Annotated in this window: 51 protein-coding genes, 3 rRNA genes, 1 pseudogene and 1 riboswitch (1 of these 56 running past the window's edge); of the genes and pseudogenes, 44 read left to right on the plus strand and 11 right to left on the minus strand. The window is 48.6% G+C overall.

Annotated elements, in window-relative coordinates:
• The 4 genes from MHB82_RS02825 to rrf all read left to right on the plus strand — a co-directional run.
• Positions 1-907, plus strand: the 3' portion of a protein-coding gene (locus tag MHB82_RS02825; protein ID WP_095361445.1) for a TraB/GumN family protein. The gene continues 311 nt to the left of window position 1, outside the view; the window shows 907 of its 1218 coding nt (coding positions 312-1218); its start codon lies beyond the left edge, outside the window; the stop codon is at positions 905-907.
• A gap of 528 nt (positions 908-1435) precedes the next feature.
• Positions 1436-2987, plus strand: a 16S ribosomal RNA gene (locus MHB82_RS02830).
• A gap of 335 nt (positions 2988-3322) precedes the next feature.
• A 23S ribosomal RNA gene (locus MHB82_RS02835) occupies positions 3323-6249 on the plus strand.
• A 135-nt stretch (positions 6250-6384) separates the two neighbouring features.
• Positions 6385-6501, plus strand: a 5S ribosomal RNA gene (gene rrf / locus MHB82_RS02840).
• Together the 16S, 23S and 5S rRNA genes form the textbook arrangement of a ribosomal RNA operon.
• Before the next feature lie 262 nt (positions 6502-6763).
• Here rrf and MHB82_RS02845 read toward each other — a convergent pair.
• Both MHB82_RS02845 and MHB82_RS02850 read right to left on the minus strand, forming a co-directional pair.
• Positions 6764-6946 (minus strand): hypothetical protein, encoded by a 183-nt coding sequence (locus MHB82_RS02845; protein ID WP_095362073.1) that lies wholly within the window; start codon positions 6944-6946, stop codon positions 6764-6766.
• 253 nt (positions 6947-7199) lie between these two features.
• A pseudogene (locus MHB82_RS02850) lies at positions 7200-8554 on the minus strand (MATE family efflux transporter).
• Between the two features lie 166 nt (positions 8555-8720).
• Here MHB82_RS02850 and MHB82_RS02855 point away from each other — a divergent pair.
• From MHB82_RS02855 to MHB82_RS02900, 10 genes are all read left to right on the plus strand, one after another.
• Positions 8721-9452 carry a class I SAM-dependent methyltransferase gene (locus tag MHB82_RS02855; RefSeq protein ID WP_095362075.1) on the plus strand — a complete coding sequence of 244 codons (732 nt, stop codon included), beginning with the start codon at positions 8721-8723 and terminating at the stop codon, positions 9450-9452.
• 190 nt (positions 9453-9642) lie between these two features.
• Positions 9643-10221, plus strand: a complete 579-nt coding sequence (locus MHB82_RS02860; protein WP_110755362.1) for an RNA polymerase sigma factor — start codon at positions 9643-9645, stop codon at positions 10219-10221.
• The gene (locus tag MHB82_RS02865; protein WP_341173753.1) at positions 10218-11468 is read left to right on the plus strand and encodes a hypothetical protein; all 1251 of its coding nucleotides are present in this window, start codon (positions 10218-10220) and stop codon (positions 11466-11468) included. The genes MHB82_RS02860 and MHB82_RS02865 overlap by 4 nt, the downstream gene beginning before the upstream one ends.
• Before the next feature lie 57 nt (positions 11469-11525).
• On the plus strand, positions 11526-11984 hold the full coding sequence (locus MHB82_RS02870) for a DUF523 domain-containing protein (RefSeq protein WP_341173754.1): 459 nt from the start codon (positions 11526-11528) through the stop codon (positions 11982-11984).
• A 231-nt stretch (positions 11985-12215) separates the two neighbouring features.
• Positions 12216-12893 carry an NAD(P)H-dependent oxidoreductase gene (locus MHB82_RS02875; protein ID WP_341173755.1) on the plus strand — a complete coding sequence of 226 codons (678 nt, stop codon included), beginning with the start codon at positions 12216-12218 and terminating at the stop codon, positions 12891-12893.
• A gap of 194 nt (positions 12894-13087) precedes the next feature.
• Positions 13088-13462: a MarR family winged helix-turn-helix transcriptional regulator gene (locus MHB82_RS02880; RefSeq protein WP_341173756.1), complete on the plus strand. Its 375-nt coding sequence runs from the start codon at positions 13088-13090 to the stop codon at positions 13460-13462.
• Positions 13463-13578: 116 nt separating this feature from the next.
• Entirely contained in the window at positions 13579-14160 is a 582-nt protein-coding gene (locus MHB82_RS02885; protein WP_154896892.1) for an NAD(P)H-dependent oxidoreductase, read from the plus strand.
• A 92-nt stretch (positions 14161-14252) separates the two neighbouring features.
• Positions 14253-14564, plus strand: a complete 312-nt coding sequence (locus MHB82_RS02890; RefSeq protein WP_095362082.1) for an ArsR/SmtB family transcription factor — start codon at positions 14253-14255, stop codon at positions 14562-14564.
• Positions 14565-14724: 160 nt separating this feature from the next.
• Positions 14725-15759: an LLM class flavin-dependent oxidoreductase gene (locus tag MHB82_RS02895; protein ID WP_341173757.1), complete on the plus strand. Its 1035-nt coding sequence runs from the start codon at positions 14725-14727 to the stop codon at positions 15757-15759.
• A 301-nt stretch (positions 15760-16060) separates the two neighbouring features.
• On the plus strand, positions 16061-17221 hold the full coding sequence (locus tag MHB82_RS02900) for an AI-2E family transporter (RefSeq protein ID WP_095362084.1): 1161 nt from the start codon (positions 16061-16063) through the stop codon (positions 17219-17221).
• Positions 17222-17324: 103 nt separating this feature from the next.
• Here MHB82_RS02900 and MHB82_RS02905 read toward each other — a convergent pair whose 3' ends face one another.
• Entirely contained in the window at positions 17325-17696 is a 372-nt protein-coding gene (locus MHB82_RS02905) for an ArsR/SmtB family transcription factor (protein ID WP_095362085.1), read from the minus strand.
• Between the two features lie 227 nt (positions 17697-17923).
• Between MHB82_RS02905 and MHB82_RS02910 the strand changes: the two genes are divergently transcribed.
• From MHB82_RS02910 to MHB82_RS02940, 7 genes are all read left to right on the plus strand, one after another.
• Positions 17924-20242, plus strand: a complete 2319-nt coding sequence (locus MHB82_RS02910) for a heavy metal translocating P-type ATPase (protein WP_341173758.1) — start codon at positions 17924-17926, stop codon at positions 20240-20242.
• A 108-nt stretch (positions 20243-20350) separates the two neighbouring features.
• The gene (locus MHB82_RS02915) at positions 20351-20713 is read left to right on the plus strand and encodes an SdpI family protein (RefSeq protein ID WP_095362087.1); all 363 of its coding nucleotides are present in this window, start codon (positions 20351-20353) and stop codon (positions 20711-20713) included.
• A 176-nt stretch (positions 20714-20889) separates the two neighbouring features.
• Entirely contained in the window at positions 20890-21345 is a 456-nt protein-coding gene (locus MHB82_RS02920) for a MerR family transcriptional regulator (RefSeq protein WP_341173759.1), read from the plus strand.
• Between the two features lie 157 nt (positions 21346-21502).
• Positions 21503-22720 carry an MFS transporter gene (locus MHB82_RS02925; protein ID WP_341173760.1) on the plus strand — a complete coding sequence of 406 codons (1218 nt, stop codon included), beginning with the start codon at positions 21503-21505 and terminating at the stop codon, positions 22718-22720.
• Between the two features lie 17 nt (positions 22721-22737).
• On the plus strand, positions 22738-23160 hold the full coding sequence (locus tag MHB82_RS02930; protein WP_095362090.1) for a universal stress protein: 423 nt from the start codon (positions 22738-22740) through the stop codon (positions 23158-23160).
• Positions 23161-23315: 155 nt separating this feature from the next.
• Positions 23316-24740, plus strand: a complete 1425-nt coding sequence (locus MHB82_RS02935; RefSeq protein ID WP_341173761.1) for an aldehyde dehydrogenase family protein — start codon at positions 23316-23318, stop codon at positions 24738-24740.
• Between the two features lie 293 nt (positions 24741-25033).
• On the plus strand, positions 25034-25825 hold the full coding sequence (locus tag MHB82_RS02940) for a MerR family transcriptional regulator (RefSeq protein ID WP_341173762.1): 792 nt from the start codon (positions 25034-25036) through the stop codon (positions 25823-25825).
• 156 nt (positions 25826-25981) lie between these two features.
• Here the strand turns inward: MHB82_RS02940 and MHB82_RS02945 are convergent, their stop codons facing one another.
• Positions 25982-26461, minus strand: a complete 480-nt coding sequence (locus tag MHB82_RS02945) for a GAF domain-containing protein (RefSeq protein WP_095293228.1) — start codon at positions 26459-26461, stop codon at positions 25982-25984.
• A 198-nt stretch (positions 26462-26659) separates the two neighbouring features.
• Between MHB82_RS02945 and MHB82_RS02950 the strand changes: the two genes are divergently transcribed.
• The 4 genes from MHB82_RS02950 to MHB82_RS02965 all read left to right on the plus strand — a co-directional run bounded on the left by MHB82_RS02950 (position 26660) and on the right by MHB82_RS02965 (position 29965).
• Entirely contained in the window at positions 26660-26956 is a 297-nt protein-coding gene (locus MHB82_RS02950; RefSeq protein ID WP_095293227.1) for a hypothetical protein, read from the plus strand.
• Between the two features lie 197 nt (positions 26957-27153).
• Positions 27154-27726, plus strand: coding sequence for a GNAT family N-acetyltransferase (locus MHB82_RS02955; protein WP_110755376.1), 573 nt, complete (start codon positions 27154-27156; stop codon positions 27724-27726).
• Between the two features lie 46 nt (positions 27727-27772).
• Positions 27773-29293, plus strand: a complete 1521-nt coding sequence (locus MHB82_RS02960; RefSeq protein WP_249281264.1) for an MDR family MFS transporter — start codon at positions 27773-27775, stop codon at positions 29291-29293.
• 318 nt (positions 29294-29611) lie between these two features.
• The gene (locus tag MHB82_RS02965) at positions 29612-29965 is read left to right on the plus strand and encodes a hypothetical protein (protein ID WP_341173763.1); all 354 of its coding nucleotides are present in this window, start codon (positions 29612-29614) and stop codon (positions 29963-29965) included.
• A gap of 85 nt (positions 29966-30050) precedes the next feature.
• Here MHB82_RS02965 and MHB82_RS02970 read toward each other — a convergent pair whose 3' ends face one another.
• On the minus strand, positions 30051-30512 hold the full coding sequence (locus tag MHB82_RS02970) for a MarR family winged helix-turn-helix transcriptional regulator (RefSeq protein WP_095362097.1): 462 nt from the start codon (positions 30510-30512) through the stop codon (positions 30051-30053).
• A 490-nt stretch (positions 30513-31002) separates the two neighbouring features.
• On the opposite strand from MHB82_RS02970, the gene MHB82_RS02975 reads away from it, so the two are divergent.
• The 4 genes from MHB82_RS02975 (at position 31003) to MHB82_RS02990 (ending at position 34993) form a co-directional block, all read left to right on the plus strand.
• Positions 31003-32322, plus strand: coding sequence for an MFS transporter (locus MHB82_RS02975; RefSeq protein WP_095362098.1), 1320 nt, complete (start codon positions 31003-31005; stop codon positions 32320-32322).
• A gap of 202 nt (positions 32323-32524) precedes the next feature.
• Positions 32525-33256: an ABC transporter ATP-binding protein gene (locus MHB82_RS02980; protein WP_341173764.1), complete on the plus strand. Its 732-nt coding sequence runs from the start codon at positions 32525-32527 to the stop codon at positions 33254-33256.
• Between the two features lie 19 nt (positions 33257-33275).
• Positions 33276-34538, plus strand: coding sequence for an ABC transporter permease (locus MHB82_RS02985; protein WP_341173765.1), 1263 nt, complete (start codon positions 33276-33278; stop codon positions 34536-34538).
• A gap of 71 nt (positions 34539-34609) precedes the next feature.
• Positions 34610-34993, plus strand: a complete 384-nt coding sequence (locus MHB82_RS02990; RefSeq protein WP_341173766.1) for a hypothetical protein — start codon at positions 34610-34612, stop codon at positions 34991-34993.
• Positions 34994-35068: 75 nt separating this feature from the next.
• Here MHB82_RS02990 and MHB82_RS02995 read toward each other — a convergent pair whose 3' ends face one another.
• Positions 35069-36343 (minus strand): BaiN/RdsA family NAD(P)/FAD-dependent oxidoreductase, encoded by a 1275-nt coding sequence (locus tag MHB82_RS02995; RefSeq protein ID WP_341173767.1) that lies wholly within the window; start codon positions 36341-36343, stop codon positions 35069-35071.
• Between the two features lie 298 nt (positions 36344-36641).
• Between MHB82_RS02995 and MHB82_RS03000 the strand changes: the two genes are divergently transcribed.
• The 5 genes from MHB82_RS03000 (at position 36642) to mutY (ending at position 42033) form a co-directional block, all read left to right on the plus strand.
• Positions 36642-38339, plus strand: a complete 1698-nt coding sequence (locus MHB82_RS03000) for a two-component system sensor histidine kinase NtrB (RefSeq protein WP_341173768.1) — start codon at positions 36642-36644, stop codon at positions 38337-38339.
• Between the two features lie 221 nt (positions 38340-38560).
• Entirely contained in the window at positions 38561-38995 is a 435-nt protein-coding gene (locus MHB82_RS03005) for a BrxA/BrxB family bacilliredoxin (RefSeq protein ID WP_095362104.1), read from the plus strand.
• Between the two features lie 138 nt (positions 38996-39133).
• Positions 39134-39943, plus strand: a complete 810-nt coding sequence (gene nadE / locus MHB82_RS03010; RefSeq protein WP_095362105.1) for an ammonia-dependent NAD(+) synthetase — start codon at positions 39134-39136, stop codon at positions 39941-39943.
• Between the two features lie 322 nt (positions 39944-40265).
• Positions 40266-40664 carry a holo-ACP synthase gene (acpS, locus tag MHB82_RS03015; RefSeq protein WP_110755398.1) on the plus strand — a complete coding sequence of 133 codons (399 nt, stop codon included), beginning with the start codon at positions 40266-40268 and terminating at the stop codon, positions 40662-40664.
• A 52-nt stretch (positions 40665-40716) separates the two neighbouring features.
• Positions 40717-42033, plus strand: coding sequence for an A/G-specific adenine glycosylase (gene mutY, locus MHB82_RS03020; protein WP_095362107.1), 1317 nt, complete (start codon positions 40717-40719; stop codon positions 42031-42033).
• Positions 42034-42106: 73 nt separating this feature from the next.
• Here the strand turns inward: mutY and MHB82_RS03025 are convergent, their stop codons facing one another.
• Positions 42107-42718, minus strand: a complete 612-nt coding sequence (locus MHB82_RS03025; protein ID WP_056697187.1) for a superoxide dismutase — start codon at positions 42716-42718, stop codon at positions 42107-42109.
• A gap of 532 nt (positions 42719-43250) precedes the next feature.
• On the opposite strand from MHB82_RS03025, the gene MHB82_RS03030 reads away from it, so the two are divergent.
• From MHB82_RS03030 to MHB82_RS03065, 8 genes are all read left to right on the plus strand, one after another.
• The gene (locus tag MHB82_RS03030) at positions 43251-43676 is read left to right on the plus strand and encodes a GNAT family N-acetyltransferase (RefSeq protein ID WP_095293213.1); all 426 of its coding nucleotides are present in this window, start codon (positions 43251-43253) and stop codon (positions 43674-43676) included.
• Between the two features lie 229 nt (positions 43677-43905).
• On the plus strand, positions 43906-44511 hold the full coding sequence (lepB, locus tag MHB82_RS03035) for a signal peptidase I (RefSeq protein ID WP_445671213.1): 606 nt from the start codon (positions 43906-43908) through the stop codon (positions 44509-44511).
• A gap of 173 nt (positions 44512-44684) precedes the next feature.
• The gene (queG, locus tag MHB82_RS03040) at positions 44685-46520 is read left to right on the plus strand and encodes a tRNA epoxyqueuosine(34) reductase QueG (protein WP_095362108.1); all 1836 of its coding nucleotides are present in this window, start codon (positions 44685-44687) and stop codon (positions 46518-46520) included.
• 15 nt (positions 46521-46535) lie between these two features.
• Entirely contained in the window at positions 46536-47567 is a 1032-nt protein-coding gene (locus MHB82_RS03045; RefSeq protein ID WP_095362109.1) for an HD-GYP domain-containing protein, read from the plus strand.
• Positions 47568-47792: 225 nt separating this feature from the next.
• Entirely contained in the window at positions 47793-48056 is a 264-nt protein-coding gene (locus MHB82_RS03050; RefSeq protein ID WP_095362110.1) for a YneF family protein, read from the plus strand.
• Positions 48057-48149: 93 nt separating this feature from the next.
• Positions 48150-48743 (plus strand): GTP cyclohydrolase I FolE, encoded by a 594-nt coding sequence (gene folE, locus MHB82_RS03055; RefSeq protein WP_095293209.1) that lies wholly within the window; start codon positions 48150-48152, stop codon positions 48741-48743.
• A 179-nt stretch (positions 48744-48922) separates the two neighbouring features.
• Positions 48923-49786 carry a lipoate--protein ligase family protein gene (locus MHB82_RS03060; RefSeq protein ID WP_341173769.1) on the plus strand — a complete coding sequence of 288 codons (864 nt, stop codon included), beginning with the start codon at positions 48923-48925 and terminating at the stop codon, positions 49784-49786.
• A 70-nt stretch (positions 49787-49856) separates the two neighbouring features.
• Positions 49857-50081, plus strand: coding sequence for a hypothetical protein (locus MHB82_RS03065; protein WP_095293207.1), 225 nt, complete (start codon positions 49857-49859; stop codon positions 50079-50081).
• A gap of 146 nt (positions 50082-50227) precedes the next feature.
• Here the strand turns inward: MHB82_RS03065 and MHB82_RS03070 are convergent, their stop codons facing one another.
• Both MHB82_RS03070 and MHB82_RS03075 read right to left on the minus strand, forming a co-directional pair.
• Positions 50228-51535, minus strand: a complete 1308-nt coding sequence (locus MHB82_RS03070; RefSeq protein WP_341173770.1) for a Fe-Mn family superoxide dismutase — start codon at positions 51533-51535, stop codon at positions 50228-50230.
• A 150-nt stretch (positions 51536-51685) separates the two neighbouring features.
• Positions 51686-52711, minus strand: coding sequence for an alpha/beta hydrolase (locus MHB82_RS03075; protein WP_095362113.1), 1026 nt, complete (start codon positions 52709-52711; stop codon positions 51686-51688).
• A 361-nt stretch (positions 52712-53072) separates the two neighbouring features.
• On the opposite strand from MHB82_RS03075, the gene MHB82_RS03080 reads away from it, so the two are divergent.
• The gene (locus MHB82_RS03080; protein ID WP_341173771.1) at positions 53073-53816 is read left to right on the plus strand and encodes an IclR family transcriptional regulator; all 744 of its coding nucleotides are present in this window, start codon (positions 53073-53075) and stop codon (positions 53814-53816) included.
• A gap of 122 nt (positions 53817-53938) precedes the next feature.
• A riboswitch (TPP riboswitch) is annotated at positions 53939-54052 on the plus strand.
• A 353-nt stretch (positions 54053-54405) separates the two neighbouring features.
• Positions 54406-56211, plus strand: coding sequence for a phosphomethylpyrimidine synthase ThiC (gene thiC, locus MHB82_RS03085; RefSeq protein WP_341173772.1), 1806 nt, complete (start codon positions 54406-54408; stop codon positions 56209-56211).
• Positions 56212-56477: 266 nt separating this feature from the next.
• Here thiC and MHB82_RS03090 read toward each other — a convergent pair whose 3' ends face one another.
• A complete protein-coding gene (locus tag MHB82_RS03090) occupies positions 56478-57167 on the minus strand; it encodes a hypothetical protein (protein ID WP_341173773.1) in 690 nt (229 codons plus the stop codon).
• 182 nt (positions 57168-57349) lie between these two features.
• Complete coding sequence (locus tag MHB82_RS03095; protein WP_164764361.1) at positions 57350-57517, minus strand: hypothetical protein; 168 nt, start codon at positions 57515-57517, stop codon at positions 57350-57352.
• Positions 57518-57671: the final 154 nt, after the last annotated feature.

Raw genomic sequence — 57671 nt, forward strand, 5'->3', positions numbered from 1 at the left:
TATTGTTGGGGACGCTGCAGGTTATGAAGTAAACTGGGATGCGAAGACACGTACCGTTTTGCTTGTCTCCAAGGGAGCGGAAACAGCTGCACAAACGGGTGGCCGCGGCTTCATGTGGGAAGTGGAGAGCAACGGAAACACGGTATATCTGGTAGGCTCCATGCATATTGCTGATGATAGTTTCTACCCATTGCGCGAGGAATTTGAAGAAGCTTTTGCTGAAGCGGATTACCTGGGTGTTGAGATCGACATCAGTAAAGCGGCTGATGAGGCACAACAGAAGTTGATACTGGATCTGGGATCTTACCAGGATGGAAGTACGCTGAAGGATCATGTTTCAAGCGAGACTTATAGCAAGTTGGGGGATATCCTGAAGAAAAACGGACTGGAGCCTAATGCGCTGGACGCATTCAAGCCTTGGGTTGCAGAGAGTACGCTTGCTAGCCTGAAGTCTACGACGGCTGGATATGAAGCATCGGCGGGCGTGGATTTGTATTTCATTCAAAAGGCTATTGAAAGCAAACTGCCTATTATCGAGCTAGAATCGTACGAGTCCCAACTGGGCATGTTTAACGACTTCTCCAAAGAGCTGCAGGAGGAAACATTGAAAGCAACATTAGACAACTTCGATGTTCTTGATGATAGTGTGAACCAAATGGCTGAGATGTGGAAAACGGGTAATGATGAGCAGTTGCTTGATTTGACCAATAACTTCTCTGATAACGAGGAGTACAACAAAGCAATGCTGATCGACCGTAACATCGGCATGGCCGACAAAATTGATGGATACCTGAAGAGTGATAAGAAAGAGGAGTACTTTATCGTTGTAGGTGCTGCCCACTACCTAGGTGAGCACGGCATCGTCAAGCTGCTTGAAGACAAGGGTTATACTGTAGAACGTAAATAACATTATATCATTATAAGATACAACCCTCTCACTTCTGAGTAGAAGCGGAGGGTTGTTATCTTTATATAGAAGAAAGACAAGATATATGGAGGGCTGATACATGCTCGTGTCCCAAGTTATTAAAAAAATGTGGAACTTTGAATAACAACAGGATATCTAATATACAAATTATTTTTATAAAAAGACTTTACAAGATGTTTTGATATATGATATATTAATTTTCCGGCCAAGAAAACACGAGAAACACGGTGCGGTAAGCTAACTGAAAAGCTTCGAAAGAAACTTAAAAAAATGCTTGCTAAATTGGTTCGGACGTGATAATATATAAGAGTTGCTGAAGAGAACAACACTCGGATGCAAACAACGTTTGATCTTTGAAAACTGAACAACGAGTGAGTAATCATCCTGCTTGCAGGATGAACGTGAAGGTTTTTGGTACATGCCAATTGGCTGTATGAAAACTGGAACAACAAATGAGATTTTTAATCTCGTCAGATTCAAAATGAGCTAATCGCTCTTTTCAATACTTTATTGGAGAGTTTGATCCTGGCTCAGGACGAACGCTGGCGGCATGCCTAATACATGCAAGTCGAGCGGACTTGAAGAGAAGCTTGCTTCTCTGATGGTTAGCGGCGGACGGGTGAGTAACACGTAGGCAACCTGCCCTCAAGCTTGGGACAACTACCGGAAACGGTAGCTAATACCGAATACTTGCTTCCTTCGCCTGAAGGAAGCTGGAAAGACGGAGCAATCTGTCACTTGAGGATGGGCCTGCGGCGCATTAGCTAGTTGGTGAGGTAACGGCTCACCAAGGCGACGATGCGTAGCCGACCTGAGAGGGTGATCGGCCACACTGGGACTGAGACACGGCCCAGACTCCTACGGGAGGCAGCAGTAGGGAATCTTCCGCAATGGGCGAAAGCCTGACGGAGCAATGCCGCGTGAGTGATGAAGGTTTTCGGATCGTAAAGCTCTGTTGCCAGGGAAGAACGTCCTTGAGAGTAACTGCTCAAGGAGTGACGGTACCTGAGAAGAAAGCCCCGGCTAACTACGTGCCAGCAGCCGCGGTAATACGTAGGGGGCAAGCGTTGTCCGGAATTATTGGGCGTAAAGCGCGCGCAGGCGGTCATTTAAGTCTGGTGTTTAATCCCGGGGCTCAACCCCGGATCGCACTGGAAACTGGATGACTTGAGTGCAGAAGAGGAGAGTGGAATTCCACGTGTAGCGGTGAAATGCGTAGAGATGTGGAGGAACACCAGTGGCGAAGGCGACTCTCTGGGCTGTAACTGACGCTGAGGCGCGAAAGCGTGGGGAGCAAACAGGATTAGATACCCTGGTAGTCCACGCCGTAAACGATGAATGCTAGGTGTTAGGGGTTTCGATACCCTTGGTGCCGAAGTTAACACATTAAGCATTCCGCCTGGGGAGTACGGTCGCAAGACTGAAACTCAAAGGAATTGACGGGGACCCGCACAAGCAGTGGAGTATGTGGTTTAATTCGAAGCAACGCGAAGAACCTTACCAGGTCTTGACATCCCTCTGACCGTCCTAGAGATAGGGCTTTCCTTCGGGACAGAGGAGACAGGTGGTGCATGGTTGTCGTCAGCTCGTGTCGTGAGATGTTGGGTTAAGTCCCGCAACGAGCGCAACCCTTGATCTTAGTTGCCAGCACTTCGGGTGGGCACTCTAAGGTGACTGCCGGTGACAAACCGGAGGAAGGTGGGGATGACGTCAAATCATCATGCCCCTTATGACCTGGGCTACACACGTACTACAATGGCCGGTACAACGGGCTGTGAAGCCGCGAGGTGGAACGAATCCTAAAAAGCCGGTCTCAGTTCGGATTGCAGGCTGCAACTCGCCTGCATGAAGTCGGAATTGCTAGTAATCGCGGATCAGCATGCCGCGGTGAATACGTTCCCGGGTCTTGTACACACCGCCCGTCACACCACGAGAGTTTATAACACCCGAAGTCGGTGGGGTAACCGCAAGGAGCCAGCCGCCGAAGGTGGGATAGATGATTGGGGTGAAGTCGTAACAAGGTAGCCGTATCGGAAGGTGCGGCTGGATCACCTCCTTTCTATGGAGAATCGTTTCCCGCAGCGGAAACATTCAAAAAGTCTTCAGGAAGCATGCTTCCGAAGCGAGCTTTACTTCGTAAAGCTTTTAACTCACTCGTTGCTCAGTTTTGAGAGCTCAAACTCTCAAAACAGCTTGCTTTTGCATGGAGCTTGTTCTTTGAAAACTAGATATCGAAACGAAAATTGCGAATTAGAACATTCCTTTTAGCTGAACTTGTGTTAAAACAAGTTTCAAATATTAGCGAAAACTGCTTTGCGATGGTATCGAATGGGAACGACTTTTGGATTTGCGCAAGCAAACCAAGGGAAGTGAGAAGTCGAAACCGGAGCATATGGTTAAGCTACTAAGAGCACACGGAGGATGCCTAGGCGCTAGGAGCCGATGAAGGACGTGGCGAACAACGATACTGCCTCGGGGAGCTGTAAGCAAGCTTTGATCCGGGGATGTCCGAATGGGGAAACCCAGCTGGGGTAATATCCAGTTACTCATAACTGAATACATAGGTTATGTAGAGGCATACCAGGGGAACTGAAACATCTAAGTACCTTGAGGAAGAGAAAACAATAGTGATTCCGTCAGTAGCGGCGAGCGAACGCGGAACAGCCCAAACCAGAGAGCTTGCTCTCTGGGGTTGTGGGACGTCTCACATGGAGTTACAAAGGAGCCGGTTAAACGAAGAGGTCTGGAAAGGCCCGCCAAAGAAGGTAAAAGCCCTGTAATTGAAAGTCTGCTCTCTCCGAGACGGATCCCGAGTAGTGCGGGGCACGTGAAACCCCGTATGAATCCGGCAGGACCATCTGCCAAGGCTAAATACTTCCTAGCGACCGATAGTGAAGCAGTACCGTGAGGGAAAGGTGAAAAGCACCCCGGAAGGGGAGTGAAATAGAACCTGAAACCGTGTGCTTACAAGAAGTCAGAGCCCGTTTTAGGGGTGATGGCGTGCCTTTTGTAGAATGAACCGGCGAGTTACGTTCCCGTGCAAGGTTAAGGTGAAGAGCCGGAGCCGCAGCGAAAGCGAGTCTGAATAGGGCGAGTTAGTACGTGGACGTAGACCCGAAACCGGGTGATCTACCCCTGTCCAGGGTGAAGGTGCGGTAACACGCACTGGAGGCCCGAACCCACGCACGTTGAAAAGTGCGGGGATGAGGTGGGGGTAGCGGAGAAATTCCAATCGAACTCGGAGATAGCTGGTTCTCCCCGAAATAGCTTTAGGGCTAGCCTCGGAAAACAGAGTCGTGGAGGTAGAGCACTGATTGGGTGCGGGGCCCGCAAGGGTTACCAAGCTCAGTCAAACTCCGAATGCCATAGACTTACTTCCGGGAGTCAGACAGTGAGTGCTAAGATCCATTGTCAAAAGGGAAACAGCCCAGACCATCAGCTAAGGTCCCCAAGTGTGTGTTAAGTGGGAAAGGATGTGGAGTTGCACAGACAACCAGGATGTTGGCTTAGAAGCAGCCACCATTGAAAGAGTGCGTAATAGCTCACTGGTCGAGTGACTCTGCGCCGAAAATGTAACGGGGCTAAACACACCACCGAAGCTATGGCTTGATGCTTTGCATCAGGGGTAGGGGAGCGTTGTATAAGGGTTGAAGGTGTACCGTAAGGAGCGCTGGACATTATACAAGTGAGAATGCCGGTATGAGTAACGAAAAGATCAGTGAGAATCTGATCCGCCGAAAGCCTAAGGGTTCCTGAGGAAGGCTCGTCCGCTCAGGGTAAGTCGGGACCTAAGGCGAGGCCGAAAGGCGTAGTCGAAGGACAACAGGTCGAAATTCCTGTACCACCGTAAATCGTTACGAGCGATGGGGGGACGCAGTAGGGTAGTGACGCAGACGGATGGATGTCTGTCCAAGCAGTAAGGCTGATGTGTAGGCAAATCCGCACATCTAAGGCTGAGCTGTGATGGGGAGTGAAAATTACAGTAGCGAAGGTCATGATCTCACACTGCCAAGAAAAGCCTCTAGCCAGATGAAGGTGCCCGTACCGCAAACCGACACAGGTAGGCGAGAAGAGAATTCTAAGGCGCGCGGAAGAACTCTCGTTAAGGAACTCGGCAAAATGACCCCGTAACTTCGGGAGAAGGGGTGCCCCGGTAGTGTGAATAGCACGAGGGGGCCGCAGTGAAAAGGCCCAAGCGACTGTTTAGCAAAAACACAGGTCTGTGCGAAGCCGTAAGGCGAAGTATACGGGCTGACGCCTGCCCGGTGCTGGAAGGTTAAGGGGAGCGGTTAGGGAGTAATCCCGAAGCTGTGAACCGAAGCCCCAGTAAACGGCGGCCGTAACTATAACGGTCCTAAGGTAGCGAAATTCCTTGTCAGGTAAATTCTGACCCGCACGAATGGCGTAACGACTTGGGCGCTGTCTCAACGAGAGATCCGGTGAAATTTTAATACCTGTGAAGATGCAGGTTACCCGCGACAAGACGGAAAGACCCCATGGAGCTTTACTGCAGCTTGATATTGAATTTGGGTACGATCTGTACAGGATAGGTGGGAGCCTTTGAAGCATGAGCGCCAGCTTGTGTGGAGGCACCGTTGGGATACCACCCTGATCGTATCTAGGTTCTAACCTGGTGCCCTTAGCGGGTACGGGGACAGTGTCAGGTGGGCAGTTTGACTGGGGCGGTCGCCTCCTAAAGAGTAACGGAGGCGCCCAAAGGTTCCCTCAGAATGGTTGGAAATCATTCGAAGAGTGCAAAGGCATAAGGGAGCTTGACTGCGAGACCTACAAGTCGAGCAGGGACGAAAGTCGGGCTTAGTGATCCGGTGGTACCGCATGGAAGGGCCATCGCTCAACGGATAAAAGCTACCCTGGGGATAACAGGCTTATCTCCCCCAAGAGTCCACATCGACGGGGAGGTTTGGCACCTCGATGTCGGCTCATCGCATCCTGGGGCTGAAGTAGGTCCCAAGGGTTGGGCTGTTCGCCCATTAAAGCGGTACGCGAGCTGGGTTCAGAACGTCGTGAGACAGTTCGGTCCCTATCTGTCGTGGGCGTAGGAAATTTGAGAGGAGCTGTCCTTAGTACGAGAGGACCGGGATGGACGTACCGCTGGTGTACCAGTTGTTCCGCCAGGAGCACCGCTGGGTAGCTATGTACGGACGGGATAAGCGCTGAAAGCATCTAAGCGTGAAGCCCCCCTCAAGATGAGATTTCCCAGTATGTAAGACCCCTTGAAGACGACGAGGTAGATAGGCTGGGGGTGGAAGTGCAGTAATGCATGGAGCTGACCAGTACTAATCGGTCGAGGGCTTATCCAAATTGCAGGTTTTAGTCGCAAGTTTCGTTTCGGATCTAGTTTTCAGAGAATAATCTCTGAAATGAAAATCGGTACATCACTCCAATGTGTGTATGATTTTCAGTTCCACAAAATGCATTTGTTACACAAATGCTCGTTTGGTGGCGATAGCGGAGGGGTTCCACACGTACCCATCCCGAACACGACCGTTAAGCCCTCTAGCGCCGATGGTACTTGGACCGAAGGGTCCTGGGAGAGTAGGACGTTGCCAAGCAAAGAACCACTGCCGATGAACTTCGGTGGTGGTTTTTATTTTATATTCAAGTAAGATTATTATAAGAAAGACTATTAAATACTATTAAATAAATACAAGAGGAGGCACTATTCTAATTGAATAGTACCTCCTTCTATTATGACTCATAAACACACTTGTAGTTAAGAAATAAATAGGGATCTACCCGGTGGGGGTGTTGCACTAGCTCATTTGTTCTTTTACTTAAGATGAAATTTTTATCTATTTATGACTTCTTATATGTTTACGACCAGTTAGCAGCCTGGGGCTCTTTTTTCTTGCGGAGTTTGAGCAATTGGGAACGTTGTTTGATGCGTTCCTTTTTCTGATTCTCTAATAATTGTTTAACGCCTCTAATAAGAAGCCGATATCTTAATTCATCATCATGCCCAAGTTTATGCATTTCTTCGAAGTATGCCTTATCCATTCGTTCGTGCACCATCCAATCAGGTTAATCATTCAACTGTACCATAGTGATCTCAACAAATTCTGAACAAGTATGGGCTCGATGCAACAACGGACAGCAATGGCCGTTTCGATATTCGAATATAGTTGGTGAAATTGGGTTAATCCAAATTTGAACTAATTAATTCGTTTTCTATGACATTCAACCGAATATGGATGTGAAAGACCTGTCTAATCCATGGATTAGACAGGTCTTTTAACTGTAAAATTAAAATCTACTCAATAGTCAGACTATGAATCCTCTCCGAAACAGTACGTTTCCTATAGTAAACGGCAATTGTCACGAGAACTAGCATCTCAGAGAGAGGCACAGCAAGCCATACACCCGTTACGCCCCAGAAAGATGGAAGGACTGCAATGAATGCAATCATGATGATCATTTCACGTGCAGCCGTGATCCAGATTGCATTTTGGCATTCCCTACCGATTGGAAATAGGTGCTCATGACAAAGTTGATCCCCATAAACAGATATGCAAAAGTAAATATTCTTAAACCGTACACAGCATTGCTTGTGACACTCTCACTGAAGTTTCCGAAGATTTGAACGAAGTAAGGTGCTCCCCATTGCACAACAAGCAGCAGTATGACACCACAGGCCAGAGCCGTTCTGGAGGCTATGCGAATGGTTTGTTTTTCACGCGTCATCTGTTTGGCTCCATGATAGTAACTAACCAGAGGTTGGGCAGCAGAAGCCAGACCCAGAAAAGCGAGCAAAACTACACCATGGATATAATTCAGTACTGTAAAGGATGCTACACCATCCGTACCTGCAATCCGGTCCAGTGAAATGTTGTGTGAGATGGAGAAGACAGACATGCCGAGTTCGGCAAGAAAGCTGGGAAAACCAATAAGAACAATGGTTCCGAGCAGTTTGGTATTCCATTTGAACCGAGTGATGACAAGATTATTGGATTTTTTGAAAAAGTGAGACAACAGGACAAGCAGGGCTAGGGAAGCCGAGACGATCGTACCGATGGCCACACCTTGCACACCCCATTCGAGTACATACAACGTTATATAATTAAGAACGATATTGGCTACGGCAAATGTGATCTGCGCGTACATGGAGGTGTTGGGATCACCGTCGTTACGGACAAAGATAGTCAGGGCATTTTCAATGGTGAAGACAAATCCGAATAACAGCATGATGTTTATATAGTCAGCGGCATAGGGAAACGTCTCTGCATTGGCACCCAAAGCATAGACCAGTTGGTCCTTGAATGTAAATGCGGTATATCCTATAGCCATCGTAATTAGCAGAATAATCGTAATTGATTTCGTGAATATTTGTTTGGCTGTGGTCATATCCCTTTGACCCATATAGTTGGAATACAGGGTAGCTCCGCCCATGCCGATCCATAACGACATTGCTACGAAAAGGGTGTATACCGGTGAAGCAATACCAATTCCGGCGAGCGCAGTGGATCCAAGTTTGTGCCCAACCATGATGCCATCGATAATAAAATTAAAAGCAATGACCAGCATCCCAAGTATGGATGGCACAAGGTAGCTTACAAAAGCTTTTCCTACAGATTGCCTTTCGAGGGGATGCGTCCAGTTCGTGTTCATAATAACCTCCATTTAATAAACTGAATGTTCATTCTGTAATAAATAATACTGAACATTCGTTCTGTATGATAACACGGGATGAATTTGCTTGGCAACTTTTCCTCAAAAACCTCGTTTATGTAGTAGAGTTACTGTAGTCTTTTTAATAAAGAAGGGGAGCTGTTGGATGAAGCAGAACAAATATGATGAGGTAGAGTTTTTCAGGAACTATAGTCAGATGGCTCGTTCTACTCAAGGGCTTGAGGCTGCAGGTGAGTGGTATAAACTGCGAACCATGCTACCTGAGTTGAAGGACAAAAATGTACTGGATCTGGGCTGTGGCTTTGGCTGGCATTGCCGCTATGCACGGGAGCAGCAGGCCAGATCAGTTATTGGCGTAGATCTATCTGAGAATATGCTGCAGCGTGCCCGGGAGATGACGGATGATTCTCGGATTGAGTACAGGCATATGGCCATTGAAGATATTGAATTTGCCCCTGAACAATTTGATGTGGTCATTAGCTCACTTGCGCTGCACTACATTGAACATTTGGATCAGGTATTTGCTCAAATCCATGCTTGTCTTGTCGAGGGTGGTACATTGGTATATTCAGTGGAACATCCGATCTTCACGGCTCGTGCTGCGCAGGATTGGCACTATGGGCCTCAAGGTGAGATTATGCATTGGCCTGTGGATGACTACCATCAGGAGGGAAAGCGTGTCGCCAATTTCCTGAATCAGGACGTAGTTAAGTACCACCGGACGTTGGAAACCCATCTGAATGAACTGATCCAGGCGGGATTTGTGATTCAGCAGGTTGCTGAATCCAAACCTTCACCTGAGATGATGGAAATCCCGGGTATGCGAGATGAGAATCGCCGTCCCATGTTTCTCATGATCGCAGCAGTTAAAGCATGAGCTATCTGTAAAGTTGGCTAGAATGGTTAGTATTAGGCTGCATAGCCTGGATATGGCTTAACCAGTAGGTTCAGATCGTTGGAACCCTACTGGTTTATTTTAATTAATTTTAGAAAAGGAAATGAGAAAATGATCGGATTGGGAACCAAAGCGGAGATGATACAGTCTTATTAAGTGAGGTGAACATCCGTTGGAATATCAATTTCTGGCCCAGGCCCAGACGATCGACAATTACACACTCAGCAGCATGATGGATGACTATGGAAATGATGTGTGGAACTATGCATACTTTTTGACCAAAAGTACGGAGCAGGCAGACGAAATATCACAGCAAGTATTTATTCGGGCATACTCCGGGATCAAACACTTTCGCGGGGAGTGCTCCCTGAAAACCTGGTTGCTCACCATTACTAGAAATACGACATTTACATACCGGAAATCGAGGTTTTTTCGCAGCAGTTTATGGGGGGAGACGCTTCCGATCGAATCAGAACAGGGACCTTCACATATTCGTGAGATGACGCCTGCACCATATGCCCATCCCTCAGCTGAAGCCGAGGTAATAAGTAGGGAGCATGTACATGAAATATGGGATATCGTTCTGGCTCTGCCGGATAAATTTCGTGAAATCTTGTTGCTGCATCTGAAGTATGAGCTCACCATGAACGAAATTGCGGAAATGTTGAGAATCAGTACAGGTACAGTGAAATCGAGATTATCACGGGGCAAAGATAAAGTGCGGAAACAATGGGAGGAGAGAAACAGATGAGGTTCAAGGATGAGGACTGGGAAAAAGAAATCCGCAAGGAGCCGTTTGCATCGTCTCCTTTTCAAGACCAGCACAAGCAGAATGTACTTCGCCAGGTGGAATGGATTAAAACGGGTGAGAAACATGTCAATGATGCTCCAGATCACAAGCAGAAACAACATACTATGAAGCGGAACCGTCGCAGTGTTCGTTCAAGTCCCCGGAAAGTTGTTGTAGTGACAACAGTTGCGGCAGTAGCTGCAGCAGCTATCTTATGGAATGGACAGGTTCTGGAACCCATTGTAGAGAAGGTGTATCCTGTGTCTGCTCTGCAGCTCTCGGAGGACCCTAGCATGAACCTGCTAACAAGCGAGATGAAGCAAACTGTAGCTATGACGATGAGAGACTATCTAGGTAAACAACTGGAAGTCCATTACGCTAAGAAAGGGCCAATTACCGGGTGGGTATATATCGAGGCTGGCGACGTGAATAAATCAGAGTATGCCAAGATGTGGCTGGATGGGAAGACTGGAGCACTGGTGGAAGCTGATATGCGAAGTGAGATGCCTGGGAACGAGCTGGAGCACCGATTTTTACGTCAAGTCCCTGGGCTTCTTAAAGGAATTAACAGTGATCCAACGCTGAAGCCGATCTCGGCCAGACGTTATGTGAAGATGAAGCAGGGTCAGGAGAAGCCTGTATGGTTCACCACATTATTTTTGGAGAATGGAAAGGGCAGTGGCAGCATTGAGTGGACACGGGATGAAGCAGTTTCGGTTTCTGGTACAGTGAGTTCCGACACAGTGTCCACAGACCTGATAACCAATGCGAGAAGTTCGATTGAAGCCTTGTCTGGTGAGCCAGCACCTGCTTTGAAAAGTGTAACGTTTACTCAAAATGATAAACAGCTTGAGGAAACAACGGACCTGTATTTTGGTGATCGATATGTGGTAAGTCGTGTTGGTGGGAGATTTAGCAATGAATATACTGTAATGGATTTTCAGAGGGGGGTTCCAGAACTCAAAACTGGTGAGGAGTATGAGCTCTACTTTGAGAAGTTGAGTAACATGGACGAAGAAATAATCAGGCAGAATGCAGCACCCATAATCCGAAAAATGTTCGATATTGATCTTGATAAATATGTCTTTGAGCGGGATACAAAGAATATTGGAATGGCAACATTCCGCTTGGAAGAGATGGCCAATATGATTCAAGTTCGTTATGAAGAAGATGCACGCATTACCATGATAACAATATCAGATCTTTAAGTTTAATCCGTATGGTACAATCCTAATAGCTGAGGAATTGAACATAAGGAGAGCATAATGAAATATTTGGTGAGTTCATGTCTGGCAGGAGTAGCTTGCCGTTACAACGGAACAGCGAGTCTGGATGAGAAGATTCAGGAGCTCGTAGCTCAAGAGCAGGCCATGATGGTCTGTCCGGAACTGCTCGGCGGATTCTCCACCCCGCGGGAACCGGCAGAGATTATTGGAGGTACAGGCAAGGATGTGCTCGCAGGCACAGCGCAGGTGATTGAGAGAGGTGGCAGGGACGTTACAGATCTCTATATTAAGGGAGCCTATCAAACGCTGGAATGGGCCAAAAGATTGGATGTTACTTGTGTTGTGTTGAAGGAATTCAGTCCTTCCTGCGGCACACAAGCCATCTATGATGGTAACTTCGCCAATCACAAGGTGCAAGGTGAAGGCGTCACATCCGCTCTGCTTCGGCAAGAAGGCTATAAAGTCATTTCGGAAGTTGAATTCATGGAACAATTGTAAAGCATACAAGGTATGGAACAAGCCGCCCAGGAGAATAATCATATTCTTGAAGCGGCTTTTTCTCTTTGTAACGACACAATACTTACTTTTAAATACTGAGCAACAATAATGTGCGTACTTTTAATTTGTAGTTATAGATTCTAAACTAATACTTAAGCAAATGAGAAAATAATGAAGACACCGAGAGTCAGCATACCATTAAAATAATAAAAGAGAAGGACGTGGAGTTTCATGGAGCCTACAACACAAACAATGAAAAAAGAAGAAATTTTGAACGCATATCATTTCCGGCATGCAACGAAGGTATTTGATGATTCACGGAAAATTACAGCGGAGGATTTTGAATTTATTCTGGAAACAGGAAGGTTATCACCGAGTTCGATCGGATTCGAGCCATGGAAGTTCTTGATTGTGCAAAAACCGGAGCTACGCCAGCGCTTGTCTGAAGTATCCTCTGGAGCGCAGAAGCAATTGGCAACGGCGAGCCATTTCGTGGTCATTCTGGCCCGGACCGATGCAAGTTATAATTCCCCTTATGCGGAGTACATGCTCAAAGAGATTAAGGGCATGCCGGATGATGTGTTTGAGTTAACAAGTGCGGCATACGGAAATTTTCAAAACAACCAGCGTCTGCTTGAGAACCCAAAAACGCTATTCGATTGGGCATCCAAACAGACTTACATTGCACTTGGCAATATGATGACCTCGGCAGCTCTTATTGGCATCGATTCTTGCCCGATTGAAGGTTTCAGCTACCAGGATGTGCATCGTATTCTCGAAGAAGAAGGTTTGCTGGAGAATGGAGCGTGGGACATTTCGATGATGGCGGCGTTTGGCTATCGTGCAGAGGAACCTAAACGCGAAAAGTCTCGGCAACCTCTGGACAAGATTACAGAATGGATTGAGTAAATAAAATCATACGAAGTAAGCCTCGGTTATCTTCTGTTACATCAAGGAGGTAGCAGGGGCTGATTTGACAAATGCCAACGCTTATATAAAACACATTAATAAAAATGAAGCTTGCTTATATATAGACATCTATGTATAATGAGGTCATGCCAAAATATAATGCAATTGCACTAATCGCTAGGATCAGGGATCATGTGAACAAACGCATTGTTCAGGAACTGGAGCAGCACGACGTTACGGGGATTGTTCCATCCCACGGTGACATTTTGATGTTTTTGTACCGTGAAGATTCGCTGTCCATCAAGACGCTGGCCGAACGTGTTCATCGTACCCAGCCAACGGTGACCGTGCTTGTGAACAAGCTGGAGAAGCTGGGCTATGTGGAACGCAGCAAGAGTGCGGAAGACAGCCGGGTGACGTTGATTCGCCTCACAGAGCAAGGACGGCAGCTTAAGCCCATTTTTGAACAAGTATCGGAGACAATTCAGGAAATGGTCTATGGTGGAATGACAGATGAGCAAGCGGAACAGCTGGAAAGTCTGTTGATTGGAATCGTTCATAAGCTATAAAAAAAGAAAAAAATTTTTTTAGACAAAAACATAGATATCTATGAATAGGTCTAGTGAGTATCAATTGCTTCACTATGCAGCAGCATAATATAACAATAACCTGGAGGTAATCTATTATGAAACATCTTATCGTATATGCACATCCCCACGCAGACAGCTTCAATCGCGCCATTCTAAACACGGCTGTAGAAGCACTTGAAGCCCAAGGTCATGAAGTTGTTGTTCGTGATCTGTATGCTCTGGAATTTCAGCCTGTATTGAGCGCAGCTGACACGGCATCCATGCGAGCAGGACAGAATCCACAAGATATTGCGACAGAGCAGAAGTTTATCACGGATGCCGATGCAATTACGTTTATCTACCCAATCTGGTGGACAGGGCTGCCGGCAATTTTGAAAGGGTACGTTGACCGGGTATTTGCATATGGTTTTGCTTATGCTTCAGGCGAAGCAGGAATCGAGAAGCTGTTAACAGGCAAAAAAGGACTGATCATCAATACACACGGTACACCTAGTGACATATATGACCAGATTGGCATGACTGCCGGTATGAAAATGACTTCCGATGTCGGAATATTTGATTTCGTAGGAATTGAATCCGTGGATCATTTGTTCTTTGGCAGTATCGGATATCTGGATGATGCAGCTTATCAATCCATGCTAGAGCAAGTAAAGCAAACGGTAAGCACCAAATTCTAACGAAGACTAATGCAACAATTGGCAGGTCGATTCGCATCATGAATCGACCTGTTTGGTTTGCAAAATAGAAGAAAGGGGGTATAATCTTACCCATGGAACCTTTACTCATATTTAAAGCTTTGTCCAACGAGACACGCAGGCAGATACTGTCATGGCTCAAAGATCCGGAGCAGCATTTCTCACCTCTGGAATTGTCTCAGCATCCCGATAAAGGGAAGAGCGGGATCTGTGTCGGAACCATTCAGATGAAGGCTGGATTGGCTCAATCCGTCATATCCAGTTATTTGCTGACCATGCTCAAAGCCGGGCTGCTGCTCTCCGAGCGCAGGGGCCAGTGGACGTATTATCGCCGCAACGAAGAAACCATTCGTCAATTTGCCGAGTATGTACAGCACGAGTTATAAAGCCGGACGCCAGGACGGAAGCAAGAATGCAGCAGCAGGCGGGGATTCCGTCCGGATGTAAACGGCGAAGAACAATGCTGGTACTCCAATTTTTATGTATTTTTACATCTATATATCTGGATATACAAAAATATATTTCACCAAAGGAGAACTTCTCATAATGACTACTGATAATCAAGCTTCATCCCATAAACAACATATTAACGACGTTAAGCTGTCCATCCTGGATCTGGCTCCTGTCGTTGTGGGTGCTACACCTGCAGATGCGCTCCGCAATAGTCTGGATCTGGCACAGCATGCGGAGCGTTGGGGATACCATCGCTACTGGGTAGCTGAGCATCATAATATGCCAGGTATTGCTTCTTCCGCTACATCGGTAGTGATCGGATACCTGGCAAGTGGCACGAATACCATTCGTCTCGGTTCCGGTGGCATCATGCTGCCCAACCATGCACCACTCGTTATTGCCGAGCAGTTCGGAACACTGGAATCCCTATATCCGGGCCGTATCGATCTTGGACTGGGCCGTGCACCAGGTAGTGACCGCCGTACATCTCTTGCACTGCGCAAGGATCTGAACAGCGGAGAAGACTTCCCGGAATTGCTGGCTGAGCTGAGAGCGTACTTCGATACATCTGCTACATCCTATCATGCACCTGTTCGTGCGGTGCCGGGTGAAGGGTTGAACATCCCAATTTACCTGCTCGGTTCCAGTGATTTCAGTGCACGTTTGGCAGGGCGGCTCGGATTGCCGTTTGCTTTTGCCAGCCACTTCTCGCCCGATTATACTCGTATTGCCCTTGAAACATATCGAAGCAGCTTCCAGCCCTCTGACACACTGAAGGAGCCGCATGTTATTGTAGGTGTGAATGCAGTTGTTGCGGATACGGATGAAGAAGCAGCTTGCCTCGGCACAACAATGCAGCAGCAGTTCCTGAACATCATCCGCGGGACGACAGGACTGGTACAACCACCAGCCGATATGGAAGGCAAATGGACCGACCGCGAGCGAGCTGGAGTGGAACAGACGCTGAAAGCAGCCGTGAACGGCTCACCTGAGACGGTACGTGGACAGCTTGAATCATTTATTGCCCAGACACAAGCGGATGAGGTTATTATTACATCTATGATTTATGACCATCAGGCACGTCTGCATTCTTATGAATTGATCGCACAATTGGCGGGTAAGGCATAACTTTAACAGCATAAGAACAAGGATTAGAATATCGGATCAATAACGGGTCGCCCTCGCAAGAGGCGGTCCGTTTTTGCTTATCAAGAACTCATCCTAATGAATTTATGAGGCAGTTCTGATTTTTTAGGGTAAAATGACATTACGGTCTATTTTGAAACGGTTAAAAGAGCCGTACGTATAAACCAAGAGCATTATACATATGTTGGCTTGTACAAGTTTCTTTATTCGCATGTGCATGAGGCATGCAGTATGAAAGCTTATTTTTATCATGATCAGATACATAAGAGAGGAAGACATGCCCATGGAGCAACCTGAACAACCCCGCATTTGGCCGGATCGGTTTAAGCGGTTTTTTCTGAACAACAAGTTTGTCCTATTTCTGCTGATTCTACTGCTGGTCGGATTAAACGTGATGGTGCTAACGAAGATATCCTTTGTTCTGCATCCAGTTGCGGTGCTAATCAAGACGATTGTACTGCCTATCATTCTGTCAGGTATCCTCTACTATCTGCTGAATCCGCTGGTGGATGTGATGGAAAAGTGGAAGATTAAGCGTGGATGGTCGATACTGATCCTTTACCTCGCGATTGGCGGCATTTTGACGGTTGTTGTATTGGCAGTCATTCCAGTGCTCCGCAATCAGATTATGGGGCTTATCGCCAATTTCCCGATGTATAGTGAAAATGTCAGACAGCAGTTCGAGGAGCTTACGGGCAGTCAGCTGTTCAGTCAGGTCCAGGAAACGGTGAACATGAACTGGCAGGACTGGTGGGGAACGATCTCCGAGAAAGCTACAGAGATTCTGAATTCCACCTGGAATAAACTCGGCGGTTTCCTTGGAGCTTTTACCGAAACGGTATTATCCATTGTAACCGTACCATTTATTCTGTTTTACCTGCTTAAGGACGGGAAGAAGCTTCCGGAGAAGATCCTGTCGTTTCTGCCGATCAAAAGCCGTACGGGTGCCATGGAGGTACTTCACGACATTAACCACCAGATCAGTTCGTTCATTCGCGGGCAAATTATCGTGAGCTTCTGTATCGGTATCCTGCTCTATATCGGTTATATGATCATTGGACTGGATTACGCATTGATTCTGGCCATTATCGCTTCCTTTACCAGCGTGGTGCCGTATCTGGGACCTGCGATTGCCATTACGCCTGCACTCATTGTGGCACTGGTGACTTCTCCCGTGATGCTGCTGAAAATGGTGGCGGTATGGACGATTGTGCAGCTAATTGAAGGGAAGTTTATCTCTCCACAGATCATGGGCAAAACGCTCAAAATTCATCCGATCACAATTATCTTTGTCATTCTGACATCAGGCAATCTGTTCGGTGTAGTAGGCATTCTGCTGGCCGTTCCGGGTTATGCGGTGCTTAAGGTCTGTGTATCCCACATTTTCAACTGGTTCAAGAGCCGTTCCGGTCTGTATGATCCAAACAAAAACAATCTATTGTAGGTTACTGCATGTGGAAAACGGTACCCTTAACGAAAGAGAACCCCTGTCATCGGCAGCAGCCGAAATACGGGGGTTCTCTTTGTCTGAACAGGCTGGCTTACGCCTAGCCATGTTTAATATGCTGGAGCGTTTGCAGGAAGATTTGCTCAATATGCGTATCATCCAGAGAATAATACACCGTCTTGCCTTCCTTGCGACGCTTGACGATCCGCATGTTGCGGAGTGAACGCAGCTGGTGTGAAATGGCCGACTGTCCCATATCAAGCAGCACCGTCAGATCATGTACACATAATTCCTTCTGCAACAGCGCATCAATAATACGTAGTCGGGTTGGGTCACTGAACGCCTTGAACCAATCCGCCATCTCGGAAGAAGTCTCCCGATCTATAAGGGAAGTGCGGATGGACTCTACGTCCGCTTCCGTTCCCGAGCAGGCCGCATCACAATCCGCTGGCGCTTTAACCGGTTGTTCCATTTCCTATCACCGCCTATGCTAGCAACTATACGCCTATTATATCCAAAAAACGTCTAAAGCGAAATGATTACTATTAGCATATTCTGTCTGTAAAATCAACATCGATCGTTGACACTCCAGTTTAGGCGTGCATATAATAGGGTTAATCAAATATATGAATGGTTGCTCATATATTAACTTCAATTAAAATGTTCATGCTGTTTCAAACTGCAAAGGGGAGAATTCACATGGGAACCGGTCAGGAACAGGTGAAACGAGAACTGCTGCTGGATGGATTGGATTGTGCCAATTGTGCGCTGAAGATTGAGAATGGTGTCAAAAAAATAAAGGGTATAACGGATTGCTCCGTTAATTTCGTAACGAAAACCCTGCTGGTGCATACAACTTCCGATATGGATGAGCAAGTTATGGAAGAAGCGAAGCGTAAGGTCCTGCGGCTTGAGCCGCACATTCGCATCTCGGAAAAAGGGAGACCGCCGCTCGGCAATCAGGCTTCTGCCGGGCTGGGAGATCCATTGGACGGCCAACTGCACACACATGCAGAAACAGCTGTGGAAGGACATCATCACCATAGCCATGGTCATGGCGCTCATCATCATGCGCATGATCATCACAGTCATGCCGGGCATGACCACGGTCATTCACATGATCATGATGCGCATGCCGGGCATTCGCACGAGCATGGTGCAGGACAGACGAAGGTGCTGCTTGCCCGGCTTGCTGCCGGCTCTGCCCTACTTGCTGCGGCCATCTGGTCCCCACTGGACGGATGGGCACAGCTCGCTCTCTATATCGTTGCTTATCTGATTGCAGGAGGAGATATCGTCCTCCAGGCTTGCAAAAACATCATTCGTGGTCAGGTATTCGACGAGTACTTCCTGATGTCGGTTGCAACGATTGGTGCTTTTGCCATTGGTGAGTATCCTGAAGGGGTAGCGGTTATGCTCTTCTATCAGCTTGGGGAGCTGTTTCAGGGTATGGCGGTTAACCGCTCTCGCAAGTCGATTCAGTCGCTTATGGACATTCGCCCGGACTATGCCAATATTCTGGTCGGTTCTGGCGATGAGACCAAGCGTGTCTCTCCGGAAGATGTGCGCATCGGTGATCGCATCGTTGTCCGTGCGGGTGAGAAGGTTCCGCTGGATGGAATGGTGAAGGCAGGACATTCCATGGTAGACACGTCTGCTCTTACAGGGGAATCCGTTCCTCGGGAACTGGAGCCTGGAAGTGATGTACTCAGTGGTTTTGTGAATAAGAATGGTATGCTGACGATTGAAGTGACCAAAACCTTCGGAGAATCGACGGTATCCAAGATTCTGGATCTGGTGCAGAATGCCAGCAGCCGCAAAGCGAAAACGGAACACTTCATCAGTAAATTTGCCCGTTATTACACGCCGATCGTCGTTATTCTTGCAGCGTTGATTGCGTTCGTACCTCCGCTCGTGCTTAGTGGTGCAACATTTGCCGATTGGATTTATCGTGCACTGGTCTTTCTGGTCATCTCCTGTCCATGCGCACTGGTAGTTTCCATTCCACTCGGATTCTTCGGCGGGATCGGGGCTGCCTCCCGTAACGGGATTCTGGTGAAAGGCAGCAATTACCTTGAAGCATTGAATGATGTGAAAATAGTTGTTTTTGATAAAACGGGTACATTAACCAAAGGTGTATTCAACGTAACGGCTATTCGTCCGGAAGGCGAACGTACAGAAGGTGAACTGATGGAACTCGCAGCGATCGCGGAGGCCCAATCGAATCACCCCATCGCCGAATCGATTCGTGCAGCCTGGGCCAGAGATATCCGTACACAAGGTGTTGAAGGATATGACGAGGTTGCCGGACATGGGATCAGAGTCCGTGTGGATGGCCGTGAAGTGCTGGCAGGGAACGCGAAACTGATGGAACAGGCGGGTATTACTTATACCAAGCCAGAGACGGTAGGAACAGTGGTACACGTTGCTGAAGCAGGCGCATATGCTGGCCATTTGATTATTGCGGATGAAGTGAAGGATGATGCTGCGGCAGCGATACAGGCACTGAAGACACTCGGCATCCGCAAAACGGTCATGCTCACAGGTGATGCCAAAGCCGTTGGTGAAGCCGTTGGCCAGCAGCTGGGAATCGATGAGGTATACGCTGAGCTTCTGCCTCAGCACAAAGTAGAACGGCTCGAAGAGCTCGAAGCGGGCAAGTCCCCGAAGGAGAAAATGGTGTTTGTCGGGGATGGCATCAACGATACACCTGTGCTGGCTCGTGCGGATGTAGGTGTAGCCATGGGAGGACTCGGGTCTGATGCTGCCATCGAAGCCGCAGATGTGGTCATCATGACGGATGAACCATCCAGATTGGCAAGCGCCATCCGCATTGCGAAGCGGACACGAATGATTGTCTGGCAAAATATCGGTTTTGCCTTGGGCGTTAAGGTGATCTTCCTACTGCTGGGAGTGTTCGGCATAGCCACGATGTGGGAAGCTGTTTTCTCCGATGTGGGTGTTACGGTTCTGGCCGTTCTGAACGCTATGCGGGTGCTGCGTGTGAAGAACATTTAAGTTTTCGAAACGAACGACGCGGCTCTTCGTATATACGTAGAGCCGTTTTTTTATTTTTATGGCTGCAGGCATGTTTAGAGGCACGTTTGAAGAGAAGGGGAGAACAATTTGGCAGGAGCAATTGTAGGGTTAATATGCGGAGTGTGCTATTTCGTGCTGGGGTTAATGCTGTTCAAAAAACCGCCGAAAAAGATTAATGGCATATATGGTTATCGTACCCCGCGCGCCATGAGTGATCCCGATTTATGGGACGAAGCTCAGCGTTACAGCGCAAACCTGATGATGCAGTTTGGGGTCATAATTACGGTGTTTGGTATTCTTGGATTCTGGTTTACCGATGTACAGGCACTCGTACTCAGTCTGTTTGCAGTTGCGTTCTATACATTCAGACTGTTTACGAAAGTGGAAGGGCGCTTAAAGGAAGTACAGCATGCTCAGAAGCGGAAGCAAAGCGAGCAAGGTGCATCATAGAAAATCGTAGTTTGATGTATATAAGATAGAGGCAGAAGATCCGCGAAAGCGGGTCTTTTTTGTGTTCGGTGAGGTCATGGCGCTGCTGCAGATCAAATCTAACGTTGACGTTAACGTTATAATTATATATAATTATGTACATAACATTATAGACATATAAAAGTGAGGTGAAGGAAATGAGCTTGTATAAGATCGACGACGTAGCCAAGGAATGTGGTTTGACGAAGCGTACCATCCGGTATTACGAAGAGATTGGTGTCATGCCTTCACCTCAGCGGACGGACGGTGGCACGCGGCTGTATACGAGAGAGGATATCGACTATCTGAAAAAGGTCGTCCGTGCCAAGGAAGTGCTTGGCTTCTCCCTACAGGAACTGCATACGTATATCGCAATGGCTGATGTGCTGAATGAGCAGCGATTTGATTACCAGCAGACAACCGAAGTGAAGGAACGGATTGAAAAACTCACCAGTATGGATGTAACGCTGGGTGGTCAACTACAGTTAATTGAACAGAAACTGCAGAGTATTCATGCCGTACAGGCAGAGCTGGAGGATTTGCGAGAACGGGTTCAGAACGGGATTCAGCGATTACAAAAGAATGAGATTACGAAACATCCGGAAGACGGATAAGCAAGAGAGCAACACATAACCCCATACAAACGAAATCGTGCAAGCACCGGAGAGCCGGTGTCATTTTGTGCCGTTTTGTTTCACTTGATTTTGAAAATGAAATGAAAATTTCATGCATTACAATTATATTTCAATTCATAACCAGGAGGTATCATGTATGAAAAGAGAACCATCCTTACCTGATGAACTGCCGTCATCACGCGGAGGATTACTGTCCCAACCACGGGCTGTATGGGCTGTCGCCTTCGCTTGTATCATTTCATTTATGGGGCTGGGATTGGTTGACCCGATCCTGCCTGCCATTGCAGATCAGCTGCATGCATCCAAAAGTCAGGTTTCCTTGCTGTTTACAAGCTATAACGCCGTAACCGGGATTGCCATGCTGATTACTGGCGTTGTTTCCAGCCGGATCGGTGTCAAATGGACGCTGCTTAGCGGGATTTTACTTATCGTCATCTTCTCTGCTCTGGGCGGAACATCAGATACGGTTGGTGCCCTGGTTGGTTACCGGGGAGGCTGGGGGCTAGGTAATGCCTTGTTTATCGCTACAGCGTTATCTGCCATTGTTGGTCTGTCCACTTCGGGGACAGCCAAAGCGATTATTTTGTACGAAGCTGCCCTGGGTCTTGGTATTGCCGTAGGTCCACTGCTTGGTGGTGAGCTTGGTTCCATCTCATGGCGTGGCCCATTCTATGGCGTTGCAGTCCTGATGATGATTGCCTTTATCAGCATTACGTTTATGCTGCCCAAAATGGCCAAGCCGAAAACACGCAGTTCCTTGTCCGATCCGTTCAAGGCGCTGGGTTATCCATCCCTGAAAACACTGGCGATTACTGCCTTTCTGTATAACTTTGGTTTCTTCACGTTGATGGCTTATTCACCTTATGTGATGAACCTGGATGAGCACGGACTTGGTTATGTGTTCTTTGGCTGGGGCCTCATGCTTGCGATTACGTCTGTATTCGTGGCACCAAGACTGCAGCGTCGATTCGGCTCGGTCCCTTCCATGAGTGTTATGCTGACCCTGTTTGCGATTGACCTTATTGTTATGGCCATGGGTACAGTCATGGGATCGTCCACAACTGTCATTGTTGCTGTTATCGTTGCCGGGATATTCCTCGGTATCAACAACACATTGATTACGACGGCTGTTATGGAGGCTGCTCCGGTTGAACGCTCGGTTGCGTCCGCTGCCTACAGCTTCGTACGTTTCCTTGGCGGTGCGCTGGCACCTTGGCTTGCAGGTAAATTGTCGGAATGGTTCCTGCCGGAAACACCGTTTTATTTTGGCGCATTGATGGTATTGGTTGGTGTCGTGGTTCTGCTTGCACGCCGTAGACATCTGCGTGATATCGATGCAGCAATTACACATTAATGGATGGGGGAATTGAAATGCTGGAACGAATCGTAGTGGCTGTTGATGGGTCGGATCATGCTCATAAGGCGTTGGAAACAGCAGTTGACTTAGCTGAAAATTTGAAGCATCCCGCCAGATTGATTATCGTGCATGTGAATCCTTCCATATCGTTGAATGAGCCGGCTCTGGGAGTAGACCTCGAAGCCCGAATTGCGGAAGAAGGGCGGCATATTATTGCACCGGTAGAACAGCTGTTGTCCGGACATTCTATTCCTTATGAGACGCTGCTGATAGCAGGAGACCCGGTAAACGAGATCTGCCGGGTATCGCGTGAGAGAGAGGGCAATCTCATTGTAATGGGCACAGGCGGCAAAAGCGTGCTGGCTGAAATCGTCGTTGGCAGTGTCAGCCACGGTGTATTGAAACAAGCAGAATGCCCGGTATTAACGGTGAAATAGAACTCTGCCGTAATTGGGGCTGGGTTGAAGATACTGCTGTGGTGTATAAATAGATAAAGGATAACTGCGATCACAAAGTTGTTCAGTCATGGACTTGACCCAATATAAACTATTTAGGTCAGACCTGCAGCATTGATGGATTGGAGGATTCAATAATGAAAAAACAACATCTGTTTATCGGTGGTAAACCCACGGAATCCGTAGAATATAAGGCACTTCAGGCACCGTATTCCGGAGAAACATTGGCGGAAGTGTCTACCGCCTCGGCGAAGGAGGCAGAAGCAGCCATAACAGCTGCCGTTCAGGCCGGCAAAGAGATGCGCTTCATGCCTGCCCATAAGCGTGCAGACATTCTTTACAAACTCTCGGCCCTGCTGGAAGAGCGGAAGGAAGAGGCGGCACGAGTGATTGCGCTGGAAGCTGCCAAACCGATCACGGCCGCCCTTGCGGAAGTGGATCGTACCGTGGAAACGTACCGTTTTGCCGCAGAAGAAGCGAAGCGGTTGACGGGAGAGACTGTTCCCCTGGATGCAGCCAAGGGCGGCGAAGGGCGCATCGGATATACCATGCGACAGCCTCTGGGTGTCATCGGGGCGATTACGCCGTTTAATTTTCCGATGAATTTGGTGGCACACAAGGTTGGACCTGCACTTGCAGCAGGCAATACCATTGTTCTGAAACCGGCTGAGCAGACACCGTTGTCTGCCTTCTATATTGCAAACCTGCTTCAGGAAGCCGGGTTGCCGGATGGGGCATTAAACGTGGTAAGCGGAGATGGCAAAACGATTGGTGATGTGCTCGTATCCGATCCACGCATAGCCCATATTACATTTACGGGCAGCCTGGCGGTAGGTACAAGCATTCGCAGTCAGGCGGGATTGAAACGGGTAACGCTGGAACTTGGATCAAATGCAGCTGTCATTGTGGATCAGGATGCGGATCTGGACAAAGTCGTGCCAAGATGCGTGACAGGTGCTTTTACGTATCAGGGTCAGGTATGCATTTCATTGCAGCGTATCTATGTACACCGTGCCATTGCAGACGAATTCATACGCCGCTTCGCGGAAGCAGCGAATCAAGTCGTAATAGGAGATCCGCTGAACCCGGATACGGTTGTTTCGGCCCTTATTACAGCCAAAGACGTACAGCGGACACTGGATTGGATCGGAGAGGCAAAACAGGCAGGAGCTACGGTCGCCGCAGGAGGAGAGGCTGAAGGAGGCGTGCTGCGTCCAACCGTGCTCGTTAACGTGCCGCGTGATGCCAAGGTGTCGTGCCAGGAAGTCTTTGCACCGATTGTTGTAATTAACACTGTTGACTCGGTCCAAGAAGGCATTGAGTACGTAAATGATTCTATCTATGGACTGCAGGCTGGTATATTCACGAACAATATTCATACAGCACTGCATGCAGCTGATCATATCGAGGCTGGAGGGGTCATAATTAACGACATTCCTACGTTCCGGGTGGATCACATGCCATACGGTGGTGTGAAGCAGAGCGGTATGGGACGTGAAGGTGTCAAATACGCCGTTGAAGAAATGACAGAACTCAAATTTGTCATGTTCAATAAAAATTAAGGATGTTTGCAAACAGGCTGTTTTGCCCTGTCTAACATGAAGTAATAATAAGGTCCTGCACCCAATGCTGTTGGTGTGGGACTTTTCTTATATCAATCAATAGGAAATAGTGAAAACACTTTCGATTTCCCTTCTGACCCCCGGTTCACATCCCATCAGAAGGGTATAAATATTTTACATACCGCAAAACAATCGACTAATTGTTGTCCCCATCTTGTACCTAACTCAATCAACATAAAAAGCAGTATGAATAAACCTGAATCATAAGGCAGTGTAGACAGGAGGTGTTGCGAATGGCGTATACCATGGCTGACGTATCCGGCATGTCCGGTATAAGTCTGAATGAATTGAGCCAATATGTGAAATCAGGTTGGCTAACACCTGCATTTGCAGGTAGAGACCAGAATGAAGTTTATTATGAGAAACCAGAGCTGTTGAAGCTCCAGCAGATTCTGTTCTGTAAGGAGCTGGGAGTGGAGCAGGAAGAAATCGGCTCCATGCTGCAGGAGGATCATCACGATATCATTCAACTGATGCAGCAACAGCGCATTCAGCTGCTGGAGAAGGCCTTGCATTTGCATGGCTTGATCCAGACTCTGGACAAAACCATTTCCCATTTGCAGGGAGAATATGAGCTTGAGGTTCGGGAGTTGTATCAGGGTTTTGTCAAAAAAGGGCATCACAGTATGCTGCCTGATTCAACGGAGGCACCGAGCCATGAACCGGTCATAACGAATAACTGGCATCCAGCACAATCTGAATCAGCCGTATCTTATGACGGGGAACTCAAAACCAAAGAAGATTACCTGGATTCCCAGGAAAAAATAGACCGAATCAACCGGGACTTACAGCGGGCGATCGAAGATGGCCTGACACCTGAATCCCCGGTAGTTCAGCATATCATTGGCAGACATCTCGAATGGGTCAAGGATTATTACACGCCTACTGCCGAAATCTATCGTGATTTGGGCAATCTGTATGTGGAGCATCAAAATTTCCGCCAAATGTACGATGGTTATCATCCGAAGCTGGCTGAATTTTTGCGAGACGGCATGATGATCAAAGCGGAACAGGAATTGACCTAGATGCATAGAGTAACCATGGGCGAGCAGAACATGGATGTAAAGGCATAAACCAAAAAGCACAGACCACTAATGGTCTGTGCTTTTTGGCTATCTTCAGTACGTATTGCTGTAACGACCTGCTTATTATAGGTACAATGACCTTCGGCAGAACCGTGGTTACAGCTGCTCTGTGAGCAGTTTGACGGCCTGTTCCAGGAAAATACGATCTTCGTCGTCAAAACGGTTTTTGATCGGGCTGTCGATGTCGAGCACCCCATATAATTCGCCGTCTTTGATAATGGGCACGACAATCTCACTGTTCGATGCGGCATCGCAGGCTATATGACCTGGGAAAGCATGAACATCGTCTACAACGAGTGTGCGTCGTTCCGCCGCAGATGTGCCGCATACCCCGCGTCCGAGCGGAATACGGATGCAGGCGGGCAGCCCTTGGAACGGACCAAGAACAAGTTCTTTGCCATCATACAGGTAGAATCCGACCCAATTGGTATCGGTTAAAAATACATTGAGCAGCGCCGCAGCGTTTGCCAGATTGGCAATGGCGCTTGGTTCATCGCGGATCAGAGCACTTAACTGTCCCAGGACGGCGGTGTGCTGCTCGCTTCGTGTTCCTTCATAGGAAACAGCTTGAAACATGGTGAATCACCCTCCCGAGCAAAAATGGTACTTATTTTCAAGATAGTGCAGTACATGCCTTTAGTCAAGCGGAGGATTTCGGTAGAATTTTGATTGAGAAGGGGAAACCCCTGTAAATTCATCCTGTTTCTCAGCTTCTCGCACGGGGTAATTACTTAGCAATCACGGAGGGCTATAACCCTGGAAGGAGTTTGGATTATGCACGCAGAGGTACAGAATCTTTTTGTACGGATTCATCTTCTATATTTGGCCCAAAATCAGGATTTAACCGTCGGTGACGCACTGCCTCTATTGGAGGAACGCGGCTATCGAGTTGGCGAGCGGGAGATCAAGCAGGAGCTTGAACATCTCACGCAGGAGAACTTCCTGACCGCCCATGGCGACCAGTGGAGCCTGACCGGGACAGGCATTGAAGAGTATAAGGAAATTACGGCTGTGCTTGGCCGGGTCAGCGATGAGCTGCTGGGAGCAGATAAGAAGGCTTCAACCGCCTGAGGATGAAACTCTGGCAGGACAAGCTGTTACAGGACAGCTCGATTGAATCATACGTACAACAAGACCGGGACCCTTGCGGCCCGGTTTTTTTGATATCAAAACCGATGACTGAACTGTTGCCAATCGGCGCAGGTTATGTTTAGATGACTATTGAATCTTATGGTCTGCAGAGATGGATCGGATCGGAGTGTCTTTTTATGTATAAATCCAGAGGGAGAATTCCCGAACTCGAGACAGCACGACTTCGTCTGCGCAAAATGCGCCGCCGGGATGCGGCTCAGATGTTCGCATACTGGTCAGACCGGGAGGTGACCCGCTATATGAATCTGGCGCCGATGATCGGGACAAGTGAAGCTGCGGATATGATTGGGTTGCTTAATCATATGGCAGGGGAAGAGGAGGCGATTCGCTGGGGCATCGAACTGAAGGAGACAGGCCGTCTTATTGGTAGCTGTGGATACAATACCTGGCAGCTTGAAGGCGCATTCCGCGGAGAGATTGGTTACGAGCTGGGTCGTGACTACTGGCGGCATGGATATATGACCGAAGTGTTCTCGGTGATGCTGCCTTTCGGGTATGAGACCATGGGGCTTAACCGGATTGAAGCATTGGTCGACCCGCGAAATGCCGCTTCCGGTGAGTTTCTAATGAACCAAGGCTTCACGCGGGAAGGCCTGCTTCGCCAGGTACAGCATACGTCAACAGGGTATAAGGATATGGTGATGTACTCCCTGCTGTACGATGAGTGGCTGCGCAAGCACCGTAAATAAACAGAGAACTAAAGAGAGAAGGGTTTGTGTGAATACAACCGGAGGTTTGAAACGCAGTTTCATCTTGGCGGGATTGTTGCTGGCAACCTTTTTGTCGGCGATTGAAGGAACGGTCATTGGTCCGGCGGGGCCAACGATTGTCAGTGAGCTGGGAAGTGTGCAGCTGCTCAGCTGGATCTTTACCGCTTATCTGCTCACGATGGCTGTCAGCACGCCGATTTTTGGCAAGATCAGTGATCTTTACGGCCGAAAGCCCGTCTTCCTGATTGGCTGTGCATTGTTTTTGCTCGGTTCATTGCTATGCTGCTTCTCACAGAATATGGAGCAGCTGATTATTTTCCGTGCCATTCAGGGGATTGGGGCAGGAGCGGTTGTGCCTGTTACGTTTACGATTATTGGAGACATTTACCGAATTGAAGAACGAGGCAAGATTCAGGGCTGGATCAGTTCGGTGTGGGGCATATCTTCCCTGGCAGGGCCGCTGCTTGGCGGTTACTTTGTCGATAATCTTGGTTGGCAGTGGATTTTCGGATTCAACGTGCCATTTGGCCTGCTTGCCATGTGGTTCGTATTTCGTTATTTGAAGGAAGACATCTCACCTCGTACCGCCAAAATCGACTACGTCGGTGCGCTGACCTTCACGGTGGGCATAACGGCATTACTCTTTGTGTTGTCAGCAGGCGGGCAGTATTATGCCTGGAGCTCTCCGCTCATTTTGGGGCTGAGTGCAGTTGCGGTTGTATTCATGATCTTATTCTTTGTTGTTGAGAAAAGAGCCCAGGCGCCGATGGTTCCGCTGCATCTGTTCCGTATTCGGGATATCCGCGTTGCCAATATTGCGGGACTGCTCACCAGCACGTTGATGATCGGCCTGACCAGTTATTTGCCGTTATGGGTACAGGGCGTTCGCGGAGGCAACGCGACAGAATCCGGACTGCTGCTCGCGCCAATGTCTGTAGGCTGGTTAATCGGTAGCGTTTTGGCAGGTCGTCTGTTGATGAAAATCGGGTCACGTCTGACTGCGCTCATTGGATTGACCGGAATCGCGATTGGCTCGGGAGGGCTATTCCTGGTCGGGGGAACATCCCCGCAGGCCGTGCTGTTTATTTTGACCTTTATTTACGGACTTGGCTTTGGATTTGCGTTTACGATATTCACCATCATTGCACAGTCCTCTGTAGGATATCAGGAACGTGGATCTTCAACGGCACTGCATACGTTCATGCGTACTCTGGGGCAAACGATTGGCGCAGCCGTATTTGGCACATGGTTGAATTACCGGATATCGAAATTATCCAGTGAACAGCACCTGGCCGATGCCGGCATATCCGAAAGTGACTTGAATGAGCTGCTCGCACCGCATACAGATGCTGCCTTGTCGGATGACAAATGGGCATTGCTTCGGAATGTGCTGGAAGGCAGTCTGCATTCCCTGTTTGTCATCATGTTCGTCATTGCGATCGTATCCTGGTTAACCACATTAGCATTACGCAAACGTTTAATCGTACCGGAAGAGGCAGAGGCAGGGGCAGGAATGCCGAAACAGGCCAAGGTTGCCGGGAAGTGATTGTCTAACCCATGCGGTACATAAGACCGATACTTTGTTGATTAGCATGACGAGATAGAGCTTTGATTTTCACAAGAAGGCAGCTGTGATCAGCTGCTTTTTTTGTTGGTTCTAAATGGGGATTTGATATAATTTACAGCAGGTTTTTAATTTTTCGCCGTACCAGATGGAGTTATCTGGTATGAATGGGGCAGAGGTGTATTGAATAATTCAAGGACTGAATCTAATTGGTACATGCCATTTTCCATTAAATTATTTGCAGCCTTGCTGACCGTCATAACCATTTCTTTGTACGTTGGGGTTTCAAGATTTCTAACGTTGGCGGAACGAGCAGAAGATACGTATTACTATCCTTTTTGGTATATATGGATCATAAGTTTGCTGATTAATGCTGCCACGATGCTATTCCTCATTTTGCCTCTTTCCCTATTCGTCGATCTTGTGCTTGCTTCAACAAAAATGAAGGGTCCAGGAACAAGGTTGATTTATGTAATTGTGGCTTATCTCCTGTTGGGGACAGGATGTGGTCTTCTATTTGCGATCTTTGTATTCAGGATGGATGCTTTTCAGCATACCGGGCAGTATTCATATGTACTGATCATTACGTTTGTTTATCTGTTATGGCAATTCATTTTGAAATGGATCAGCAAGCCGAGGAAGCGCGTTAGTTAATAAATAATTCAACAACAATAACCGGTTACGCCGCAGAATGGCGAAACCGGTTATTTTATTTTTCACTATTATCCGGGTTATTTCTTCAACCATTAGCAGATAGACGGTCTGCGCCGAGCGCAAGCCTTTCCAATAACTCAGACAGCAATGTCTTGTCACCCTCGCTCAGACCACTGACTGCACGATCGATCTTGTGTGCATACCCTGGATAGATATCATCCATGGTCCGGTGACCTTCCTCTGTCAGTTCCACAAATATAATCCGTCTGTCCTGCGGACAGTGTTTGCGATGTAAAAGCCCTTTTTGCTCCAGCTTATCAATGACATAGGTTACGTTCCCGCTCTGCAGCAGAAGTTGTGCGCCTACCTGTTGAATTGGCTGTGCTCCTTTCATATACAGTACTTCCAGCACCCCGTATGCAGTAGGGTTGAAGCCGTGCACTTTGCTACCGGATACAGCGTGTTCATTCACGCTCTTGAATGTTTTGGCCAAGGTGCGGTACAGATGAAGTGAACGTTCGGTTCCGATTTCTTGTAATTCCAGCATGCTGATCCCGCCTTTTCAGTTTAGTGATATAAGTTGAAATATAAGGTTACTATCTACCACTACGATGACAGAACAACCCTCCAATCACTGTTATCTCCAGATTTTATTGAATCTTTTTCAAAGATAAAATCCGGTGATAAAGGTGAACGCGTTGCTTTTCAGGTTTTTTCTGTCCTCTTCGTTACGATTAACATGTAAACGATATATTCAACTTATATAGGGTTGAGTAGGTTACATTTGACGATTCAGATTGTCGCCATGTCCCTATTGTAAGCTTCTGTTTCCACTAAAAACATGCGATATGTCACAAGATCTGCATTTTTAGCATTTAAAATTTAAGCATTCGTCCTTCTCCATGGTAGCCTGCACCTGAGAAAGTTCATCCTTCGGATGTTGGCTCTTCTCCGTCTCCGGAAGGAGGTTGGAATAAGTCTCCATTTATATAATTAAAGCCATATCAACATTCCGGCAAGTGGAGGAGAAGCGAAAAATGGAAATGACAATGAAGGGACAACGCGGGCTGAAGCATAACCGTCCATTTGTAACACTGATGGTGGCGCAGGCCATCTCCAATCTGGGCGACTGGCTGCATTTGTTGGCAATCTTGACGTTGGTGGGAATACGTTGGAATGCTACGCCGTGGGAAATTACGTTTACTACACTTTGTGCGGCATTGCCTGTGCTGATGACAGGGCCGTTTGCAGGTGCGCTGGCGGATCGGATGAATCGGAAATGGTTGATGATCGCAGCGGACGGTGCACGAGTCGTGATTGTTGCCGGGTTCATTTTTGCCGATCAGATCTGGCATGTATACGTATTGCTTATTCTCAAATCGTTATTCGACGTCGTATTCTCACCTGCCAAGAACGGGAAGTTGAAGGAATTTGTGCCGCATGGGCAGCTGGCTCAAGCCGTTTCCATCAGCTCGGTGATCGAACAGATGTCCAAAATTATAGGTCCTGCGCTTGGCGGATTGCTGGTGGCAGCCTTTGGGATTACCTGGTGTTTTATTCTGGATTCAGCCTCGTTTCTCATCTCGGGTATTATTTTGCTGTGGATTCCGGGTAAGCGGGTGATCCAATCTGCAAGACCGTCCGTACAAGAAAGTAAGGGAGAAGAAATAGGGGGCATTTCATCCCGAGAAAAAGGTGCCTTTTTGAAGGATACGCTGGAAGGCGTTCGTATGCTCGCTTCTTTACCGCAGGTAGGCTCTTCTCTCATTTTGCTGGCATCCGCCATTCTGTTCCTGCAATTTGCAGATTCCCAGACCGTTGTCCTGTTCAGACAGCTGCCTGGAATTTCGAGTGATCTGCTGGGGTGGTGCGTTGGTGCCAGTGGGGTTGGAACGTTAATTGCAGCCATGAGTGTGAGGAAGTGGAAAAGAGCAGGACATGTGCTGAAGATGGGCATTGGAACCTCGATAACTGGGCTTGTCATTGGTGCAGCAGGTGTCGTTGTCGGCGTATGGCCGCATGCTGGTCTGGGTGCTAACTTGCTGCTGATATCGATGTTTGCCCTGGCAGGAATCGGAATTGGGTTCGCCGTGGTGCCTTTTCAAATTTTGCTGCAGGAACAAACTCCTGAAGCGATGACTGGGCGTGTATTTGGTACTGTTGGTAGCGTCATGACAGCAAGCAATATTATGGGTCCTGTTGTAGGGGGATTTCTGGTCACGTCGTTTGGTGTTATCCCTGCCTTTGTATGTTCAGGCATTTTGATGACACTTCTGGGATTGGTCTATGTATTAAAACGCAGATCGAAAATGATGGATGTAACGGTGGCGAGTGAGGCAGTGGCTGTAAGCGATTAGCATCATTTGGTATGAGATTTCCACTCTAGTGTTTTAAAAAGGCAGGGGCTTCGGAACCCTGCTTTTTTTGTGTGTTTAGAGGTTTTTCATTTTCTACCTCTAATTCATTAAAGATGCTCAAAATGATCAAATACAAAGCTAATACCTCCATTACAATAATGGAGAACACACTGGACAAGTCGTTAACCGGGGAGTGAAGGTCATGAAGATCGATAAGGAAGAGTCAGCATCGAAGCAGTCCATACTGGACGTACATATAGCAGAGGCAGGATATGAAGCAGGCAAGTCGACGATACAAAACATTCAAATCCAGGTGTATCCAGGAGAACTGGTAGGTATTATTGGTCCAAACGGTGCAGGCAAAAGCACGACCATCAAAACGATGCTTGGCTTGCTGGAGCATGCCGAGTTTGAGATTGCAATTGGAGGAGAGGGCAGATATGCCTACATCCCGGAGCAGCCTGTCTTTTATGAATATATGACTCTCTGGGAGCATCTTGATCTTGCAGCAGCGGCCTACGAAATGGAGGAAAGGGAATTTGTTGCGAGAGCGGAGGAACTGCTGGTTCGTTTCGGTATGGATCATGTACGCGATGATCTTCCCGGCAGTTTTTCCAAAGGCATGCGTCAGAAAATGATGCTGATGATCGGCTTCCTGGCTTCACCTGATGTATATATTGTAGATGAGCCTTTTATTGGACTGGATCCGCGTGCAACGAAGGATTTCCTGCAGCTGCTTGATGAGGAACGCCGCCGCGGGGCAGGGGTGCTAATGTCCACGCATGTACTTGATACAGCGGAACGGATCTGTGACCGGTTTGTACTGATTGCAGCAGGCAGATCGGCCGCTGAAGGCACGCTGGATGAGATTCGCGCTGTTGCCGGGCATCCAGAATTATCCTTATTCGACTGTTTTGATATACTGACATCCTAGTCAGGGAGGTGAAAGAGGGATGGGAAACTCTGAGCGATATACACCACTTCGTTTATATAGACGCAGGAGTCGAGAGCATTTCAATGGACAGTTGAAAAATCTGAGATTGGCAGTGGACTGGACGGTATGGTTGTATCTGCTGATTCCGGGACTGCTGTATCTGATCGGGTGGTATTCAAGCCTATGGACCAAACCGCTGCCAACATGGGCGACTGAACTCTCTGGGCCTGTCCTGACAGGGCTGATCGATATCGTTATGCTTTCAGGCGGTGTACTGATCTTTGTGGAAGAAGCGGACATGCTGTTTCTGAAATCAAGACCATTATGGATGCGGACCTTAATGAAGCAAGGGCTTTTCCGAGCCTGTGTGCTGCATTTGGGCAAAATGATGGTGATTACGGCCTTGACCGCACCCTTGTGGTCTCGTGTTTATGAAATGTCATTTACACCTATCGCGCTCCTTGCGCTCTGGTTTGGTATAGTGGCTTCCATTCAGGCGATCGCTCTGCACATCATTAAGGTACGATATACCGGATGGAGACGCTGGATTCGACTCATCCCCGCCGCGATTGCCTTGGGACTTTTTACGATCCGTACAACGTCATGGATGGACGGAGAGATATGGAGACAGCTTGCTGGAATCTTTGTCGGAATCCTTATCCTTGTCACTTTGATCCAAATGAGGCTGTTGATGAAGGGCACGTTTGAGGGGGATGTACGGGAGGATTTACGAGGTCGATTGAAGCTAACGGCGCTTATGTTAAGTCAATCGGTATCCAAGCCGAAGGTTCCTCGTACAAAAACAGTCATTTTTCGAAAAAGGCGCAGGCTTCTGCGCAATCGTTCCATGTCCAACCGGACAGCCGAAACGGCTTTCAAAGCTTTTTTTCGAGACTCTTCCACGATGAAACTGTATTTGCAGCTGGGTAGTCTCTCCACAGCAGCTGTTATGCTTCCCCCTTTTCCCGTTAATGTCATCGTGTGCTGCTTGCTGATTATTATGCTGACCCTGCTGTTTTATCGCTCATGGGATGTGTTCGCGAATTCAGACTATGTGCAGCTCCTATCCTATGACCCGGCTGCCCTGCACCGTGCAGGGTTGACGATGGTTCGGATGCTTTTTATCCCGCTGGGCCTTATCATGGGTTTCGCTTTGGGAATAACCTGGCTTGGCTGGCTGTTAAGTATCATTGTTGCGGCAGCTGTCGTGGTCTTCGGACTCTTCTGCCTTTCCGTGGGAGGATGGATTCGATTGACCGTTCAAGCTAAAGTATCTCAGTAGAATTCGCATATCGTCTTCCATTAGTGACCATGCTATAGGAGAGATCAACTGTAGTGAGGAGGAAAAAACGAATGATGGACGATAGTGAACTTCAGGTACATTTTTCTGACCATTCAGCATTGCTTGCGGCGGAGGCCACGCTGAAGGAGCTTGGATATAAGCCGTATCCATCGGGGCCGCTGGAATTGTACATTCCTACCGATCGCCAGGATATACAGTCCGCGGTGGAGATTGTGCAGTCACACGGAGGAAGCGCAGCGTTCCTGGCTGAAACAGACGGGTTTGATCAATTTCAGGATATATCCATTCCGGCTCATATCATTAACGAGGATTGGCACGAAGGTTATGCAAATGGAACTCAGGACAGCGGGCTTCAACAAGGATTGCATAATCGGGACGATGACCCAACCTTTGACGATTCAGTGGATGGATTCTCGGGCAGTGTAAAAGCATAATCAGACGAATAGAAAAAACCTCGGGTCCCACAGCATGTGGGCACATCGAGGTTTTCTTGTTTTTGGCATGTAAATTTATCTTATACTACTGGCGTTTTTGTACTCTGCGGCATGCATGCCAGCGGTGTATCCGGTAGAGAATGCAGCGGTAATGTTATACCCTCCAGTGTAGCCGTGAATGTCCAGGACTTCACCGCAAAAGAATAGACCTGGCAGTAGCTTGGACTCCATTGTTTTTGGGTATATTTCCTTTAAGTGCACACCTCCGCCAGTGACGAAAGCTTCCTTAAGAGAACGTGTGCCATCCACGCGGAAGGTAAAAGACTTCATTAGTCCGCATAATGTGCTGAGCATACCTTTAGGAAAGTGGTGGAACGTCAGGTCTTCACTAATCTCGGCACGTTTCATCAGTAATGGAATCATACGTTCAGGTACCCAAGTTTTCAGAATGTTCTTAACCGCCTTGCGTGACTCTTGCTCCAGGACCTGCTGAACCTGTCTTTCCAGAGCAGCTGGAGTCAGATCAGGGAAGAAATCAATGCTCATCATGACCTGAGTGCTGTCGGATTTCATTTGTACCTTACGAATGAATTGACTGCATCGGAGGGCGATAGGACCCGATACACCAAAATGCGTGAAGATCATATCACCACGATGCGAAATCACAGTCTTGTCTTTGGCATCCAGTACAGATAACCCTACATCCCGCAAAGATAACCCCTGAAGTTCTCTGGATTGGATCCAGCTCTCACCGGAAACAATGGGTACCTCGGTCGGGTAAAGTTCCGTAATGGTATGTCCGGCTGATTCAGCCCAAGGATAACCATCCCCGGTTGAACCGGTTTGAGGTACGGATTTGCCTCCGGTTGCTACAATGACTGCATGGGCTTTGACGATCTTCCCCGATGCAAGTTTGACACCCTGTACATGCTGTCCATCATGAATCAGCTCCTCGACAGGCTCTTTGGTACGAATCTCCACACCCAGGGAAACCACCTTGCCCACCAGAGCATCGACCACCGTTTTGGCCTTGTCTGTAACGGGAAACATTCTTCCATTGTCTTCTTCCTTCAGGGCAATACCCAGGTTTTCGAAGAAACGCATAATCCCTTGATTGTCCAGATTTTGAAATGAACTATATAAGAAACGCCCGTTACCGGGAATATGCCTGATCAATTCATCTGTCTCTTTGGCATTGGTCACATTGCAGCGACCGCCTCCGGAGATTCCGAGCTTGCGGCCCAGTTGATCTCCCTTATCCAGCAGAAGCACAGAGGCTCCATGCTCGGCAGCAGCAACGCATGCCATTAAGCCTGCGGAACCGCCACCAATTACAATGACATCATACATATATTATTACCCTCTTTTTCCATTGATTTTGTCTACTTTATTACTCTTAATTGAACACTGGTAAGAAATTGAATAAACCACATATAGATTCCAGCTATTTTCGTTTTCTATATATAGTACACTTGGACGTAAAAATCGAATTATGCAGGATTATAGGACAAATGGTACACATCTTTAACCATTTATAATGAAAGCAACTGTTCTAATATGAGGTCTCAAGGGATATATTGTAATATACTGTCGCCTATGTTTTAATCAGAAATACATGAGGGTATGTGCGGGCGAGGAGGGAGATGGCATGATGGTTGCGTTAAAGGACATTCTTTTACAAGTGCTGCTGGCAGGTTCTGCAGTATTCCTGATTCCCTTTTTTTATCTGGGACTTCCTAAAAAAGTTCAGGCCAAAGCAGATCGCAGTGGAATGATGCTGAACTGTCTGGCATTGACAAGTGCGGCCAGTATGCTGCTCTGTTTGCTATTTGCCCATTATGCGTATCCCGCCGCTATTCCCATTTCATTGGGGGTTGTACCTCTTACCATCAGCCTATTGTACTGCCGGCCTGTGGTAGGCCTCACGCTCACCCTTCTCCATGTAATCGCTTATTTTCTTATTGGACATCCCTACACCTTGTACGAGTTTCTCCTTCAAACAGGCATTCTTCTCTATCCTATTGTATGGTTGACGGCCAGACGATTCAAGCACTATACGCGTTCACGCAAAATGACGATGGTCAGCTCGTTGATCGCAGCAGAATTGATTGTATCCGCCCTGCTGTGCATTCCTTTGATGGATGGCAATTCAACGTTCTCCCTCGATCAAGGGATAGGCATCATGCTGGGGTACATCATTGGTGCCGTTCTTGCAGGCAGCTTTAGTATGCTCTGGATTGAGCATATGCATCATCATCAGGGGCTGGAACAACATCTGTCCGAAGTTCATCATCAATACATATCCGAAACGGAAAAGCTTCACCAAATACTGAACGCAGTTCCATTATCCATTGCTACAGTGGACCCGGAGGGAACTGTACAGTTTGTTAATGATACCATGGAGCAAACAGCAAGAAATCAATTGCCCTGCACGACCACTTCCAATTTTATCGGTCTCCCGGCCAGCCAGTTTGTCGAACAGGGTCAGGCCGATAGTTTGCAGAACAGTATACGTAAGGCTGTTGTGCATGGGGAAATCAACGGAATGACTGTACGCTATGGTTCCTATGTATTCCAGTCACGGACCGTGCCGATCTACTCCCTTTCACATGAAAGGTCAAGAGAGGTCACGGGAGCCATGCTCATTATTCAGGACATTACTGAGCTGGAAATGCTGCGAAGCGAGCTGAACAATGTGGATCGTCTAAGTCTAGTGGGGCAGATGGCTGCCAGCATAACCCATGAAGTGAGAAATCCGATGGCGGTTGTACGCGGTTTCCTTCAATTAATGCAAGAGAAGAGTCCCGAATCGCTAGATCACTACTATCAGATTGTACTGGAGGAGCTGGACCGGGCAAACAGCATCATCAATGACTTTCTCTCCCTAGCACAGAACCGAATCTCAGAAAAGGAAGAGTGCCAGCTGCATGACATTATCCATGAATTGAGCCCGTTGTTATGGGCAGATGCCAATCTGCGTGGACAGAGTATTGAACTCATGCTTGACCATAATGTGCCGAAGCTGCACCTGAATACGAAAGAAATCAAGCAGGTCGTGCTCAATCTGGCTCGCAACGGCATGGAAGCCATGACAGAGAAGGGGGTTCTGACGCTCGAAACGCGGATGGTCGATGACAAGGTCGAGCTGTGTGTACACGATACAGGTGCAGGCATAGCACAACCGAAGCAAGAGAAGCTGTTTGAACCTTTTTATACGACGAAAGCCAAAGGGACCGGACTCGGGTTATCCATGTGCCGAAGCATCGTGGAACGACACAACGGAACAATTACGGTGGAGTCACAGGAAGGTGAGGGTACAACCTTCAAGGTTTCGTTTCAACGATAAAAGCTCAGCATATTTTGCCAGGGAACAAGACATAATAATATGAAAGAAGCCTTACCGCAGGCGGAGTCTGAACCTTGCTTTCATTGCTTGGCGATGTATAATAGGGATAGCACATCATTAAAATCCATGTTTTGTATGGCGGAGCATTGATGATTGTGGATTCCGAGGCAATTACATGTTCCCCGAAATAATAGAACAACCATTAATAAGGAGTGAAACGAATGTCGATGTCATTTGATCAATACATGAAAGATATGGTTCAACCGATGCGGGATGAGCTGACTCGCCTGGGTATTCAAGAATTGCGTACCCCTGAGGAAGTAGAAGCTAGTCTGCCAGATGCTAAAGGAACAGCACTTGTCGTGATTAACTCGGTGTGCGGATGTGCCGCAGGTCAGTGTCGTCCAGGTGTATCTCAAGCGCTTCAGCACGATATTACACCGGATCACCTGTATACGGTATTTGCCGGACAGGACAAAGAAGCTACAGCAAAAGCGCGTGAGTTCTTTGCACCGTACCCTCCGTCCTCACCTTCCATCGCTCTGATGAAAGATGGTGAACTCGTTCACTTTATCGAGCGTCACCAAGTGGAAGACCGTTCTGCGGAGGAAATTGCGGCTGATCTCACGAATGCATTTGACCGTTACTGCCGTTAATTAGCTCTAGGAGCGCCCCGCCCTTCGGATGACCGATGCCGGGGCGTTTCATTTTGAGCAAATAAGGTTATTGAACCATTCGGACCTTTCAAGCTGGACATCAAATTTCATTTATGTAGAAACGGGGTGTGTTGAACGATGAGTTTGCAGCAACAGATCATCGCTGAGTTGAAGGTTAAGCCAAGCATTAATGAAGAAGAGGAAGTCCGCAAACGCGTTGACTTTCTGAAATCCTATGTGAAAAATTCCGGTACCAAGGGATTGCTTATTGCCATTAGTGGCGGAATTGACAGTGCGGTCGCTGCAGCGTTGTGCAAAAAGGCTACAGACGAACTCACAGCTGAGAACAACCAGGAATACAAAACACTGGGAGTATTCCAGCCATACGGTGAGCAATCCGATATCGATCACAGCTACGCGGTTGCAAAAGCGTTTGACTTGAAGCATGTGGTGGAAACCAATATTGAAGATGCGGTTAATGAGATCGCGCTTGAAGTGGAGCAAGGCTTCAAATCCATGGGCAGCCCACGTCATATGACTCCACAAGGCAAAGGGAATGTAAAGGCAAGAACCCGCATGGTTATGCAATATGCACTTTCTTTTGAAGAAAACCTGCTGGTGGTAGGTACGGATCATGCCTCCGAAGCCATCACCGGTTTCTATACGAAGTGGGGCGACGGGGCAGTTGATATTACCCCACTGAGCAGCCTGAACAAACGTCAGGTTCGTCAGCTTGCTGCATACCTTGGTGTTCCGAGCGAAATTCTGGACAAGGCTCCTTCAGCAGGGCTTTGGGAAGGCCAGACCGATGAACAGGAACTGGGTATTTCCTATGAGGATAACAGCGACTATCTGGAAGGCAAACAGATTGATCCTGCTGCACAGGAGCGTCTTGAGTCATTCTATACACGCACACACCATAAACGCAATGCCATCCCAGGCATCTAAAATGTTGGTGTAAAGTTTACAGGGTGAATGATTTAGCTTGTTAATGAAAAAAGAGTCACTGCATGAGGCAGTGACTCTTTTTGCTGTAGTTGAAAATGGTTGATATCCATTATGATCCATTCCAGGTTTCAATCTGACGAAGCAGCAGGCCCAGGTCCACATCCTTCCGGATTCTTATTTTAACATTAATGGGAATGTCGGTGAGGTACTCGCTTCTCGCTCTACCTCCTGCTACAATAGAATACGTGTTCGGAGTAACAGCGATGAATAGAAACCATTCAAGATTCTACACAGCATAAAAGATTAAGCGGGTGAATCGTTAATGATATATGGAATTGGAAACGATGTACTGGAGATCGGACGTATGAAGAAGCTGCTGTCTGGTCGTTATGCCGAAGCATTTATAGCTCGAATTTTAACTCCGGCTGAGCGGAGATTGGCAGCTGAACGAGGGAAGAGAATGACTGAATTTGTGTCTGGCCGGTTTGCAGCCAAGGAAGCAGTGTCCAAGGCGTTTGGCTGCGGCATCGGCCGCGTGATGAGTTTTACAGATATCGAGGTGCTTCCTGACGAAAAGGGGCGCCCGGTCGCCACGTTATCGAGCCAGGCTTGGGAACGGCTTCAATTGCCATATGACCAGCAGTATGATATTCATCTCAGTATTACGCATCAGACAGAGCTTGCAGCAGCTTTTGCCATTGTGGAGAAGACGGACAAATAGCCGGTAAGAATAGAGCAATAGGAATAGCAAGGTAACAGGAGAGGACGGAAATATGGGTTTAATGGAACAAAAGCAACACTTTAGTGTGAATTTGCTGGATTGGTACATGATTAACAGACGTGACTTGCCGTGGCGTCGTCACAATAATCCCTATTTTACGTGGGTATCGGAAATCATGCTTCAACAGACTCGCGTGGATACGGTCATCCCGTATTTCAACCGGTTTATTGCCAATTTCCCAACCGTTCAGGCCTTGGCCGAAGCGGCGGAAGAGGATGTGCTGAAGAACTGGGAGGGACTTGGTTACTATTCCCGTGCCCGCAACCTTCAGGCGGCAGCCCAGCAGGTGATGGAGCTGCACGGAGGAGAGATGCCGCAGGATAAACAGGCCGTATTTGCATTAAAAGGGGTGGGCCCGTATACAGCCGGGGCCATTCTCAGTATTGCCTTCAACCAGCCGCAGCCTGCGGTGGACGGCAATGTCATGCGGGTTCTGTCCAGATACTTCCTCATTGATGAGGACATTATGAAGGGCAGCACCCGGGTACTGATGGAAGAGCTTGCAGGAGAGCTCATTCCGGAAGGGCGGGCGCGTGATTTCAATCAGGCGCTGATGGAACTTGGTGCGCTGGTATGTACACCAAAAGCGCCGCACTGCCTGACTTGCCCGGTCATGGAGCAATGTTCCGGCCGCATCGCCGGACGGGAGCTCACGCTGCCGGTCAAGACCAAGGCGAAGCCGCCGCGCCCTGAGCAGCGGCTGGTCGCCCTGGTTGAGGGCCGCGGCGAGCATCGCGGCCAAGTGCTTGTGCGCCAGCGCCCAGCGACGGGCCTGCTGGCCCGCATGTGGGAGCTGCCGCATGTGCTGGCGGCGCCCGCCGCAGCCGGCAAGGCGGCGGGGCCGCTGGCCGATGAGCCAGCCATGGCACTGCTGGCTGGCAGTCTGTGGGCGGAGGGCTTCGCTGCCCGCCCGGAGGGGCTGGCTACCCATGCGGAGCATGTGTTCAGCCACATTGTTTGGAACCTGCAGGTGTACAAGTTCACCGAGCAGGACCAGGGCAGTGAGGAGCTTCCGCTGATCGCTGCGGAAGCAAGAGCCGCCTATGATGCAGATGCCCAGGCGGCCGCCAAGGAGATGGCTGCTTCCATGCTGGATGTTAGTTCATCAACAGCCGATCTGGTTGGAGAGAGCGTTACGGAAGCTGCGGATACACCCTATAACTCTGCCCTGTCGCAGACAGGCAAGGGAGACGGACTCATTTATCGATGGATCGGGCCCAAGGATATGGACAAGCTGGCATTCCCTAATGTCTTCTTGAAGCTGCTGAGCAGTTACTTTGCTGGGGCGTATGATGAGGTAAAGGAATAATTCCAATAAAAAAGAGCCTGATTCAGTCATGACGACCGAATCAGGCTCTTCTTATAGGCATAGGCAGGCAGTCTTATTTCGCTGCTGCGTAACGTTTGTTCACTTCATCCCAGTTGATTACATTCCAGAAAGCACCGATGTAATCAGGACGTTTGTTTTGATATTTCAGGTAGTAAGCGTGCTCCCATACGTCCAGACCCAATACTGGAGTCAGACCTTCGAAGAGCGGGCTGTCTTGGTTAGGCGTACTAGTAATGGACAATTTGCCATCTTTGCCTACAACGAGCCATGCCCAACCGGAACCGAAACGAGTTGTAGCTGCTTTTGCAAAGTCTTCTTTGAATTTGTCAAAGCCGCCCAGTTCGCTGTCGATTGCAGCTGCGATGTCGCCTGTTGGAGCGCCGCCGCCGTTAGGTCCAATGATTTCCCAGAACAGGCTATGGTTAGCATGTCCACCACCATTGTTGCGAACCGCTGTGCGGATGCTTTCTGGTACGCTGTCGAGGTTAGCGATCAGATCTTCCAAGCTTTTTTCTTGCAGTTCAGGAGCGCTTTCCAGAGCTGCGTTAAGGTTAGTTACGTAAGTATTGTGATGGCGATCGTGGTGGATTTCCATCGTTTGTGCATCGATATGTGGTTCCAGAGCGTCGTTAGCGTAAGGAAGTGCCGGTAATTGAAAAGCCATAGTGAAAATACCTCCTGAGATTTTGAATTTTTTAATCAGCATTTTGCATCATCAATTGATTCGATCCCCGGTACAAGGGTTTAGACGAAAGGAATCAATTCGATCTCTACCTTGGTGTGGGAGAGTCGATCATTGAATTCATGCAAACTGCTCAGGTACATATGTAATAATACCCTTGCCACTAATATTAAACCGCATCCGGGCTAATTAAGCAACATTTTTGTTTATTAAGTCCCCTGGGAAGTTGATCAATTGCATGACTCGGGTTAACAAACATATTTTACCCAATATGAATATATTTATGTGATATTAGTTGTTTTCATAGACAGAAAAATTAATATTCGGATGTAAACGGTTACAATTAAGCGCTTTCAAAAGAAAATGCGTGTTTTATGGCGGAAAGTATGGTTTAATTGACGAAGAAGCGGTATTTTCTCGTTTTTTGTCATTATTCGAACATTGGGTTTTTGGTAAAAAGGGGATCCCTTTTTTGTAAAACCTCATCAAGCTAACGAAAAGGGAGATTTAAGACATGCACGTTCGTTCCTTTCAGTTGAGTGATGCAAGCCAGATGACGGAGCTTCTCCAGGTTGCACTATCGGAAGAGTGTTATGAGAACACGATGGGCCCGTTTGCCCGTCAATTGTCATGGGATTCTGACCTGATTATGGTTGCGGAAGAAGAGGGAGACCTCGTCGGCGCCTTGATCGGTACGATTGATCACAACCAGGGATGCATCTACCGTATTGCGGTCCATCCAGACTATCGTCGCCGTGGAGTCGGCAAAACACTTGTCGAGGCCATGGAGCAACGTTTTCAGCAACGAAAAGTCAGCCAAATATGGGTCGCGGGTGATGAGCACAACAAAGCAGCCATGCCTCTATACGAAGCTATGGGTTACGGTGCCAACAAGATATTAAGTGCTTTTCAGAAACTTAGTATTTTGTCCAAAGCTTAGGTTTGAATGATTAAAGAAAAGAAATAAACAGATTTTCATTTTATATTAGGCATATCCTTTAACGTAACCACGTGGGGATATGCCTTTCTATTTGTATGATAACACGCTTCGGATTATGCCTCGCGCTGCTGGTGTTCATAACCAATTGTTTCACTCCGGCAAATAAGATAGACTTAGAGGGAATATGAACGCCTTTATTTGGAACAAAATTGATAAACGAGGTGTCCCTTTGAACTCCAATATACCTTCTACAGAGCGTATGAATTCCGAAGATCGAAGCAACCAGACAGGGTCTGGACAGCCGGGTAAATCCTGGGCTGCAGAACTCTGGGACTGGGTGAAGACAATCGTTGTTGCTTTTGTGATCATGATGCTGCTGAATTTGTTTGTATTTAACCTGTCGATGGTTAAAGGTCAGTCGATGCAGCCGACACTGGTCGAGCGTGATCGTTTGTTCGTCAACAAGATTGTCTATGATATTGGGAAGCCATCCCGGTTTGACGTTATTGTACTGCGGGACCCGAGTGAAGGTGTGGAGAAAAAGGAGTTTCTGGTTAAACGTATTGTTGGACTACCGGGCGATACGGTTGAAGTACGTGACCACCATTTGTTTGTGAATGGAGAACAGCAGGCAGAGGCGTATACGGATACCGAGGTGCAGGATCCTGATTTTGGCCCGATCACGCTTGAGCATGATCATTATTTTGTGATGGGTGATAACCGTCATGAAGGGAAGAGCAAGGACAGTCGCGTGTTTGGCAGTATTACATCCAGCGAAATTGTCGGCAAAGCCGAGTTTATTTTCTGGCCGTTTTCCGAGATTAAGAAGCTGTAAAATGTTGGTCCGGAAACTTTAGACTGCATTTTGCGTCAAATAGATAGACCCTTATCACATTTAAATGCGGTACACACGGAAGTGTATCGATATAGACGCCTGTCCTCCCAACTGAGGCGGGCGTTCACTGTTTAGTGAATATGAGTGGAGAAGAAGAAGAGAGGGAAGAGAACATGACGAGCGTACAGACCGGGGCGGCTCATGCTGGTTCCGTGTGGGAACAGTTAAAACAGGAGATCAAGGCAGCTGCCCCCGGGCTGGGCATTGATGATGTCGGTTTTGCTTCTGCAGAGCCCTTTGTTTCGTTAAAATCACTGCTGGAGCAGCACCGGGACAACGGTTATGCATCCGGTTTTGAAGAACCGGACATCGAGAAAAGAGTGCGCCCTGCCTTGAAGGAGGGCGAGCCTGCTTCGCTTATTGCCATCGCTGTGGCATATCCATCGAAGATGGTTAATCCGCCGAAGTCGGAACCTGGTGCATATCGCGGCATTTTGGCCCGTTCGGCCTGGGGCAGGGATTATCACCATGTGCTGCGCGAAGCAATGGACAAGCTGGTTCAGTTTATACGGGAACGGGTGCCGGAAGCCATGATTGAGAGCATGGTGGACACAGGGGCACTTGTTGACCGGGCAGTATCCCAGCGAGCGGGCATTGGTTTCAGCGCCAAAAACTGTTCCATCATTTCACCCAAGTTTGGATCGTGGATCTATCTTGGTGAACTGGTGACCAACATTCCCTTCCAGCCGGATACACCGGTAACGGAAGATTGCGGGGAATGTACCAAATGTATCGATGCCTGTCCGACAGGAGCACTGGTGGGTCCGGGACAATTGAATGCACAGCGGTGTATTTCTTTTGTAACGCAGACCAAAGGGTTTGTGGACGAAGAATTCATGTTGAAAATAGGCAACCGTCTGTACGGTTGTGATACATGTCAGATCGTCTGTCCGAAGAATCGGGGCAAAAACTGGGACCACCATCCCGATCTGCAGCCCGATCCGGAGATAGTGAAGCCGCTGCTGCTACCGCTGCTGGACATCGGCAACCGCGAGTTCAAGGAACGCTTTGGACAGAGCTCTGCCGCCTGGCGAGGCAAGAAGCCGATTCAGCGTAACGCAGTCATAGCACTCGGCAATTTCAAAGACAAAAGCGCTGTACCGAAGCTGACGGAGGTACTGAAGCGTGATCCGCGTCCGGAGCTGCGGGGAACCGCAGCCTGGGCGTTAAGCAGAATTGGAGGAGAAGACGCAATGAGAGCAATTGGGGAAGCTGCCGCTAACGAACAAGATGGAAACGTGCTAAGCATGCTGCAGAAGGCCAAGGAGCGACTCAGTTCGTCCGGGACCTTACCCGAGAAGCCGCAGGTTGGGCTAATGAGTGACAAGCAGCAAGAAGAACAGAAGAATGAATCAACCGATACAAATTCGAATACATCCGGCCAACCGGTGAAACAGGAAGCGGCTGCGTGGAAACCTTCGGCCGTAACAGGGCTTCATGGTACGCCGGTATTTTATGATGAAGTGCTGACACCTATTGGTACACTTACGCTGTGTGCTACGGAAAAGGGACTCTGTCACATTGATTTTGGAGCATTTCATGTACGTGAGGCTCACCTGCAGCAATGGGCCCGAACCTGGATTGGTGAGTACCGATACGAGAAAAACGAAGACAAGCTGAGTGAAGCTGCGAAGCAGCTGCAGCAGTACTTTGCCGGGGAGCGAAAATCCTTCGAGTTGGAAATGGATCTGTTGGGAACACCGTTCCAGCTTCAAGTATGGCAAGTCCTGTCCGATATATCTTATGGAGAGGCCTCAACACACCAGCAGGTTGCAGAAACGATCGGAAGACCCAAAGCTGTTCGCGCAGTTCTGGATGCCATTAGCAAAAATCCGATTCCGATCATTATTCCCTGTCACCGCATCAGCGGCAAAGACGGAACCCTGGTAGGTTATGTAGGCGGTCTGCAAACCAAGGAGCAATTGCTCACATTGGAGCAGCAATCGTAAGAGCGGGGGACGTTCATGAAGTATGTAAACGTGGAAAGTGTGGAGGCGGGCGAGTGTCTGGGCAAAACCGTATATTCAGGCAACGGAACAGTCCTGTTGTCTGCAGGAGTCCAGCTCACCGTATTTATGATTAATACGCTGAAGCGTATTGGCGTAACCATGCTGTACATCCAGGATGAAGCGTATAAAGACGTGGAGACAGAAGACATTCTGGATGAAGCCACGAAGCGGGCTATTATTAATGAAATGAGCGTGACGCTGGAGGCGGTACGCTCCGGGAAAGACTGGAGCCCGAAAAAGGTTGCCCTTAGCATAGACAAGCTGCTGAACGACGTATTAAACGGGCGGGAACTGCTTGTCCAGTTAACGGATATCCGAACCAAGGACAACGCCCAGTACGTACATGCCATGAATGTATGTTTGCTTTCATCTGTGATGGGACTCAATTTGGGTTTGAACTACAATCAGTTGAAGGATCTGGCGGTGGGTGCGCTGCTTCATGATATCGGCAAAGTTGGAGAGCCTCCCGGCAGCGCTTCTGCAGCAAATGCTTCCCTTCACCATACCTGGCGGGGGTTCGAAGTCATCAAGTCCAAGCGGGAGTTCAGTCTGCTTGTGGCCCATACGGCCCTTCAGCACCATGAGCATGTGGATGGTACCGGGCTGCCGAGAGGCATTATGGGCAAGGATATTCATCTGTTTGCCAAAATAGTCGCTGCGGCCAATATCTATGATAATCTGATCAACGGCTCGTCTGGTCAAAGCCTGCTGCCGCATGAAGCCTGTGAAGAGATGATGGCCATGTCGGGTACGAAACTGGATCGGGACATTTTGATTGAATTTAACCGCAGCGTATCCGTATATCCGAATGGAACAGCCGTCAGGCTGTCCACCAGAGAAACTGGAGTCATTGTCCGGCAGCATCGGGGGCTGCCAGGCAGACCGGTCATTCGGGTTGCACGCGGAAGCACGCGTTATGATCTGGATGTGATCGAAGTGGATCTGGCCAGGGAAACGACCGTTTTCATTGAGACGGTTATGACCTAGGTTTACATGGATCTTCATGAGAGGTTTACCCTCAGGTTGAAGCGAAGTTTGGGTTCACTGTTTTTTAACTATTAGCTGGAAAATCCGTTTGCTCCAATCGTGCGGAAATGCTATGATAACTTTCAGGAAATCCGGTCCGTGACACGTGTACAAGCAGGCAAGTGGACATCAGGTGCTGACACGGATTATCAGGCTTTTTAGATTGCATACAGAGGTGTCTAAGAGATGGAAATAGTAATACCGATTATCACATTGATTGTAGGTCTGGTCGGGGGATTTTTCATCGGGGTGTACTACTTGCGTAAACAACTCGAGAAAATGCAAAGCGATCCCGACATGCTTCAAAAAATGGCGAAGCAAATGGGTTATAACCTGAATGGCAAGCAAATGCAGCGCGCCCAGCAGATGATGAAGAACCAGCAGCCTGGCACGAAGATGCCTCAGCCGGGGCAGCATCCTGCGCGTAAAAACTCGGGCCGCCGAAAATAATAGTTGTAAGCAAGCAAATTGCATAATCGATTATGCATAATGCGGAAGTGAAAGAAGGCTTACACCAAGTGGTTCGAAAGGAGGCGTTCGGCAGTGGCTGGCGTGAAAGATTATTTGAATTCAAAAGTATCCGACAATCGGGAGAAGATCGAGTACCATGTGGAACAGATCCTCAAACTGATCGGAGAAGATAGTACGCGAGAAGGGCTGCTTGAGACGCCTGCACGCGTAACCCGGATGTATGAAGAGATTTTTGGCGGGTATGAAGTGGACCCGCGCGATGTACTCGGCGTGACGTTTGACGAGAATCATGAAGAGCTTGTCATTGTGAAGGACATCGTTTATTACAGCCAGTGTGAACATCATATGGCTCCCTTCTTCGGCAAAGTGCATATTGGGTATGTACCCAGCGGCAAAATTGTCGGGTTGAGCAAAATGGCCCGGTTGGTGGAGGCGGTTACCCGTCGTCTTCAAGTTCAGGAACGTATCACTTCACAGATTGCCGACATCCTGAACGAGGCTGTTGAACCGCATGGTGTCATGGTCGTTGTGGAAGGTGAGCACTTGTGCATGTGCTCCCGCGGCGTGAAGAAGCCTGGCAGCAAGACGGTAACATCCGCGGTCCGTGGTTCCTTCCGGGACAATACGGCGCAGCGTGCCGAGTTTCTGTCTTTGGTTAAGGACTAAGACCTGACCCGGACAAGTTTTCAAGCCTTGTCCAATCATTAAAACGGTTCATCTAATAAGCCGAGTTCCCTGGGAACCGGCTTATTTATTTATATGAGCATTTGTATACATCCAGCATGTTTAAAGCCCTGTTCTTGTCCTATCCTGATTCAGATTCATTTAGTCGGAGGTTAGCAAATATGAGTGTACCTTTGGATTCAGCCACAACCGGACAGCCTGGGGCAGAGCAGCCGGTTCTGTCCAGCTCGTCATCCAGGCTGCATCGTATACAGATCTGGGAAACACCATTGCTTCGGTATGGAAGCAGTGTGCTTGAGGCATTTGCATGGGAAGAGGTGATGTGCCGCCGTGTAGGCGAAGGGCATCTGCCGGTCGCCCATATTTGGCGTCATCCTGACGCTTTTGTTGCAGGACTGCGGGACCGCCGCCTCCCCAAGGCTGTAGAGGCAATGGAAGGCATGAGAACGCAGGGAACCGCTGTCTGTGTTCGTCCCTCAGGAGGTGCAGCTGTGCCTCTTCATCCGGGCGTGGTTAACATTTCACTGATTTTGCCTAATCCAGCCCGTGCTATTAATATTCACGATGACTTCCGCGAGATGGCTGCTCTTATTGCCGAGTCGTTAACGCCATGGTCAAATCAGGCGCAAACCGGAGAGATCGAGGGGGCCTTCTGCCCCGGTGATTATGATGTTAGTGTCGGCGGATTGAAATTTTGCGGTATCGCCCAGCGAAGACAGGCGAAGGCTTATATTATTACGGCTTTTATTATCGTCGAAGGGCATGGAGACAAGCTGGCGGCAGAGGTACGCAGGTTCTATGAGCATGCAGCAGACGGCCTGCAGGAAGGGTATCCCGATGTTCGCCCCGGCACAATGGCGAGTCTTCAAGAGCTGGCAGGAGTGCCTTCTGCAGCAGCTTACACCGCTTCCTTGGTCCGTACGCTTCGTAATCGATACCCTTTGGCTGAGACTGACCGCGTATTGTCCGTTGATCGAGAGGCAGTCAGGCAGACGGCAGAGCAGATGAAATTGCGCTACGATTAGTATCGTTCGAGAACACTTGGAATTGGTTAATAGAGATGATATGATGTGATTTCGGAAGGAGAGTGCCAAGATGGAAACTTTGAGATATACATTTGAATATGAGGTTGTTTCTTCAGGCGAGAAGTCTGAGTTCAGCCAAATGGCAACAAGCAAGGAAGAAGCTGCGGCTTTGATCGTTGCACGTATTGCCGACCTGGAGTTCACAGGTGAGGAAGATATCAAGCTGGGTGACCTGATTGCCATCAGCAAACAGGTTGGGGACAACTATGTTGCGTGCGAGGGCTGTGCTTCCTAGTCTAGCATGACGCGTCAGAGACCTATCCAAATACAAGCAAGTCTTCTTGAATCAAGAGGGCTTGCTTTTTTTATTGCAAATGAAGAAGAGATATCTGGCAGTCTACAGGCTGGAGATATCTCTTTTTTCTTGTTCCCTTTTCAGTTCTAGTAGGGTGGCCACAACAGCTTCCGTGCCGTTTCGTAACGTTCAGCCACCGCAGGCCAATAGACGACATTCCACCAGTCCTCAATATATTTCTTGCGCTCATTCTGATGCTTCAGATAGTAGGCATGCTCCCATACATCCAGCGGCAGGAGGGGGACGATGTCGGACTGGGACAGGTTCTGGTGCTTTTCTGCCTGTAAAATCTCCAAACGGTGCGCCCGCGGGCTCCAGACGAGCAAAGCCCAACCGCTGCCTTCCACTTTGTTGGCTGCTTCAGTGAATTGATTTTTGAATGCCTCATAACTGCCAAAATCTCGTTTGATCTGTTCAGCAAGCAAGCCGGAAGGTTTGCCGCCGCCTTTGGGATTCATGATCGTCCAGAAGATCGTATGCAGGTAATGGCCTGCACCATTGAAGGCAAGTTCTCGTTCCCAATGTTTGACGAGTTCGAAATTATTTTTTTTGCGCGACTCTGCCAATTTCTTCTCGGCTGTATTGAGTCCATCCACATAGGATTGATGGTGTTTATCGTGATGAATGCGCATCGTCATCTCGTCAATATGTGGTTCGAGTGCGTTGTAGGCATACGGCAGAGGAGGCAGCGTGTGTCCTCCAATCGGAACAGGTCTCTCCTTTACTGGAGGTGTAGAAGGTAAGGTGATGGTCTCTGTCGTACCGGAAGAAGGTGATAGACCGGAGACCTCTGAATACTGCACCTGTGAAGAAGATGATGAAGGTGCCGGAGCTGATGGAGCTGACGGAGCGTTAGCTTTTCCAGCAACGGAAGACGGCTCCTCCGCTGCTTCACGCTCGGTGCGTCCTGACAATTGAACATACTTCTCCAAAGAAAAGGGTGCATCACTTGCCGAATCCCGCATGATTCCAGGCTGAATCAAGGTATCGAGTACGCCGAGGAAATACTCCGATTCGCGGATAAAGTGCAGAATGACTGCCTTAGCGAGCGGGACAGCTTGCACAGCGGCACTTTGCTCAAGCAGGACGTACAGCTGCCTGATGAACTCCCGCGATTGTGAACGTGCAGAGGCGACAAGCTGTTCCACACATCCGATAATGTAAGGGGCAGGCGGATGGGTTCCGGGTAACAGCTGCTTCAGCAGCTGGTTGGCTACCTTCTCGGTATTTTCAAACGTCACTGCCCATTCTTCAAGCAGCTTCACGTAAGTGGGCTCCAGATCGGGAACCAGTGCCCGGATAACAAGCGTATGCTCTTTCTCCTGCTCCTTCCAGAACCTTATCTCCTCTAGGATGCGCAGAGGCAGCAAGGGTCCATAGCTAGACCAATTCATATGCGGCAAACCTCCATTCAATTAAATTGTAAAATCAAGGGATACTGTGATTAACCATTTATAACCGTCCCAAAAGTATATTCTCCTGCCATGTTGTCCTATGTGTGCATAAAAAAAGAGCCCCATAGGGGCTCTGATCACCGGAAGATTCTATTCTCCGGTATTGGTATTTTCCACATCATCGCTGCTCGTCTTCGTCACATGACTCAGGAACGTAGAGACACGGCGGAGATACTCCTTCGGATGTTCCCGGAAGATCAGCTCATGATGCGCGTCCTGCACAATCCATTCCTCTGAGTAGGTGTTCGTCTGGTTGGCGGCGAGAAGCTCGGCGATTGGATATGGAGCCTTCTCATCCTCCGTCCCGTGAATGAAGAAGATCGGGAACGGATAGTCTTTCTTTTTGACTTCCTGATACGGAATCTGCTGTAATCCGGTGCCATTCAGAACCGGGAATAACAGATTCATGATCTGCAAAGTTGGTTGGCGAGGCAGATCAATCTGGTTATGAATGTTGTGATACAGTGTATCCGGCTCCAGCAGGAAGGTGCTGTCGAGAATCATGGCATCCACGTTCTCGGTTAGCAGCCCAGTCTGTAATGCCGTGCCTGCGCCCATTGAGAATCCCCAGACGACAAGCTCCTGAGCACCGCGCTGCTTGGCGAACTGAATGGCACCAAGCAATTGCTGGGACTCGGCTTTGCCTCCTGTAGCGACTGCCTTGTTCACCTGTGAGGCGAAACCATAGTCGAACATCACGACATTGAACCCGAGCTGGTGGGCATAGTGAGCGAGGTCATACATGGGAACCCAGGTTTCCTCCCGATTGGCCCCATATCCATGACTGAAGATAATGGTTTTGTTGACATCTGTGTCTGCGGGGATATACCAGCCCTGCATCGTACGGCTGCCATCTGCTGCCGGGAACGTGATGTCCTCGTATTTCATGTTCTTGGCCTGCATGGGATTGGAGAACACGGGAGCTACGGTCGGGTTGGATAATACCCAGGCAATATAGCCGTGTAAGGCGATGAAACAAAAGAGCAGAAAAAATACAACGGAGAGCAGCAACGCTACGATAATATGTTTGAACCGGATCAGCCTCGGTGATAACGAAGAAGGCAGATCGGACACTTTCGTTTGCAGCGGGGCTTCGCTCTGGGATGTCGGAAACATGATTGCCCCTCCTTATTAAGATCAATTGAAGATAACAACGAGTTCAGATCAGATAGTATGTCGTGGTGTCCTTGCTGGCATGTGCAGCAAAGTCTTGCTTTTATATCTTTATCGTATGTTTCCATATAGTCAAAGTCAATTGATTGGAGGCATTTGTTACGCAATTGTTATATAGTCCAAAAGATATATGGGTAACATTTCCTGATGGTGCAAATTGCAGGGGATTTAGTCTTATAAAAAGAAAATATTTACACTTCTTATCGTCATGATTTGGCTCATTTTAGTTTACAGATGAGATCGTTTCTCATATAATTTATGTAACCAAGTTTCATGTGATGAAACATGAGGAGGGCTTTATGCCATGGAAGACCGCAAATTAACCGTCCGGGCTGTAGAACGGGCGCTGGATATATTATTATGTTTTACCACACGGAGCGATCTTGGACTCACGGAAATTGCGAGCCAGATTGGTTTGCACAAAAGTACGGTTCATCGTCTGATGGCGACGCTGGAGGAGAAGGGATTCGTCATTCGCGATGCGGCCACTGAGAAATACAGGCTCGGCATTCGAATCTGGGAGCTGTCTGCTCATATGTCCCGTAGTGATGACCCTGCTATTTTGCTGCTTCCAGCGATGGAGCGGCTCAGAGATCGTTTGGGTGAGACGGTCAGTCTGTACCTGCGGGATGGCAGTGAGCGTATCCGTATTCAGGCTGTTCAGAGTGATCAGGCCATCCGGCGGGTGGCTCCGGTTGGTGTACGTCTTCCTCTATCCGTAGGGGCTTCCAGCAAGGTACTCATGGCATTTGCGACGGAAGAAGACCGGGAGGAACTGATGAATGGCCCCGAATGGCCCGTATTTATCGATCCCGAAGTTTATCTGGCCCAGATGGGCGATATCCGGGAGACTGGGTATGCGACCAGCTACGAAGAACGTGAGCCTGGAGCGGCTGCAGTATCGGTTCCCATTATGGATCGAAAGGGGAATATTGCTGCTGCGCTATCCGTATCGGGTCCCGTTAGCCGCCTGTCCCAGGAAACTTTGCACGAATATGCACCTGTACTGAAGGAAGCAGCCGCGCAGATGGGCCTCATGTTGTCCTGATCCGGCGTGCAATGGAAGATAAAGGGTTGTTTTTCTGATGAGCTTGCGCTAGTCTGTAATGGACAGCCCAGCGAGGCTGGAATGAATTGAATATGAAACTGCGGTACACATACCGCAACTGTTAACGTTACTGGGGGAGTCCGAATTGTCCGGACTGAGACGGGATCGCATGAGATTCCGGACCCTTTGCACCTGATCTGGATCATACCAGCGTAGGGAAGTAATCGGCGATATAACCACGAACACCTGCATAATCCAGCCTTTGGCATGTCTCCACTTGTGGGAGCTTGGCATCAGGCTTGTTATAGGTGATGGACATAAGCCGGTTCCCTCGGGAACCGGCTTTTTTTATTTACAGCGTCAAGCGATCATTCGCAGCAGAGGGGATTATCTTCTTTTGCGGGGGAGCTGAGTTGGGTGTAACCCACTTATGCCTGTGCCAGATTCTGTCTGCGCTATGCCGCTGTAATGTTCTTTCTTCGGAAGTTGGCCGCTCTTTTCTTGCCTATGCGTGGATGATATGGAACGGGTGCATGAGCAATCAAACTGGCCCATCCATGGGACAATCAACGAGGAGGAAGAGGTAGCGATGAGCACAAACAACAGAACAACAGCACAGGAACATGTAGGACAGGGGTTGGAAAAGGGAACAGTGGCGGCTGAACGGGTCCAACCGTTTCCCGGCAGCCGCAAAGTTTACATTCAGGGCTCGCGTCCGGACATTGCCGTACCCGAGCGTGAAATTGCCCTTCATGACACGAATACACCCCAAGGGGTGGAGCATAACGAGCCGCTGCGCGTGTACGATACGAGCGGCCCTATGACGGATCCCGGATTTCACGCCGATATCCGGGCAGGCCTGCCAGCTTTGCGTGCACAATGGATTACAGAACGAAACGATGTAGAAGCGTACCAGGGACGCACCGTCAAACCGGAGGATAACGGGCTGAAGCCTGGAGGCAAGAGAACCGGAGCTGAAGAATATCCAGGCCTCCGCGGCAAACCGCTGCGTGCACAATCCGGACGCTGTGTCACCCAAATGCACTATGCGAGGCAGGGCATCATTACGCCTGAGATGGAGTTTGCTGCTATCCGTGAGGGCGTGGAGCCGGAATTCGTCCGGCAGGAGCTGGCGAGCGGAAGGGCCATTCTGCCATCGAATATCAATCATCCAGAGAGCGAACCGATGCTGATCGGACGTCATTTCCACGTGAAGATCAACGCGAATATTGGCAACTCTGCCGTATCCTCTTCGATTGAAGAAGAAGTGGAGAAAATGACTTGGGCGGTACGCTGGGGGTCCGATACGGTAATGGATCTTTCCACGGGCAAGGATATCCATACCACTCGGGAATGGATTATCCGCAATTCCCCGGTACCGATCGGGACGGTGCCGCTATATCAGACGCTGGAGAAGGTGAATGGCGAAGCTGAGGCACTCACCTGGGAGTTGTACCGGGATACGCTCATTGAGCAGGCTGAGCAGGGTGTGGATTACTTTACAATCCATGCAGGCGTACTGCTGCGTTACATACCGATGACGGCCAAACGGATGACTGGCATTGTTTCAAGGGGTGGTTCCATTATGGCGGCATGGTGCCTTGCACACCATCAGGAGAATTTTTTATATACGCATTTTGAGGAAATCTGTGAAATCATGAAAAGGTATGATGTAGCCTTCTCTCTCGGAGATGGACTCCGCCCGGGCAGCATCTATGATGCCAATGATGAAGCCCAGATGGCTGAACTTGCTACGCTTGGTGAACTGACACAGATTGCGTGGAAGCACGATGTGCAGGTGATGATTGAGGGGCCAGGACATGTGCCGATGCACAAGATTAAGGAGAATGTCGACCTTCAGATGGAGATCTGCAAGGAGGCACCATTCTATACACTCGGTCCGCTGACAACCGATATAGCACCAGGCTATGACCATATTACCTCAGCCATTGGAGCGGCGATGATCGGCTGGTTCGGAACGTCGATGCTCTGTTATGTGACACCAAAGGAGCATCTGGGCCTGCCAAACAAGGATGATGTCCGGGAGGGCGTTATTGCCTACAAGATTGCGGCACATGCCGCTGATCTGGCCAAAGGCCATCCGCGTGCACAGCGCCGGGATGACGCGTTGTCGAAGGCCCGTTTCGAATTCCGCTGGCGGGACCAGTTCAACCTGTCACTGGATCCGGAACGTGCGCTGTCCTATCACGATGAGACACTCCCGGCTGAAGGGGCCAAGGAGGCCCATTTCTGCTCCATGTGCGGACCTAAATTTTGCAGCATGCGCATTACGCAGGATATTCGTGCATTTGCCGCAGACAAAGGCTTGTCCGAGAATGAGGCTGTAGCGGCCGGAATGCAGGAGAAGGCTGAGGAATACCGAACCCGAACCTAAGCTCGTTACAGCGCAATTTAAGCAGCCTAAGATATATAAAAGCCGTTCTCTCCACTACTGGGAGAAGAGCGGCTTTTAGTTGTAATCCTTTAGCTTCGTTGATAAGAAAAGTAAACTTCCGGATATTTCTATGTTGGAGCCGGCTAACGGCTGCTCAAGCACAGCGTTGACGTCAGGTATTCCTCTGAGTGCAGGCCCTCCTTCGAGAGCCTTTTTAATGCGTGAAAGGCAGAGGTAGCTTTCATGCACGCAATGAATAACCCTAACTAACGTCTACCAATTTTTAATTGCTGCTCCAAATAAGATGCCAGCGATGCGAGCGGGCTGTAAATCTCACTACCCGTATTTGCTGAAGCAAGGGCTGCCGCGGGAGCCATGGATAGCTGAGCAGCTACAATTGTTTTCTCTGGTGACTGTGCAGCGAGTTGCTGAAGGCCCGTTGTCACCGCCTCCATATATCCTTCCTTATCGCCGCGCATGATCAATTCAAATGTACCAGGAATTAGTGCGGCCTTTGTTCTCGAAGGAGCCGCAACGTTTGCCTGCCCGTTAGTTTCACCTTGCTGTAGTGCTTCATTCACCCGCGCCATCGTTCCTTCAACCGTTGCTGGATTGGTAAAAGCAAGAATGTATTCCTTCGAATCCTGCTGCAGCTTCTGCAATAATGGATCATCAATACCGATAACGGGGATGGAGACATGATGTGCTTCGTGCGCCAGTACTGCAGCAAACAGGGTACAGGTGACTAGAATCGCATCTGCGTGACACTGGGCAATCCACTTTAATGTCTGGGATACCTTTTCTCGAATGACAGCCTCTGAGAAGTCCGTATCCTGCTTAAGGCGATCCAGACCGGGATCGACATAATGCACAAGTTCCACTTCATAGGGGGCGAGCGCCTCTTCAATGAGTGCGATGTTGGAGTAGTGAGCGTGATAACAGCCGATCGTGATCATAATGACATCCCCTTTGCCAATGCTTCTTTTTTTGTGAGTCGTGAGTGCTGCAGATATTTAATCCATTATAGAAACACGGGCCGGGAATTGTACAGCGTTTAAACCAATGCCAACAACCGTCCCTCCGCCAAATGGCAGAAGGACGGTTCTATAATCAGACTCCAATACAGTCAGGTTTCATTTTATCGCATGGAAGGAGATGCGTTCTTTTGAGCCATTTTTTGCTGCAGAATCTCGTGAAAGGATAGACCTTGAGTGTTCTCATTCTCCTTTTTGGGAGCAGTGGTCGCCGTGTTGCGCGGATATTGGTGGTGGTACGGGATCATTTGCTGAATAGGCATGCGGATCATCTTGGTTCCTCCTTTGGGTTAGATATATAAGTTGAGCATGTAAATATTCAATCATCTTAAATAGGCTATGTATTTGAGCAGGTAGTCGTTCCAAGTGCGCATATAGGTACATGTGACTTGTTAGACGAAATCGGGAAGTTATGACGTAATTCCA

This window comes from Paenibacillus sp. FSL K6-2862 (assembly GCF_038005125.1).
Taxonomy (GTDB): Bacteria; Bacillota; Bacilli; order Paenibacillales; family Paenibacillaceae; genus Paenibacillus; species Paenibacillus illinoisensis_A.

Excerpts from the sequence above, each read along its gene's own strand:
- MHB82_RS02990 (WP_341173766.1), top strand. The coding sequence starts at position 34,610 with ATGATGGACGATAGTGAACTTCAGGTACATTTTTCTGACCATTCAGCA.
- MHB82_RS03060 (WP_341173769.1), top strand. The coding sequence starts at position 48,923 with ATGAGTGTACCTTTGGATTCAGCCACAACCGGACAGCCTGGGGCAGAG.
- MHB82_RS03050 (WP_095362110.1), top strand. The coding sequence starts at position 47,793 with ATGGAAATAGTAATACCGATTATCACATTGATTGTAGGTCTGGTCGGG.
- MHB82_RS02945 (WP_095293228.1), bottom strand. The coding sequence starts at position 26,461 with ATGTTTCAAGCTGTTTCCTATGAAGGAACACGAAGCGAGCAGCACACC.
- MHB82_RS02855 (WP_095362075.1), top strand. The coding sequence starts at position 8,721 with ATGAAGCAGAACAAATATGATGAGGTAGAGTTTTTCAGGAACTATAGT.
- MHB82_RS02940 (WP_341173762.1), top strand. The coding sequence starts at position 25,034 with ATGGCGTATACCATGGCTGACGTATCCGGCATGTCCGGTATAAGTCTG.
- acpS (WP_110755398.1), top strand. The coding sequence starts at position 40,266 with ATGATATATGGAATTGGAAACGATGTACTGGAGATCGGACGTATGAAG.
- MHB82_RS03000 (WP_341173768.1), top strand. The coding sequence starts at position 36,642 with ATGATGGTTGCGTTAAAGGACATTCTTTTACAAGTGCTGCTGGCAGGT.
- MHB82_RS03095 (WP_164764361.1), bottom strand. The coding sequence starts at position 57,517 with ATGATCCGCATGCCTATTCAGCAAATGATCCCGTACCACCACCAATAT.
- MHB82_RS02985 (WP_341173765.1), top strand. The coding sequence starts at position 33,276 with ATGGGAAACTCTGAGCGATATACACCACTTCGTTTATATAGACGCAGG.
- MHB82_RS03090 (WP_341173773.1), bottom strand. The coding sequence starts at position 57,167 with ATGATCACGATCGGCTGTTATCACGCTCACTACTCCAACATCGCACTC.
- MHB82_RS03080 (WP_341173771.1), top strand. The coding sequence starts at position 53,073 with ATGGAAGACCGCAAATTAACCGTCCGGGCTGTAGAACGGGCGCTGGAT.
- MHB82_RS03005 (WP_095362104.1), top strand. The coding sequence starts at position 38,561 with ATGTCGATGTCATTTGATCAATACATGAAAGATATGGTTCAACCGATG.
- MHB82_RS03070 (WP_341173770.1), bottom strand. The coding sequence starts at position 51,535 with ATGAATTGGTCTAGCTATGGACCCTTGCTGCCTCTGCGCATCCTAGAG.
- thiC (WP_341173772.1), top strand. The coding sequence starts at position 54,406 with ATGAGCACAAACAACAGAACAACAGCACAGGAACATGTAGGACAGGGG.
- MHB82_RS02885 (WP_154896892.1), top strand. The coding sequence starts at position 13,579 with ATGAAACATCTTATCGTATATGCACATCCCCACGCAGACAGCTTCAAT.
- MHB82_RS02905 (WP_095362085.1), bottom strand. The coding sequence starts at position 17,696 with ATGGAACAACCGGTTAAAGCGCCAGCGGATTGTGATGCGGCCTGCTCG.
- MHB82_RS02910 (WP_341173758.1), top strand. The coding sequence starts at position 17,924 with ATGGGAACCGGTCAGGAACAGGTGAAACGAGAACTGCTGCTGGATGGA.
- MHB82_RS02950 (WP_095293227.1), top strand. The coding sequence starts at position 26,660 with ATGCACGCAGAGGTACAGAATCTTTTTGTACGGATTCATCTTCTATAT.
- MHB82_RS02995 (WP_341173767.1), bottom strand. The coding sequence starts at position 36,343 with ATGTATGATGTCATTGTAATTGGTGGCGGTTCCGCAGGCTTAATGGCA.
- MHB82_RS02955 (WP_110755376.1), top strand. The coding sequence starts at position 27,154 with ATGTATAAATCCAGAGGGAGAATTCCCGAACTCGAGACAGCACGACTT.
- MHB82_RS02870 (WP_341173754.1), top strand. The coding sequence starts at position 11,526 with ATGAAATATTTGGTGAGTTCATGTCTGGCAGGAGTAGCTTGCCGTTAC.
- queG (WP_095362108.1), top strand. The coding sequence starts at position 44,685 with ATGACGAGCGTACAGACCGGGGCGGCTCATGCTGGTTCCGTGTGGGAA.
- MHB82_RS02975 (WP_095362098.1), top strand. The coding sequence starts at position 31,003 with ATGGAAATGACAATGAAGGGACAACGCGGGCTGAAGCATAACCGTCCA.
- MHB82_RS02895 (WP_341173757.1), top strand. The coding sequence starts at position 14,725 with ATGACTACTGATAATCAAGCTTCATCCCATAAACAACATATTAACGAC.
- MHB82_RS02865 (WP_341173753.1), top strand. The coding sequence starts at position 10,218 with ATGAGGTTCAAGGATGAGGACTGGGAAAAAGAAATCCGCAAGGAGCCG.
- MHB82_RS02930 (WP_095362090.1), top strand. The coding sequence starts at position 22,738 with ATGCTGGAACGAATCGTAGTGGCTGTTGATGGGTCGGATCATGCTCAT.
- MHB82_RS03030 (WP_095293213.1), top strand. The coding sequence starts at position 43,251 with ATGCACGTTCGTTCCTTTCAGTTGAGTGATGCAAGCCAGATGACGGAG.
- MHB82_RS02845 (WP_095362073.1), bottom strand. The coding sequence starts at position 6,946 with ATGGATAAGGCATACTTCGAAGAAATGCATAAACTTGGGCATGATGAT.
- mutY (WP_095362107.1), top strand. The coding sequence starts at position 40,717 with ATGGGTTTAATGGAACAAAAGCAACACTTTAGTGTGAATTTGCTGGAT.
- nadE (WP_095362105.1), top strand. The coding sequence starts at position 39,134 with ATGAGTTTGCAGCAACAGATCATCGCTGAGTTGAAGGTTAAGCCAAGC.
- MHB82_RS02900 (WP_095362084.1), top strand. The coding sequence starts at position 16,061 with ATGGAGCAACCTGAACAACCCCGCATTTGGCCGGATCGGTTTAAGCGG.
- MHB82_RS03025 (WP_056697187.1), bottom strand. The coding sequence starts at position 42,718 with ATGGCTTTTCAATTACCGGCACTTCCTTACGCTAACGACGCTCTGGAA.
- MHB82_RS03045 (WP_095362109.1), top strand. The coding sequence starts at position 46,536 with ATGAAGTATGTAAACGTGGAAAGTGTGGAGGCGGGCGAGTGTCTGGGC.
- MHB82_RS02925 (WP_341173760.1), top strand. The coding sequence starts at position 21,503 with ATGAAAAGAGAACCATCCTTACCTGATGAACTGCCGTCATCACGCGGA.
- MHB82_RS02970 (WP_095362097.1), bottom strand. The coding sequence starts at position 30,512 with ATGCTGGAATTACAAGAAATCGGAACCGAACGTTCACTTCATCTGTAC.
- MHB82_RS02875 (WP_341173755.1), top strand. The coding sequence starts at position 12,216 with ATGGAGCCTACAACACAAACAATGAAAAAAGAAGAAATTTTGAACGCA.
- MHB82_RS02980 (WP_341173764.1), top strand. The coding sequence starts at position 32,525 with ATGAAGATCGATAAGGAAGAGTCAGCATCGAAGCAGTCCATACTGGAC.
- MHB82_RS02890 (WP_095362082.1), top strand. The coding sequence starts at position 14,253 with ATGGAACCTTTACTCATATTTAAAGCTTTGTCCAACGAGACACGCAGG.
- MHB82_RS02920 (WP_341173759.1), top strand. The coding sequence starts at position 20,890 with ATGAGCTTGTATAAGATCGACGACGTAGCCAAGGAATGTGGTTTGACG.
- MHB82_RS03065 (WP_095293207.1), top strand. The coding sequence starts at position 49,857 with ATGGAAACTTTGAGATATACATTTGAATATGAGGTTGTTTCTTCAGGC.
- MHB82_RS02935 (WP_341173761.1), top strand. The coding sequence starts at position 23,316 with ATGAAAAAACAACATCTGTTTATCGGTGGTAAACCCACGGAATCCGTA.
- MHB82_RS03075 (WP_095362113.1), bottom strand. The coding sequence starts at position 52,711 with ATGTTTCCGACATCCCAGAGCGAAGCCCCGCTGCAAACGAAAGTGTCC.